This is a genomic window from Pseudomonas sp. LFM046, from assembly GCF_000949385.2.
In the GTDB taxonomy this organism is placed as follows: Bacteria; Pseudomonadota; Gammaproteobacteria; order Pseudomonadales; family Pseudomonadaceae; genus Metapseudomonas.
In genome coordinates, this window is the sequence record NZ_JYKO02000001.1 from 786,888 (window position 1) to 842,870 (window position 55,983).

Genomic DNA, 55,983 nt, shown 5'->3' on the forward strand with positions numbered 1-55,983 from the left:
CCAGTTGGGCGAGGGAGAAGGCGCTGCGCCGCCGCTCCAGCTCGGCGCGCCATTCTTCATTCAGGCGACGGCCTTCATCCAGAACGAAGAACACCTCGAAGTTGGCCTCGCGGAATTGCACGTCCGGTGGTTCCTGCCCGGTGCTGAAGTCCTCCAGCCGGTAGGGCAGGTTGAGCGCCTGTAGAAGTCGCTGGCAGACCCAGCGCTCGCGTTCCCACCTGCGCGCATTCGACAGGAAGTCGTTGGCTTGCTCGGCCTGCCGCGTCAGCAGGCGCAGGTAGTCGGACTCGTTCATGTTCCGCAGCTTAGTCCTCCCGCCGGGGCTCTGGGTACCCCCGGAGACTCTGTTGCGGCGCCGTCGCGACAAATGCGCGCAGGTTGCCGTCTACCGTCGCGGTGTAAACTTTCAGAACTTGCCGGGAGCCCGCTATGCGCATTCGCCCGATCACCGCTGCCGATCACATCCACCTGCTCGACCTCTGGCGCCGCACACCGGGAATCCGCCTGCGCGCGGAGGACGAGCTGGAACCTTTCTGTGCCTACTTGCAGCGAAATCCCGACCTTAGCCTGCTGCTCGAGGACGAGCGCGGCCATGTGGCGGGCAGTTTGCTGGTCGGGCATGACGGGCGCCGCGGCTACCTGCAGCATCTGGTGGTCGACTCGCCGTTTCGGGGCAAGGGCTGGGCCCGGGCATTGCTGCAGGAGGCGCTGCGCCGGCTGAGTGCGCTGGGCATACGCAAGTCCCACGTCTTCGTTCTGGAGGATGCGCCGGAGGCACTCTCCTTCTGGCAGATGCAGCGGGGCTGGTCGGTGCGTGAGGATATTCGGGTCTACTCGACCACAGGAGACTGAGACGATGCGGATTTATCTCGGGCTGGTGCTTTGTCTGCTGACCAGCCTCAGCCAGGCCCTTGAACTGGGGGAGCGGCTGGCGCCCTGGACCTTGCTGGACCAGTACGAACAGCCCTACAGCCTGGATGACCAACTGCAGGTACTGCTGGTCGCTCGCGATATGGACGGCGCCAAACTGCTCAAGGCGGCGCTGGACGGACAACCCAAGGGCTACCTTGAAGCCCGGCACACCGCATTCGTAGCTGATATCAGCCGGATGCCCGCGCTGGTGTCCTCGCTCTTTGCCGTTCCCGCCATGCGCGATTACAACTATCGGGTCCTGCTGGACCGCGAATCCCGGGTCGCCAGCCGCTACCCGGGTGCTGAGTCCCATGTGCTCTGGCTCCGGCTCGATCGCGGCACGCTTGTGGATCAGAAGGAATTCGGCGACGCCGCGGCGCTTCGTGCCGCCCTGGAGTCCCTGGCGCCGTGATCGCTGCAGGCCTCCTGTCAACGGAAACCCTGGGCCTTGGCTGGGCGCTCTATTTGCCGGCGCTGGCCTGGGCCGTATGGCGGGCACCTTGGGTAGAGCTGTTCAGCGATGCCCGTCGTCAGCACCTGCTGTATGGCACGGTGATGGCGCTCTTCCTGCTGTGGTTGATGCGGCGCAACTTCGAGTCGGGCGTGTCCTATCACTTCATTGGCATGACCGCCGTGACCCTGTTGCTGGACTGGCCCTTGGCGGTCCTCGGTGGTGTGGCAGCGCAGTTGGGGCTGCTGGCGCTGGGCGAGCAGGACCTTGCGGCCCTGGGCGTCAACGGAGCCTTGCTTGTACTCCTGCCGGTGCTGGTCACCGAGCTGTGCGCCAAGTGGGTGGAGCATTACCAGCCGCGCAACCTGTTCGTGTACATCTTCTGCTGCGGCTTCTTTCCCGCCGCCCTGACGGCATTGCTGTGCGTCCTGATCGGGCTGGGGCTGCTGTGGGTAGACGGCATCTTCCCCATGCCGCCCTGGCTCGAGGACTTCGTCGGCTATCTCTGGCTGGTGATGTTCCCGGAAGCCTTCATCAACGGAACTGCCGTCACCGCGCTGGTGGTGTTCTATCCGGACTGGCTGGAGACCTTCAATCGCACCCGTTACCTCCAGGCGCCCTGGAAGGACGACGACACGCCGCGCTGATTGCCAGGGATTCGCCGGTTTGATGCCCTGCTGACGCCTGATCTGCGTCAACGATTTCACTCGGTCCCGCTGCGTAGGGTGGATGGCGCTTTTCCATCCACCAACATGAGGGGCAAACGGCATGGGGATTCACGATTGGGCAAGAACTGCCCTGGAGCAGAGTCTCGACGCGGCGAAGCGGGACGGCATCGGCGAAGAGCTGGCGTTACGGGCCTTGCTGAGTGCAGTCGTTGAACGCAGCGCAAGGCTGCGTTCGATGGAGGATCTGGCGCAGGAGTTGCGCTTTCTCGCGGACAATCTGGACCCGGAGCAGGACTACGAATTCATGCGCCCGTAAGTGGGATCAATGCTCGCGAGGCGGCAGTTCGCCCGAGAACAGGTCGTCTTCCATGTTGTCGCCGGGGATCGCATGTTCCTCGGCAGCCCAGGCGCCCAGGTCGATCAGCTTGCAACGTTCGGAGCAGAAGGGGCGGGAGGGGCTTTGCGGGCCCCATTCCACCGGAGCGCCGCAGGTGGGGCACTCGACAGTGACGGGTTGGCTCATGGCTGGCCTCCTCGCAGGGTCAGGTAGAAGTTGTGCAGGCGCTCCACTTCGGCGCGCAGCCAGTCCAGGTCGCGGTCGTTGAGCAGTACATCGTGGGCCTGCTTCAGGCGCTGCTCGCGACTGGCCTGTACCTTCAATATGGCTTGGACCTGCTGCTCAGGCACTTTGTCCCGCTGCATGGTGCGCTGGACCTGCATGGCTTCCGGCGCGTCCACCAGCAGCACGCGCTGGGTCAGCCGGTACTGGCCCGACTCGATCAGCAGTGGTGACACGAGGATGGCGTAGGGGGATTCGGCGCGAGCCAGATACTGACTGATTTCCTGGCCGATCAGGGGATGCAGCAGACTTTCCAGCCAGCGGCGCTCTTCGGCGTTGTCGAAGATGCGCTGGCGCAGTGCGGCACGATCCAACTGGCCGTCTGGCTGCAACACTTCGCTGCCGAAATGCTCGGCGATCTTCGCCAGGGCAGGGCGGCCGGGCTCCACTACCCAGCGTGCAGCCTGGTCGGCATCCACCAGATGCACACCGAGGTCGCTGAAATGGGCGGCGACGGCGCTCTTGCCGCTACCGATGCCGCCCGTGAGGCCAAGAATCCAGGGTTTGTTCATTTGAAACCGGCGAACTGCAGATAGGACGCCGTTATTTGATCACCCCAGAGCAGCGCAATCCAGCCGGCAATGGCTAGATAGGGACCGAAGGGGATAGGGGTGGCGGTGTCCTGGTTGCGCAGCCGCAGCATGATCACGCCCAGCACGGCCCCCACCAGGGAGGACAGCAGAATAGTCAGCGGCAGCACCTGCCAGCCGCCCCAGGCGCCCAGCATCGCCAGCAGCTTGAAGTCACCGTGGCCCATGCCTTCCTTGCCCGTCACCAGCTTGAACAGCCAGTACACCGACCAGAGGCTCATGTAGCCGGCCACCGCGCCCCAGAGCGCATCCTCCAGGCTGGCGAAGAGACCTTGGCTGTTGAGGATCAGGCCGAGCCAGAGCAGTGGCAGCACCAGCGCATCCGGCAGCAACTGATGATCGACGTCGATCATGCTCATCGCCAGTAGGCCCCAGGTCAGCAGCAGGAAGGCACCGGTCTGCCAGCCCAAGCCAAAATGCCAGGCCACGAAGGCCGAAAGCAGGCCACAGGCCAGTTCCACCAGGGGATAGCGTTTGCTGATGGGGGCCTTGCACGCCGAGCACTTGCCGCCAAGGGCCAGGTAGCTGATTACCGGGATGTTTTCCCAGGCGCGGATCTCATGGTTGCAATGAGGGCAGCGGGAGTTCGGTAGCACCAGGTTGAACACCGGCCCCTTGGGCTCCGCCGGCAGGCTCAGCGCCTCCCGAGCTTGCTCCTGCCAGTCCCGCATCATCATCTGCGGCAGGCGGTGGATTACCACGTTGAGGAAACTACCCAGCAGCAAGCCAAGGAGGAAGACGCACAAAACAAAGGCCAGCACATGGCTGGCCAGGAAGTCGATCAATTGCATGGTTAGACGACGTTGCCGAGTTGGAAGATGGGCAGGTACATGGCAATGATCAGGCCGCCGACCAGCACGCCGAGGACCGCCATGATCATGGGCTCCATCAGGGCGGTCAGGCCGTCGACGGCGTTATCCACCTCGGCCTCGTAGAAGCTGGCGACCTTGTCGAGCATATCGTCCAGGGCGCCGGACTCCTCGCCGATGGCGGTCATCTGTACGGCCATGGACGGGAATACTCCAGTGGTGCGCATGGAGAAGTTCAATTGCATGCCGGTAGAGACGTCCTGCTTGATCTTGAGTACCGCAGTCTTGAATACGATATTGCCGCTGGCACCGGCCACCGAGTCGAGGGCATCCACCAAGGGCACGCCGGCGGCGAAGGTGGTGGCCAGGGTGCGGGCGAAACGGGCCACGGCTGATTTGTAGAGAATGTCGCCGACCACGGGGATTTTGAGGACGGTGCGGTCGACCCAGTCGCGGAATTTCTCGGATTTTCTGTGGCTTTGCTGGACCAGGAAACCGATAGCGAAGAAGCCTAGAAGGACGATGAACCACCATTCCTGCAAGATCTCGGATAGCCCAATGACCATCAGCGTGAACGCGGGAAGCTCGGCGCCGAAGTTCGCGAAGACCGACTGGAACTGAGGCACCACCTTGATCAGCAGGATGGCGGACACGATGATCGCCACCACGATCACGGCGATGGGATAGTTCATCGCCTTCTTGATCTTGCCTTTCAGCGCTTCGGTTTTCTCCTTGTAAGTGGCGATACGGTCCAGCAGGGTTTCCAGTGCGCCCGCCTGCTCGCCGGAGTCCACCAGGTTGCAGTAGAGCTCGTCGAAATAAATTGGCTGTTTGCGCAGGGAGTTGGCCAGGCTGTTGCCTGCGGCGACCTCCTGTTTGATGTCGTTTACCAGCGTGCGCATGGCCGGCTTCTCGACACCTTCGCCGATGATGTCGAAGGACTGCATCAGTGGCACGCCCGATTTCATCATGGTGGCCATCTGGCGGGTGAACAGGGCGATGTCCAGAGGCTTGATTTTCTTCCCAGCGCTCAGAAAGGAGGCGGACTTCTTGCGCACCTTGGTCGGATTGATGCCCTGTTTGCGAAGCTGTGCCTTGACCAGCGCCGGGTTCTGGCCGGAGATCTCGCCCCTGACCTTGGAGCCCTTCTTGTCGGTGCCTTCCCAGGCGAAAGTCATTGTTTTAAGCGCTTTTTCCGCCATGGTTAATCCTTGGTCACGCGGTTGACTTCCTCCAGGCTAGTGATGCCACTCATGGCTTTCACCAGTCCCGAGGTTCGCAGGTCATTGAAGCCATCACGGCGCGCCTGCTGGGCGATCTGGATGGAGTTGCCTTCCTCCATAATAAGCTGCTGCATCGCTGGCGTGATTTTAACCACTTCATAAATACCAACTCGGCCCTTGTATCCCTGATTGCAATTCTCGCAACCGGTCGGGCCGTAGAGCTTGAAGCTGCCAATTCGCTCTTCCGGAAAGCCCTCTTCGATCAGGGCCTCCCGTGGTACGTTCAGCTCTTTCTTGCAATGGGAACACAACTTGCGTGCCAGGCGCTGGGCGATGATCAGGTTCACCGAGGTGGCGATATTGAAGGCGGGCACCCCCATGTTGCGCAGGCGGGTCAGGGTTTCTGCGGCGCTGTTGGTGTGCAGGGTGGACAGCACCATGTGGCCGGTCTGGGCAGCCTTGATGGCGATCTCGGCCGTTTCCAGGTCCCGGATCTCGCCCACCATGATCACATCCGGGTCCTGGCGCAGGAACGCGCGCAGGGCCTGGGCGAAGTCCATGCCCTGTTTCGGATTGACGTTGACCTGGTTGACGCCCTCAAGGTTGATCTCCACCGGGTCCTCCGCCGTGGAAATATTGATATCCACGGTGTTGAGGATATTCAGGCCGGTATAGAGCGAGACGGTCTTGCCCGAGCCTGTGGGGCCGGTCACCAGGATCATGCCCTGGGGTTGCTTCAGGGCGGCGAGGTAAAGCTCCTTCTGCGCTTCTTCGTAACCGAGCGAGTCGATGCCCATCTGCGCGCTGGTGGGGTCGAGGATACGCATCACGATCTTCTCGCCCCAGAGGGTAGGCAGCGTGTTGACGCGGAAGTCGATAGATTTCGTCTTGGAAATCTTCATCTTGATCCTCCCGTCCTGGGGCTTGCGGCGCTCGGAGATGTCCAGGGCCGCCATCACCTTGAGTCGGGCAGAGATGCGGCTGGCTAGCTGAATCGGCGGCTTGGCCACCTCATGGAGCATGCCGTCGGTGCGGAAACGAACGCGGTAGGTGCGTTCGTACGGTTCGAAGTGCAAGTCCGAAGAACCGCCGCGGATGGCGTCAAGCAGCATCTTGTTGACGAAGCGCACCACTGGCGCGTCATCCGCTTCGTTGCCGCCTGAGCTTTCCTGCTTTTCGTCATCCACTGCCGCGATATCGAGGCCGTCCAGGTCCACATCGCCCAGTTCTTCCATGCCGCTGGTTGCGCTGTCGAAGAACTTCTCGATGGCATCGCCGAGCTTGTCGTCTTCGACCAGGATCGCTTCCGTATTCAGGCCAGTGCTGAACTGGATATCGGTGACGGCCTGGTGATTGGTGGGATCGGAAATGGCGACGAACAGCTTGTTGCCCCGGCGCCAGAGGGGTAGGGCCCGGTGTTGGCGAATCAGCTTTTCGCTGACCAGTTCCCTGGGCTGGGATTCCTTATCAATGCTGGACAGGTCAAGAAAGGCCACCCCGAACTGCTCAGCCGCCATCTCTGCCAGGTCGCGGCTTTTCAGCAGCTTGTTCTGCACGAGGTAGGTGATCAGCGGAATCTTGTTGCGCTGCGCCTGGGTATGGGCCTGCAGGGCGCTCCGCTCATCAAGCAGGTTGGTCAGCACCAGTTGTTTGGCCAGGCCGGATAGCGTCGGGGCGGTCTCGTTCATGGGGCGCGTCAGTCTGCGATTGTGGCTCTGCCTTATAACGTAGTTGATCTGTGGCGCCAAATAGGTGTTGGCTAGGTGACGAAAAATGGCAGTTAGTGGCTGTAAATGGAGGTGCGGACAATATGTTCGGCGATCCGAATTGACCTGCCGTTATGGTGGCCTCGACGAATTTCATCGTTGTCCGGCAGTAACTCGGGGGAATTTCGGAAAGTTGGCACGCCCTTCGCTTGAGGTTTATCAGGCAACTGGCCTACCCCATTTGAGGATCAAATAATGAAGGCACAAAAAGGCTTTACCCTGATTGAATTGATGATCGTGGTCGCGATCATCGGCATCCTGGCCGCAGTGGCCCTGCCGGCCTACCAGGATTACACCCGCAAGGCCAAGATGTCCGAAGTGACTCTGGCTGCCAGTGCATGCCGCACCACCGTTACCGAAAAGTATCAGACCCTGACCAGCGCACCGGGCGCGGGTAACTGGGGTTGCGAAATTTCTGGCGGTAGCACCAAGTACGTTTCCCAGGTGGCGTCTGCCCCCAATGGTTCCATTCGCGTGACCATTCGCGGCTTCGGCGACGCCGCCATCGATGGCAAGTTTGTCTACCTGGTACCGATCAGCTCTGGCGGTACCGCGATGTCTGCCGCTGCCAACGGCGATCTGGGTGACGCCGTATCCAGCTGGAACTGCGGTGGTAGCTCCGCTGCTGTACTGAAGATTCTTCCCGGCTCGTGCAGCACGAACTACACCACTGCCCCGGAAAACGGCTACCTCGCTCAGTAAGCGAGACTCCCGGACGGTGCCCCCTGCGGGGCACCGTTTTTTTTTGAGGCGAGATAATGATTCTCCCGCTTTTTCTGCTTTCTCTGTCCTTTCTGATCCCAAACCATTACCTGCCGTGGATGAGCTTCTACAGCGAATACCTCGCTTTCGGGTTTCTGGTTTCTGCGTGGCTCTGGCTGATGGGGCAGAGATTGAAAGTGGGAATTTCCGGAATCCTCATGATTCTGTTGGGGGCGGTCCCCTTCATTCAGTGGAAACTGGATATCGTTTATTTTTCCGGAGATGCACTGCTGTTCACGTGCTATCTCCTGGCGGCCGCATTGGCTGCGATGCTGGGGCGAGCGGCTTCAATCCGCCACGATGAGTCCATCCTGCATGCCCTGGCCTGGACGTTCGCACTGACCGCCAGTGCATCCTGCGCAATCGCTATCGCACAGTGGTTCGATGTGATTGACAGTCTGATGGTGTTGATTTCCGGTGCAGGTCAACGGGTTACCGCCAATCTGGCACAGAGCAATCACTTGGCGACGCTGCTGATGCTGGGCATCGCCTCGATCTTCTTCTTGCGACAGGGCAACCGAATTTCGACGTGGAGTTCCACGCCGTGGCTAATATTCCTCTTGCTGGGCGTGATCCTTACGCAGTCCCGTACCGCTTGGCTGTGCTTTCTTGCGTTTGCCGTCTGGTGGTTCGTCAAGATGGGAAGGCGCAGCGTGATTTCGCCCGCTTCCGTGGCGGGGCTGTTCTTGTTCCTGATGGCGGGATCGATCTGGGTTTCGGACCTTGCGGTTTTCCTGCGGTTGATCGAGCCAGGTCATGAGTTGGATTTCATGGAACGGGCGTCGGCAATGCAGCGGATGGCGCTCTGGGGCCAGGCCTGGCATGCGATTTCCGAATCGCCGCAGTTGGGGTATGGGGCTGGCCAGGTCGCCGTCGCTCAAGTCGAGTCATCCATTGCCTATCCCGTGCAGATGCTGAGTTTGCATACGCACAATATCGTTCTGGATATTCTGTTGTGGTTCGGGCCGGCAATAGGTTCAGTGGTTATCGCTTTCTGGTTCTGGAGGCTGATCACGCTTGCCGTGAAGGCTACATCCCTAGGCGCGGTCTATCTCATGATGTGCGTGGGGGCGATAACGCTGCATGGGATGCTGGAGTATCCCCTCGAGTATGCCTATTTCCTCTTTCCGCTGTTCTTTATCCTGGGGATCCTTGAAGAGCAGCATGGGGTGTGGGCGCTTTCCTTGCCTCGATATTCGACTGCGGCGGCATGGTGTATCGCGCTCTTCCTGATGTCGTCTGTCTGGCGGGAATACCGTCTGATGGAAGACGATCACCGGATGCTGCGATTCGAACTGGCGAGAATTGGCAGTTCCAATGCCCCAGGGGCAATCCCCGAAGTACATCTACTTACCCAGCTGGCTGAAATGAACAGCCTGGCGCGCGCTGTGCCACGGTCCGATATTCCGGAGGTTCAAATGGATGGGATGCGCAAGGTTGCCTTCCGATATCCCTACATTCCGTCCCTTTATCGATACGCACAGGCGTTGGCGTTGAACGGACGGGTCGACGATTCGGTAGACGTGCTTCGACGGCTCAGGTCGATATATGGCCCGCGCTCCTTCGAAGAGGTGAAGGTCACCTTGCAGAATGCTCAGCGGAATGAGCCGGGTTATGCCGAGCTCAATCGGAGGCTTGAAGGTCTCAACTGAAAATGGCAAGGTTGCGCACGCCGCCGGTGTAGCTCAGTCGGTAGAGCAGCTCATTCGTAATGAGAAGGTCGGGGGTTCGATTCCTCTTACCGGCACCATGATCCAAGCAAAAAGCCCCGCATGATGCGGGGCTTTTTGTTGGCCGCAATTCGGTCAGAGGCTGAGGCGCATCGACAGGTCGATGGCCTTGACGTCCTTGGTCAGGGTGCCAATGGAGACGTAGTCGACGCCCGTTTCGGCGATGGTGCGCAGGGTGGTCTCGTTGACACCGCCGGAGGCTTCCAGCTTGGCGCGGCCAGCGGTGAGGGTGACGGCGGTGCGCATGTCGTCGAGGCTGAGTTCGTCGAGCATGATGATGTCGGCGCCAGCGTCCAGGGCCTGCTGGAGTTCATCCAGGCTTTCCACCTCTACCTCCACGGGCTTGCCGGGGGCGATGCGGTGGGCCGCTTCGATGGCCTGGGCGATGCCGCCGGAGGCCGCGATGTGGTTTTCCTTGATGAGGAAGGCGTCGTACAGGCCGATGCGGTGGTTGTGGCCGCCGCCGCAGGTCACGGCATACTTCTGGGCCAGGCGCAGGCCGGGCAGGGTCTTGCGGGTGTCGAGCAGCTTCACCTGGGTGCCTTTGACCAGCTCCACATAGTGGCCGACGCGGGTGGCGACGCCCGACAGGCACTGGAGGAAGTTCAGCGCGCTGCGCTCGCCGCTCAACAGCGCCCGGGCCGGACCTTCGAGGTGGAAGAGCGCTTGGTTGGCTTCGGCGCGCTGGCCATCTTTTACCTGCCAGTCCACCTTCACGCGCGGGTCGAGCTGGCGGAAGACTTCGTCCACCCAGGCAGTGCCGGCGATGATGGCGGCTTCGCGGGTGATTACCGTGGCGCGGGCCTGGCGGTTGTCGGGAATGAGCTGGGCGGTGATGTCGCCGCTACCGATGTCTTCCTTGAGGGCGACGCGTACGTTGGCCTCGATTTCGGCAATGAGGTCGGCGAGGAGGAGGTTGGGCATGGTGGGCTCCGCAAGCAGAATGGCGGCGATTATAAAGGCTGCCGACGACCGGCGCAGTGCCGATGACCGGCGACCTGTGCTTTCTGCTAGACCGTCAGAGAGAGGGTCGTGGTCGCTGTGCGTCTGTCGGCTGTTTCCCCTGCATCTGTGAATTGATTCATGTCTGTAGGAAAAGTCCGCTTGGTTGTCACAGCAGCATCCCTATAATGACCTCGAACATTTCTATTTTGACGCCAGATGCTTGACGTTATGGATGACTCCCAACGATCGAATTGCGGCCAGGTACGCCCTCGGAAAGGGCGCGGCCTGCGGGAGGCTCGTGATGCAGACCGACGCTAAGGTGGTGCCGCTTACCAAGGCAGCCGCCCAGCAAACGCCAACCTCTGCGGTAGGAAGGCTGCCCGTGGCCCTTATCCAGGTGCGTGACAAAGCGGCATTGCAGCTGAAGCAGACGCTGCAGGGGCTGTTCGACAATGCGGACGACACCCTCTTCGAGATGGCTGACCGCGCCACCACCAATGCCGAGCAGAATGCCTTCTTCGAGGCGATGCGTGACCTGCGTCTCAAGCGCAAGAGCATCGAGCGGACCTTCCTGCAGAAGGTCCTGGAGTCATTTTCCGCCCTCAGCCAATACGAGATAGGTAGTGCTCCCAAGCTGGACGCCGTGTCCTTTGACAGCCTGTCCTTGGTGCAGAACGACGAGCTTGAAGAAACCGTGGCCCTGGATGCCATGGTCGCCAAGGTGATGAACCGCGACGGCATCGCCCTGGGTCACCTGACCGCCCGCCTCAACACCCTTGTCAGCAAGAAGATCGAAGACCGGTCCAATCCCCTGGGCCCTCGCCAGTTGTGCGAATCCTTCCTCGACGCCTGCCGCAGCCTGGGCGTGGAGATCAAGGTCAAGCTAATCATCCTCAAGCTGTTCGAGAAGTACGTCCTTTCCGAACTGGACCAGTTCTACGCCGTGGCCAACCAGTTGCTGGTCGCCGCAGGCGTGTTGCCGGAGCTGCGTTCGGCGCCGGTACGCCAACCGCAAGTACGCGCTAGCTCCACGGCACGGCCGAGTGAGGCCCAGCCCGCTGCTGAAGGCGGCCAACCCCTCGAAGGGGGCGCGCAGGAAGTGTTCGGCGCGCTCCAGGATCTGCTGTCCCAAGCGCGTGGCACTGTGCTGCCGCGCCGGGAGCATCCATCTGACGCGGTTCCTGTCAGCAGCGTCGACCTGATGCGCCTGCTGTCCCACCTGCAGCAACGCCTGCCGCAGCAGGCCGGAGACGACTACGACCTGCGCGTCAACCTCGACCAGCTGCTGAGCCGTGCCAGTGCCCGTAGCGGCCGTACGCGGGTGGTGGGGCAGGTGGACGACGACGTCATCAACCTGGTTGCCATGCTTTTCGAGTTCATCCTCGACGACCGTACCTTGCCGGATTCGCTCAAGGCCCTGATTGGCCGGATGCAGATCCCCATGCTCAAGATCGCCTTGCTGGACAGGACGTTCTTCAGTCGTGGCAGCCATCCGGCACGACGCCTGCTCAACGAGATCGCTTCGGCTGCTCTGGGGTGGGTGGAGCAGGACGATGTCCAGCGCGACAGCCTCTACCACCGTATCGATCAGGTGGTGCAGCGTCTGCTGAATGATTTCGTCGATGACCCGGCGATCTTCTCCGAACTGCTGGCCGAGTTCGTCGCCTACACCGGCGATGAGCGTCGTCGCAGCGAGCTGCTGGAACAGCGCACCCGCGATGCCGAGGAAGGCCGCGCCAAGGCGGAGCTCGCGCGCAAGCAGGTGGAAGACGCCCTCAACCAGCGCCTTCTGGGCCGCACGCTGCCGGAAGTGGTGGTGCGCCTGTTGCAGGAAGCCTGGAGCAAGGTACTGCTCCTGGTCTGCCTCAAGCATGGCGCGGAGTCGGAAGAATGGCGGGCCGCCCTGCAGACCATGGATGACCTGGTCTGGAGTGTGGAACCCCATGAGGCGCCGGAAGCCCGCGCCCGTCTGCTGGAGCTCGTTCCCGGTCTGCTCAAGTCCCTGCGCGATGGCTTGGCCAGCGCCGCCTTCGATCCTTTTGCCACCAGTGAATTCTTCAGCCAGCTGGAGGCCCTTCATGTCCAGGCCTTCCAGCGCTTCCGCAAGCCGGAGCCGGTAGAAGTCGCCGACGACGGCCTGGAGTCTCCGCCGCTGCTGCTCGACCTGCCGACGGAGTCCGCGCCCGAAGAGGAGGCAGCCCCCGTCATGGTGGCTGTGGTGGAGGAAATCGTCCTGATTGCGCCCGGCGAAGCGCAGGCGCAGGAGCCCGAAATCAGCCTGGCGGATGATGAGGAGGCCCTGGGCTTCGTCGATCACCTGCGGGTCGGCAGCTGGGTCGAGTTCCAGGAAGACGAAGAGCACAAGCTGCGTTGCAAGCTGGCGGCGCTGATCAAGCCCACCGGCAAGTACATCTTCGTCAACCGTACTGGCATGAAAGTGCTGGAGAAGACCCGCATGGGCTTGGCGGTGGAGTTCCGCCGTAGTGCGATCCGCCTGCTGGATGATGCCCTGCTGTTCGACCGCGCCCTGGAGTCGGTGATCGGCAACCTGCGGCGGCTCAAGGGAGCTTGAGCCGAATCAGCCTGCATCCGCTTGCCGGATGTAGTTGAGCGACGCGTCAGCCGCCCCTTCGTTCGGCGAGCCTGGTTGCCAGCCCCTCGCTAAAATGGCTCCACTGCGCCTAAAGTGGGCAGCAGACCAAGGAGCCGCCATGCAGTTGGACCCCGCATCCGGTTGGTGCCAGGGCATCAGCCATTGCCCATCGCCCAACTTCAATTGTCGCCCGCAGGGAGAGGTTTCCCTGCTGGTGATCCACAACATCAGCCTGCCGCCCGGCCAGTTCGGCACGGGGAAGGTGAAGGAATTCTTCCAGAACCGCCTGGACCCGGACGAGCATCCCTACTTCCAGGGCATTCGTGACCTCAAGGTGTCCGCGCATTTCCTGATCGAGCGCGATGGCGCCGTCACCCAGTTCGTCTCTTGCAATGAAAGGGCCTGGCACGCCGGCGTCTCCCTGTTCGAAGGCCGGGAGAACTGCAACGACTTTTCCCTCGGCATCGAGCTGGAAGGCACCGACGATCAGGCGTTCACGGAACTCCAGTACGCTGCATTGATCTCCCTGGTGGAGCAGTTGCGTTGCGCGTACCCGGCCATCACACCGGCGCGCATCTGCGGTCATAGCGATATCGCCCCGGGCCGCAAGACCGACCCGGGCCCCAAATTCGATTGGGCGCGCCTGCGAGGCGCCCTGGCACCTTAGGACAAGGAGGGACCCATGTATTTTCTGGTGCTGTTGATGGTGCTCTGGATCGAGAAGTTCTCCGCGTGGCGCTGGCATATCCAGCAGGACGGGTTCCTGCTCCGGGAGCTGGCCAAGGCCGAGACCAAGCCGCGATTCGCCGATCGCCCCTGGGCGGTCCTGGCCATGCTGGTGCTGTTGCCCTTGGTGCTGCTGGCGCTGGTCCTGCTGGCCCTCGAGCCGGTGGCCTATGGCTGGCTGGCGCTTCCTGTTCACCTGCTGGTGATCATCTACAGCCTGGGGCGCGGCGATGTGATGGCTGATATCGGCCCCTTCCGGGATGCCTGGCGGCGCGGCGACACCCAGGGCGCCTATCACGTCGCGGAGCGCGACCTCGGCCTCGAAGCGGAGGAGGGTGGCGACCTCCTGCGGCAGGTTCAGAGGTATCAGCTCTGGCAGGCCTACCAGGGATTCTTCGCGGTGATCTTCTGGTACGCGTTGCTTGGGCCGGTGGCGGCCCTGGCGTATCGCCTCCTGGCCCTGGTCAGCGAGCATGCTGTTGCACCGGCCTTGCGGGAGCGGGCGGAGATGATTCGCCATGCATTCGACTGGCTTCCGGTGCGGGTGCTGGCCGCGAGCTTCTCGCTGGTGGGCAACTTCGTCGGCGTCAGCCGGGTGTTGCTGCATGAATTGCTGAGCTGGGAAATCTCGGCCCGGAGCTATATCGAACTGGCCGGTCGCGCCGCCGCGGAGGTACCTGAGCCTGTCACCGGGGACGCCGGCGTCGCGACCCTGGATGCCCTCTGGCAATTGCTGGTACGTGCGGCGGTGCTCTGGTACGCCGGCTTCGCTGTCTGGACCCTGCTGTTCTGAATCCCTCTTCGCCTGCCCGGCACTGCCGCCGGGCGGGTCCCGCCTTTCTTAACCTTTAGTTACAGAAACTCTGGTCGATATCAGGTACACAGACGGACGCGCCAGAAAACTCTGACTTTGCTCACAGAAAAGCCTGATTGAGCCGGGCAGTCGCCGGGTGGTGGGAGATGCTGTAACGCCCGTATCGCATGCCTTGTCAGTGAATCAGGCGCGCCCATAACAATAAATGAGAACAGGAGGTGTCTTGTGAAGACCCTGTTGTATCCTGCTATCGCGCTGATGAACCGCCTCAGCTTCGGCATGAAGTTCAGTCTGATCAGCGTTCTGTTCTTCCTGCCGATGTTGATCACCAACTTCTATCTGGTGCGCGACTCCTACCGGCAATTCGTCAGCACCCGCTCCGAGCTGAAAAGCCTCGATCTCCTTGGCTCCAGCCTTCACGCGCGGCGCAGCCTGGAGAGCCTCAACGACCTGGTGCTGATCAACTCGATGATCGGCCAGTCGGGTCAGTCCGGCGACCTGGAAAAGCGCATCGTCGCCCTGGAGCAGGAGCTGCTCTCCACCCTGCAGAATCTCGCGCCGGTCGTCACCGAGCCGGAACAGGTCGAGGCCTTCAATGCCAAGCGGGACGAGCTGATGACCGCTCTGCAGGCAGCCAAGGGCGAAACTTCCCTGCAGAGCAAGAGCGCGATGATCGAGAAGCTTCTGGGCAACGCCCAGGTGTTCATCAAGTTCGTCGCCGCCCAGTCCGGCCTCAGCCAGGATGACCAGTCCGACGTACGCCAGATCACCGAACTGGTCACCACCGCCACCCCCGAAGTGACCCGGGCCCTGGGCAAAGGCCGCGCTGTCGGCGCTTACTCCCTTGGCCAGGGGTTCCTCAACTCCGCAGCCAGCACCAAGCTGGACGATCTACTGCTGGACCTGGACAAGCTCAATGCCGAGTACGGCCTGAGGATCGCCGATGCCCTCGAAGGCAGCCCGCGTGCCCACCAGGCCCTGGACGGTCTGACCACCGCCAGCCGCGACACCATCAAGCACAGCGCCACGCTCTTCGAGGAAAAGGTCATCATGGCCGACACCCTCAACACCCCCTGGCAGCAGTTCTACGACCAGGTGAGCGTTGCGCTGGACAAGACCTATCAGCTCAACGACGGCTCCCTCGCCTTCCTCAAGGCCGAGCTGGAAAGCCGTCTGGCCGGCAAGCGCACGCAGACCGTGCTGCTGGTAGTCGCGCTGCTGGTGGTGTTCATTTCCATCGTCTATCTCTACAGCGGCTTCTACGTTTCGACCCGTACCACCCTGGCGCGTCTGGGCAAGGTGATGGATGAAGTGGCCGCCGGCGACATGACCGTCAACTTCCGTGCTGAAAGCCGCGACGAGTTGGGCGAGCTGGGCCAGGTGTTCAACGGCACCGTGGCGAAGATCCACGACCTGATCGAGCTGGTGGGCCACACGGTGGTCGAAGTCGAGCGCCAGGCTGGCCGCGTGGAGCAGGTATCCGGTGAGAGCAACCTGGCGGTGGCAGGTCAACGCAGCCAGATCGAGCAGGTGGCTACGGCCATGAACCAGATGTCCGCCACCGCCCAGGAAGTGGCGCGCAGCGCTGCGGCAGCCGTGGGCAGCGCCCACAGCGTCAATCAGGAAACCGTGAGCGGCCGCGCCCTGGTGGAGTCGCAACTGGGCAGCATCGAGCGTCTGGCCAGCGGGATCGACCAGTCGATGGCGGTGATCAACCAACTGGCCGCCGACAGCGCCTCCATCAGTCGGGTGCTGGAAGTGATCAAGGGCATTGCCGAGCAGACCAACCTGCTGGCGCTGAACGCCGCCATCGAGGCTGCCCGTGCCGGTGAGCAGGGCCGGGGCTTTGCTGTGGTGGCGGACGAGGTGCGCACCCTGGCCAAGCGCACCCAGCAGTCCACCGAAGAGATCGAGCAGATGATCGCCAAGCTCCAGGGCGGCGTCGGCGCGGCAGTGAAGGCGATGAACGCCAGCCACCAGATGGCCGACGGCACCGTCAGCCAGTCCGGCAAGGTGCAGGCGGCGCTGGAGAACATCCTCGGCGCGGTGGGGCAGATCGTCGACCAGAACCAGCAGATCGCCGCTGCGGCCGAGCAGCAGACCGCCGTGGCCCATGACATCGACCAGAACATCGTCGAGATCAACCATGCCGGCGAGCGCACTGCCGAGGGCGCGAACCAGACTGAAAAAGCCAGCCGCGAATTGTCCGGCCAGGTGGCGCAGCTCAAGCAACTGATCGGCGCCTTCCGTGTCTGATTCCCTGCGCTAAAAAAAGCCCGCCAATCGGCGGGCTTTTTTGTGTACGGGTGAATCGCCCCTACAAGGGAATGTCCCACCCGAATACATCGCACGCATTCCGCGTACTCGCCTCAGCCAGTTCTTCGGGCGTCACGCCGCGAATCTCTGCCAATGCCGTGCAGATGTCCGGCAGGAACTCCGGGCTGTTGCGCCCGTAGGGATGCATGGCCGGCGCCATGTCCGGGGAGTCGGTCTCCAGGACGATGGATTCCAGCGGCAGCTGCGCCACCACCTTGCGCAGGCGGTTGGCCTGGGGCCAGGTGGGTGCGCCCCCGAGGCCGAGGCGGAATCCCAGTTTGCGGTACTCCTTGGCGTCTTCGACGCTGCCGGCGAAGGCGTGAACGATGCCGGCACGCTTGAGGCGAAAGCGCTTCAAGGTGGCGATCACGGCTGCATGGCTGCGCCGCACGTGCAACAGCACCGGTAATTCGAATTCCGCTGCGAGGGCCAACTGGGCCTCGAACAGGCGTTGCTGTTCGTCGCGATCCAGTTCGGGGATGAAATAGTCCAGGCCGAACTCACCCACCGCACAGAGCTTGGGGTGGTCCGCGTAGCGTTCCAGCAGGTTGCGCAGTTCCAGCAGATGCTCGGCGCGATGCTGGGCCAGATACACCGGGTGCAAGCCAAAGGCGATGAAGAATCCGTCCTCGGTGTTGGCCAGGTCCCAGATCCGCTGCCAGTTCTCCTGGAACACCCCGAGCAGCACCTGGCGTCGGACGCCCAATTGGCGGCAGCGAGCCAGGACCTCGCTGCGATCGGCATCGAAGTCGGGGAAATCCAGGTGGTTGTGCGTGTCGATCAGCATGGTCGCCAGCATATACCGCTGCGGTGCGGCTGGCATGTCCATTCCCCGGGCGACGGACGGATTTTCCGGCATACCCGCTCTGCGTCGGGGCACGCGGCAGGGGCAGGAAAGGACCTGAAAAAACGCTATTGAACACTCGTTCATGCTGGGCTATGTTGGGGCCACTCGCCGGTTTGCCGATGCAGTCAGTGATCCGGATTCCACCCTTTGCAATGGGGCTCGAACATGCGTTTCGCTTCGCTTGTGGACAGGATGGCAGGGCCAGGCACAGCGGCCTGGGATATTCACTACGCGGCCATCGCCGCCCAGAGGGCAGGCGAGGACGTGATAGTCCTCAGCATCGGCGACCCGGACTTCGCCACCCCGGCAGCCATCACCGATGCCGCCATCGAAGCCCTGCGGGCTGGCGACACCCATTACTGCGACGTCGCCGGCCGCCCCGAGCTGCGCCAGGCCATCGCCGAACTCCACGGCCGCCTGACCGGCCAGCCGGTGACGGCGGACAGCGCCATCCTGGTAGCGGGCGCACAGAACGGTCTTTACGCAGCTGCCATGTGCCTGCTGGAAGCGGGTGACGAAGTCATCGTCTTCGACCCGGTCTATGTCACCTACGAAGCCACCCTTAAGGCCACCGGCGCCACCCTGGTGCGGGTGCCCTGTCCAGCGGCGGGCGGCTTCCGCCCTGATCTTGAAGCCTTGCGTGGTGCCATCAGCGAGCGCACCCGGGCGATCTTCTTTGCCAACCCGAACAACCCCACCGGCGCCGTCCTCAGCGCTGAAGAAATGCAAGTCATCGCCGATCTGGCGAAGCAGCATGACCTTTGGGTGGTGGTGGACGAGGTCTATGAAAGCCTGGTGTTCGAGCAGTCCCACCGTTACTTCGCCACCCTACCTGGGATGCGCGAGCGCACGGTGAGTATCGGCAGCCTGTCCAAGTCCCACGCCATGACTGGCTGGCGCACGGGCTGGGTGATCGCCAGCCCCGAGCTGGTGGCCCATATCGAAAACCTGGCGCTGAACGTGCTCTACGGCTTGCCCGGCTTCGTGCAGGAGGCCGCGCTGACCGCCGTGCTCGCCTATGACCAGGTGACCGCGGAGATGCGCGAGCTCTATCGGCGCCGCCGCGACCTGGTGGTGTCTGCACTTGAAGGCTGTGCACCGCTCAAGGTGCTGAAGCCGGAAGCCGGCATGTTCGTGCTGGTGGATGTGCGCGGCAGTGGTCTCAGTTCCCTCGATTTCGCCTGGCAGCTGTTCCGCGAAACCGGCGTTTCGGTGCTGGATGCCGCGGCCTTCGGTCCCGCCGCCGAAGGCTTCGTGCGCCTGTCCTACAGCCTGGGTGAAGAGCAGTTGGCCGACGCCTGTGCGCGCATCCGCCGCTTTGCCGCCGGCCTGAAGCCGAGCCCGGTCATCGAGGTGATCCAGACCCGTCCGACCGAACGCCAGCCGGCACAGGTCGAGCGTCCGAAGATGGTGGAGGTGGATTCCATCCACAAGCGCTTCGGCCAGTTCGAAGTGCTCAAGGGGGTGTCGCTGACTGCTCAGGAAGGCGGGGTGGTCTCACTGATCGGCGCCAGCGGCTCCGGCAAGAGCACCCTGTTGCGCTGCATCAACATGCTGGAGATTCCCAATCAAGGCACGGTGACGGTCGATGGCGAGAGCATCCGTCTCACCACCAACCGCATCGGCGAGCCGGTCGTGGCGGACCAGAAGCAGCTGACCCGCATCCGCTCGCGTCTTGGCATGGTGTTCCAGAGCTTCAACCTCTGGCCCCATCGCACCGTGCTGGAAAACCTGATCGAAGCGCCCATCCAGGTTCTGCGCGAAAGTCGCGCCGAAGCCCTGGAGCGGGCCGAGGCACTGCTGGACCGGGTCGGTCTGGCGGCCAAGCGTCACGAGTACCCGTCCTTCCTCTCCGGTGGCCAGCAGCAGCGGGTGGCCATCGCCCGCGCCCTGGCGGTGGAGCCCAAGGTGATGCTGTTCGACGAGCCCACCTCGGCGCTGGACCCGGAACTGGTCGGCGAAGTGCTGCGGGTGATCCGCTCCCTGGCCGAAGAGGGGCGCACCATGATCCTGGTGACCCACGAGATGGCCTTCGCCCGCGACGTTTCCACCCACGTTGCCTTCCTCCACCAGGGCCGGATCGAAGAGGAAGGCCCGCCGCAGGAGGTCTTCCTGCGTCCGCGCAGCGAGCGCTGCCGGCAGTTCGTCACGGCTCACCAGAATCGCTGAACCCAGCCGCCATGGGCGGCCGGTGCCACAAGCTCTAACCACAACAAAACCAAGCAGGGCAGGTATCACCATGAAGAAGTCTGGACTGGCAAGTTGGATGGCAGGTGCGGTAATGCTCGTCGCCGGTGTAGCGGGCGCGCAGGCCGATCCCATTCGGTTCGCATTGGCGGCGGAACCCTATCCGCCCTTCTCGGTGAGGCAGCCGGACGGCCAATGGACCGGTTTCGAGCCGGACCTGATCCGCAAGCTGTGCGCGGATATGCAGGCGGAGTGCGTGATCGAGGAAGTGGCCTGGGACGGCATCATTCCTGCGCTGCTGGCGAAGAAGGTGGACGTGATCTTCAACTCCATGTCCATCACCGAGGAGCGCGAAAAGCAGATTTCCTTCAGCCGTCCCTACTACGACTCGCCCGCCGTCATCGTCGCGCCTGAGGCCGTGGAAGTGGGCACCAAACCCGAGGCCATGAAGGGCAAGTCGATCGGCGTGCAGATCTCCACCAACAACTCCAACTACGTGAAGAAGTACTACGAGGGCATCGCCGACGTTCGCTACTACGACACCCAGGACGCGGTGAACTCCGACCTCGTGGCCGGTCGTATCGACCTGATGCTGGCCGACGGCCTGGGCGTAGCGGACTTCGTCAAGTCGGCCGATGCCAAATCGGCAGGAATCGTGGTGAAGGGCGAGGTGCCCTATGACCCGGTGTTCGGTCGCGGCATGGGCGCCGGACTGCGCAAGGAAGACCAGGCGCTGCGGGCCCGGATCGATGATGCCATCGGCAAGCTGCTGGCCAGCGAGGACTACAAGACCATTTCCGCCCGCTACTTCGACGTGAGCGTCGCGCCGAAACAGTGATTTGTGTCGCCGCCCCGGAGCACCGGGGCGGCGTGTTTCCGCTTCGCGTCGAGGTGTCTTGATGTCGTCTTACTTCGATCTGGTGGGCTTTGGCCCCCAGGGCTGGGGATCGGCCTTGCTCAAGGGGTTGTGGGTAACCCTGGAAATCTCCGTGGGTGCATTTCTGGTCGGTATCCTGATCGGCCTCTGCGTCGCCTGCGCCAAACTCAGTGGGCCACGTCCGGTGGCCAAGATCATGCGCGGTTACACCACGCTGTGCCGCGCGGTTCCCGAACTGTTGCTGATCCTCCTGCTGTTCTATGCCGGCTCAATGGGCATCAACGAGGTGATGGGCTGGCTGGGCTACGCCCAGGTCAAGCTGAACGGCACCCTGGTTGCCATCCTGGTGCTGGGCCTGGTGCAGGGCGCCTACGCTTCGGAAATCTTCCGGGGGGCGATCCAGGCCATTCCCCATGGCCAGATCGAGGCTGCCCGGGCCTTCGGGATGAACGGGTTCAATCTGTTCCACCGGGTGACGCTGCCGGTAATGGCGCCCAACGCCCTGGCAGGGATGGCCAACCTCTGGATCAACCTGATCAAGGACAGCGCGCTGATCAGCGTGGTGGGGACCAGCGAACTGCTGTTCACCGCCAAGCAGGCCGCAGGCTCCACGCGCCAGTACCTGGTGTTCTATCTCACGGCGGCAGCCTTCTACTACGTGCTGACGCTGCTCTCCAATCTGCTGTCCGGCTGGCTCGAGCGACGTTTCCGTCGCTGGATGCCGTCTGTATGAGGAGGCCTGCCTGATGAACCCGAGCTGGATCGTCGAATACGCCAGCCTGTTGCTGAACGGGCTGGGGACCACCCTGCTGCTCCTGCTGATCTCTGCCGTACTGGGCTTCGTCCTGGCACTTGGGGTCGCGCTGGCGCGGATGTCGCGCAACCCACTCATCGCCAGCCTCAGCCTGGGCTACACCAGTGTGATTCGTGGAACGCCGCTACTGGTGCAGATCTACATCTTCTACTACGGTGTGGGCAGCCTGTTCGCCCAGTTCCCGCTGATTCGCGGCAGCTTCCTCTGGCCCTATCTGCGTGATGGTTTCTGGTACATCGTGCTGGCCCTGGTGCTCTCGGTGGGCGCCTATGTGGGCGAGGTAATCCGCGGCGGCATGAAGTCGGTGCCCCGTGGCGAACTGGAAGCGGCGGCGGCCTTCGGCATGCGCAAGCGCCTGGTGCTGACGCGGGTCTGGCTGCCACGGGCGATTCGCCTGCTGCTGCCAACCCTGGCGGGGGAAACGGTGCTGCTGCTGAAATCCACGGCGCTGGCTTCTACCGTGGCGGTGGTGGACTTGCTGGGCGCAGCCAACGTGGTGCGTGCGCAGACCTTCCAGATCTACCAGCCGTTGCTGCTGGTGGCAGGCATCTACATCTGCCTGACCTTCCTGATCGAGGCTGGGGCTGCCCGGGTGGAACAGCGAAACATGTTTCGTCGGGCGACTTAGCCAGGGCATTCAGGCTGGTTTCTGCAGGAGCGCTAGCCGGATTCAGGCGTAGGCCCCACCCCGCAAGCTGGCGACCCAGCGGCGGCTGATTTCCAGCCCATCCTCGGCGCTGATATTCGCCGGGTTCAGACACCATTCCAGCCACAGGCCATCCAGCAGCGCCGAGAGGGCGACGGCAGCCAGACGGGGCTTGGCGATGGCGAAGCCTTCCTTGCGCGAAAGATCGGAAAGCAGGACTTCCAACATGCGCAGCGTGCCACCGTAGGTGCGCTCGTGGGCCTCGTTCACCTGCGGCGAATGGCGTATCAGGCTCCAGAACACCACCCAGGGACTCAGCAGGTCGGGGTCCAGGGTGACCGGGGAAAAGTAGCTGGTGAGAAAGGCGTCCAGGCGCGCTTCCGGATCATCGCCGGCCTCATTGATGCGCGTCTGGAGTATCTGGTTCACCTCGGTGGCGAGCGTCTCGTAAGCCTGGGCGACCAACGCGTCGATGCTGCCGAAGTAGTGGTTGATCAGGCCAATGGCGACATTGGCCTCCTTGGCGATGCGACGCACCGAAATCCCCGCGTGCCCCTCGGCGACCAGGCATTTCAGCGTGGCCCGGACGAGGTGCTCGCGGCGTTCGTCGGGATTGGTCCTGGGCTGTCTTTCGCGGGGGGTGTCCAAGGGGCGAATTCCTGCGCTCGATAAGGTGCCAGCCTAGCGAAGGTTGCAGAAGGCGAAAAGCCGGCGTGGGGACACGCCGGCCGGGCCTCAGTGGTGCTCGCGGGTGGCGCGGAAGGTTACGTCCGGCCAGCGCTCTTCCATCAGGTTGAGGTTCACGCGGGTCGGAGCCAGGTAGGTGAGGTGGCCGCCGCCGTCGATGGCCAGGTTTTCGAAGGCCTTGTCCTTGAACTCCTTGAGCTTCTTCTCGTCCTTGCAGTCGATCCAGCGCGCGGACCAGACGTTGATCGCCTCGTAGGCGCACTCCACCTTGTATTCCTCCTTCAGGCGGCTGGCGACGACGTCAAACTGCAGCACGCCCACGGCGCCGAGGATGATGTCGTTGTTGCGCTCGGGGAAGAACACCTGGGTCGCGCCTTCCTCGGCCAGTTCCTGCAGGCCCTGGCGCAGCTGCTTGGACTTCAGCGGGTCCTTCAGGCGCACGCGGCGGAAGAGTTCCGGGGCGAAGTGCGGGATGCCGGTGAAGCCCAGGGCTTCGCCTTCGGTGAAGGTGTCGCCGATCTGGATGGTGCCGTGGTTGTGCAGGCCGATGATGTCGCCGGCAAAGGCTTCGTCCAGTTGCTCACGCTCGCTGGAGAAGAAGGTCAGGGCGTCGGCGATTTTCACGTCCTTGCCGATCCGCACGTGGCGCATCTTCATGCCCTTCTCGTACTTGCCCGAGCAGATGCGCATGAAGGCGATGCGGTCGCGGTGCTTCGGGTCCATGTTCGCCTGGATCTTGAACACGAAGCCGGAGAACTTCTCCTCGGTCGGCTCGACGCTACGCTCGTGGGTGGCGCGGGACAGGGGCTTGGGCGCCCAGTCGACGATGCAGTCCAGCACCTGGTCGACACCGAAGTTGCCCAGAGCGGTACCGAAGAACACCGGGGTCATGTGGCCCTTGAGGAATTCGTCCTTGTCGAACTCGTGGCAGGCGCCCTGCACCAGCTCCAGTTCCTCGACGAAACGCTCGTAGAGATCACCCAGGTGGGCGCGGGCCTCATCGGAGTCGAGCTTGTCGATGACTTTCATCTCGGTTCGCTCGTGGCCGTGGCCGGGGGTGTAGACGATGACCTTGTCCTGGGCCAGGTGATACACGCCCTTGAAGTCCTTGTAGCAGCCAATGGGCCAGGTGATCGGGGCGGCCTTGATCTTCAGGACCGCCTCGATTTCGTCCAGCAACTCGATGGGGTCGCGGATATCGCGGTCCAGCTTGTTGATGAAGCTGACGATGGGCGTATCGCGCAGGCGGCAGACGTCCATCAGCGCGATGGTGCGCGGCTCGACGCCCTTACCGCCGTCGAGGACCATCAGCGCGGAGTCCACCGCGGTCAGGGTGCGGTAGGTGTCTTCCGAGAAGTCTTCGTGGCCGGGGGTGTCGAGCAGGTTGATCATGTGCTCGCGGTAGGGGAACTGCATCACCGAGGTGGTGATGGAGATACCGCGCTGCTTTTCCATCTCCATCCAGTCGGAGGTGGCGTGCCGGTCGGACTTGCGCGACTTCACGGTACCGGCGACGGCGATGGCCTTGCCCATCAGCAGCAGCTTTTCGGTAATGGTGGTCTTACCGGCGTCGGGGTGGGAAATGATGGCGAACGTGCGGCGTTTCGCGACTTCGGCGGCCTGAATGGTCATGGAGGTGAAATCCGTCGACGAGTAGTCGGTCTGTCAAAAAAGGCGGCGATTATAGCGGTATTCGCAGCCCGCGCGGCGGCCATCGGGCGAGAGGAAAGAGCGGGGATTGTGCGGTATTCCAGTTCGTTCTGTTGGATATCCAAAACAGTCAACTGGGGATGCGACAAAGGGATGCGACAAAGCGGCAATTTTTGATTGATCTGCGGTTCTTGTGGTCCTAAAGTTCGCGCCCGAACGTCCATGCTGGCAACGATCCATCCGGCTCAAGTACTGACGACGAGAGGTTTGAAGTCGGAAACGACTGAAAATCCTCGGCGACATGCCTTGGGAAGTAGGCGAACCAAAGTGGGGAAACTGATCAGACGTTCAGGCCGTTTGTCCAACCGAAGACCCGGCCACCCCTGACAACTTTCGTTTGTATTGCCATATGGAGTCCCTCGCATGTCGATCAAGGTCGAAGACTATTTCTCGCCCGAAACTTTCCAGCGTATGAAGGCGTTTGCCGACAAGCACGAAACCCCGTTCGTGATGATCGACAAGCAGACCATCGCCGATTCCTACGATCAACTGGTCAGCTGCTTCCCCTTCGCCAAGATTTACTACGCGGTGAAGGCCAACCCGGCGACCGAAATCACCGAACTGCTGCGCGAAAAAGGCTCCAACTTCGACATCGCGTCCATCTATGAGCTGGACAAGGTGATGAAGACCGGCGTCGGCCCGGAGCGCATTAGCTACGGCAACACCATCAAGAAAGCCCGCGACATCCGCTACTTCTACGAGAAGGGCGTGCGCCTGTTCGCCACCGACTCCGAAGCCGACCTGCGCAACATCGCCAAGGCCGCTCCGGGCTCCAAGGTCTACGTGCGTATCCTCACCGAAGGCTCCACCTCGGCTGACTGGCCGTTGTCGCGCAAGTTCGGCTGCAACCCGGACATGGCGCTGGATCTGCTGATCCTCGCCAAGCAACTGGGCCTGGTGCCTTACGGCGTGTCCTTCCACGTGGGCAGCCAGCAGCGCGACATCGACGTCTGGGACGCCGCCATCGCCAAGGTGAAGGTGATCTTCGAACGCCTGAAGGAAGAAGACGGCATCACCCTGCAGATGATCAACATGGGCGGTGGCTTCCCGGCCAACTACATCCAGCGCACCAACAGCCTGGAAACCTACGCCGAGGAAATCATCCGCTTCCTCAAGGAAGACTTCGGCGACGAGCTGCCGGAAATCATCCTGGAGCCGGGCCGTTCCCTGATCGCCAATGCCGGCATCCTGGTCAGCGAAGTGGTGCTGGTGGCGCGCAAATCGCGCACCGCCGTGGAGCGCTGGATCTACACCGACGTGGGCAAGTTCTCCGGCCTGATCGAAACCATGGACGAAGCCATCAAGTTCCCGATCTGGGTCGAGAAGAAAGGCGAGATGGAAGAAGTCGTGATCGCCGGCCCGACCTGCGACAGCGCCGACATCATGTACGAGAACTACAAGTACGGCCTGCCCCTGAACCTGGCCGCCGAAGACCGCCTCTACTGGCTGTCCACCGGTGCCTACACCACCAGCTACAGCGCGGTGGAATTCAACGGCTTCCCGCCGCTGAAGGCTTACTACCTGTAAGGTTGCAAGCGCTTCGAACAAGGCCCGCCATTTGGCGGGCCTTGTTGTTTGCGCATCAGGGCGGTGTTCGCCCCCACCAGGATGGTGCCTTGGGGGCGGGGTGGATTACCGCCACGGTTCGCCTTGGTTGTAGGGATTTTCTGCTCTCGCCAAGGGCATTTCCGAACCTGCTCCGGCTATCTTTTGTTGATAATCATTCCTAAATAGAGTCGCTCCCCATTCAACTGGGGAGACCTCTCATGGAGCACCAAACCGCACCACTCAAGCTTTCGTCGCGCAACCTGCTGGCCGCCGCCATCGGCCTCGCCCTCTCCGGTCTGGGCAGCCAGGCCATGGCCGAAGCGCAAGGCAAGGCCATGCAGCTCGACAGTGTGACTGTCGATGGCAAGCGCGAGAAACCCTACAAGGTCGAGCGTTCGGCTTCTGCCAAGTACGCCGTACCCCTGCTGGACACGCCGCAGACCATCACGGTGGTGCCGCAGGAAGTGATCCAGGACCAGAAGGCGCTAAGCCTGCGCGAAGTGCTGTCCAACGTCTCTGGCATCACCTTCAACGCCGGGGAAGGGGGCGTCGGTTCGGGCGACAGCATCAACATCCGCGGCTTTTCCGCCAACTCCAACATGCAGATCGACGGCCTGCGCGACAGCGCGCAGAACAACCGCACCGACACCTTCAACATCGAGCAGGTGGAGGTGATCAAGGGCCCCAACTCGGTATTCGGCGGCATGGGTACCACCGGCGGCACGGTCAACCAGATCACCAAGCAACCGCTGGGCGAAACCTTCACCCGCATCGGCGCGGGCCTGGGCACCGACAGCTACCGCCGCCTGACCCTGGACACCAACCAGCCGCTGGAGGAGGTCGGCAATGGCAGCGCCTTCCGCCTCAACCTGATGGCCCACGAGAACGACGTGCCCGAGCGCAAGCAGATCGAACGCCAGCGCTGGGGGCTCGCGCCATCCCTGGCGCTGGGGCTGAGCGAGGACACGCGCCTGACCCTGAGCTACTTCCACCAGACCGACGACAACCAGCCCGACTACGGCGTGCCCGCCTTCAATGGCAAGCGGGTGTCCGGCGTCAGCCGCGATGCCTACTTCGGCTTCCGCAACCTGGACAAGGAAGAGATCAGCCAGAACGCCTTCACCCTCAAGCTGGAACATCAGTTCAACGACGACCTTTCGCTGCAGAGCCTCACCCGCTACAGCCAGATCCATCGCGACACGGTGATCTCCGCCGCCCATATCAATATCGACAAGCTGCCTCCGGGCAAGTACCTGCCGGCGGGGCCGCAAGCCTATGGGCGCGACGTCACCAGCAAGATGTGGATCAATCAGACCAGCCTGACCGCCAACTTCGACACCCTGGGGTTCGGCCACACCCTCGTCGGCGGCCTGGAGCTGTCCCGCGAGACCTATGACCGCGATGTCTATTCCTACGGTCTCAAGTTCCCGAGTGCCGGTTTCGAGCTGGCCAGCCCGCCGGGCTACTGGAGTGGGCCGACGGACAAGGGGACGTCCTCCACGGTGGAGACGCGCCTGATCGACCGGGCACTCTATGCCTTCGACACCATTGCCCTGGACGAGATGTGGGACCTGAGCCTGGGCCTGCGCTACGACTGGGTGGACGGCGATGCCGAGAATCGCAGCCTGACCAAGGGCGCCTGGACCACCAAGGGCTTCAGCTCCAGCGACGAGCGTCTGAGCAGCCGCGCCGGGCTGGTGTTCAAGCCCACCGATTTCGGCCGCCTCTATGTGGCCTGGGGCAACTCCTTCAACCCCTCGGCGGAAAACCTCGCCACCTCGGGTGCTGGCCTGAGCGAGGCGACCCAGAAGCTCGGCCCGGAAAAAAACGAGACCTGGGAGTTGGGCACCAAGTGGGAGCTGCTGGATCGTCGCCTGGGGCTGGATGCCGCTGTCTTCCAGGTGGAGAAGCAGAATGCGCGGGTCACCATGGTCAATGGTTCCACAGCAATGGCTGGTGATCGCCGGGTACAGGGGTTCGAACTCGCGGCGACCGGCAAGCTCACCGACGAGTGGAACCTGTTCGCCAACTTCACCTTCCTCGACAGTGAAGTCCGCAAGGACGCCAACACGCCGAAGGGCCTAGCAACCGTAGGGCAAGCCCTGGCCAACACGCCGCCACGCTCCTTCAACCTGTGGACCACCTACGACCTGCCGGGCAATGTCCGCGTCGGCTATGGCACGCGCTACGTCAGCGAGCGAAACCTCACTTCGTCCAACGACCGGATCAAGTTGGACGCGTACTGGCTGCACAACGCCATGCTGGGCTACAAGGCCAGCGAGAACCTGGACCTGCAGCTGAACCTCAACAACCTGTTCGACAAGGACTATGTGGAGCGTGTGCGCACCACGCTGGGCGATGCCGCCCGCTCCTCAGCCATCGAATACGGCGATGCCCGCTCGGCCGTGCTCTCCGCAACGCTGTCCTTCTGACCGCCTCACGACGAACGCCCCGGCCGCGCAAGCAGTCGGGGCGTTCTGCATGGCGAAGGCCATCTTTACCTGGCCTGGATCAAGCCTTGTCCGCCACGGCACTGTCATAGTATTCCGGCCCAATTTAGAATCATTCGCCACTGATAGGCGGTTCGCCAGGACCCACGGAGACGACCGACGATGATGCTGACCATCCCCGATGTGCTGACGCCCGAGCAGGTCCTGAAATGCCGCGCGGCGCTGGAGCGGGCCAGTTGGCAGGACGGCCGCAAGACGGCCGGGCACATCGCCGTCGGCGCCAAGGATAACGAGCAACTGGCGCAGGACGACCCGCTTGCCATCGAGATCGGCGACTTCATCCTCGAACGCCTGGTCGGCAATCCGCAGTTCATGGCCGCCGCGCTGCCGCTGAAAGTGCTGCCGCCGCGCTTCAACCGCTATACGGGCGGCGGCACCTACGGCAACCACATCGACAACTCCATCTTCACTGTCCCGGGCACGCCGCACCGGGTGCGCGCCGACCTGTCCGCGACCCTGTTCTTCAGCGAACCGGAGGACTATGAGGGGGGCGACCTGGTGGTGCAGGACCATTTCGGCAGCCACCTCGTGAAGCTGCCTGCCGGGCACCTGGTGCTGTATCCGAGCGGCAGCCTGCACCGGGTCGAGCCGGTCACGCGCGGTGCGCGGCTGGCGTCCTTCTTCTGGATCCAGAGCCTGGTCCGTGAGGACAGCCAGCGGGCGATGCTGCTGGAACTGGACGAAAGCATCCAGGCACTGACCCGCCAATTGCCGGACAGCCCGGAGCTGGTGCGCCTCACCGGCCTCTATCACAACCTGCTGCGGCAGTGGTCGAACACCTGAGTGGCCTGACATGACGCCCCTTCCGAAACTTCAGCAGATACCCGCCGACATCGCTGCGGTCGTCGACTACGAGCCCTTCGCCCGCGAGCGCATGGCGCCCCAGGCCTGGGCCTACCTAGTCGGAGGCGCGGCAGACGAACTCACCCTGGGGGACAACCTGGCGGCCTTCGGCCGTGTGCGGTTGCTCAACCGGGTGCTGGAAGACCTCAAGGGCGGTCACACGCGCTTGCAACTCTGCGGCCTCGACCTGGACTACCCGATCCTTCTGGCACCGGTGGCGTTCCAGAAGCTGGCCCACCCGGACGGCGAACTGGCCAGCGTACTCGGCGCCTCGGCCATGGGCGCGGCCATGGTGGTCAGCACCCAGGCCAGCATCAGCCTGGAGGCAATCGCCCAGGCGGCGCAGACGCCGCTCTGGTTCCAGCTCTATATCCAGCCTGACCGTGAGTTCACCCGCGAACTGGTTCGGCGCGCCGAAGCGGCGGGCTACCGGGCGCTGGTGGTCACGGTGGATGCGCCGGTGAATGGCATGCGCAACCGCGAGCAGCGTGCCGGTTTCACCCTTCCTGAAGGCGTCGAGGCGGTGAATCTGAGGGGCATGCGCAACTTGCCACCCAGCGTCGCCCAGCCGGGCGCCAGCCCGCTGTTCGGCAGTCCGCTGCTGGCCCATGCACCGACCTGGAAAGACCTGGAGTGGCTGCAATCCCTTACCCGGCTGCCGGTGCTGGTGAAGGGCGTGATGAGCGCCCGGGACGCCGCGAGGGCGGTAGTGCAGGGCATTGCAGGGATAGTGGTTTCCAACCATGGCGGCCGCACCCTGGACACACTGCCCGCCACCCTGGATGTGTTGCCTGCCCTGGCGCAGGCCGTCGCCGGGCGGGTGCCGCTGGTGCTGGATGGCGGCGTCCGCCGTGGCACCGATGTGCTCAAGGCCCTGGCCCTGGGTGCCAGCGCCGTGATGATCGGTCGCCCCTACGTCCATGGCCTGGCCACGGCAGGCGCCTCTGGGGTGGCCCATGTGCTGCACATGCTGCGCTCGGAGCTGGAGGTGGCCATGGCGCTGACCGGCTGCCCGACCCTGGCCGAGATCGACGCTTCAGTGATCTGGCGCTAGGCAACCGAGCACCCCCCGGCCCGGGAAGCGAATGGATTTTCCGGATTATCAGCGGGGCCTTTTTTGCAGTCCTGTGTGGCGGGCGTGAAAAATGACCATTCGGTCACGATTCGCCGTGGGCAAACCATGATTCCCCGAATGGCTGGCAATACCCTCAGTTTTCCTGTTGGCTGTAGGAGAATTCTTGTCTTTTCGCAGAAAATCTCTGGGTTTATGCATTGCCAGGAAAAATCTGGTGAACGTAAAGATTTTGTAAAGATGGCAAGCAAAACTTTACTGATAAACATTCGCAAATAGAATCGCGCCTCAAATTCACTGGGGAGTGATTCTTATGAGCAAGAAGAACAATCTGCCGCAACGTGCCCTCCTGGCATCCGCCATCGGTCTCGCCACCGTTTCGACCACCGGCCTGGCTATCGCCGCCGAGCAGGGCAAGCTCGAACTCGGGACCGTCAATGTCGATGGCAAGAGCAGCGAGAAGTCCTACAAGGTCGAGGAATCCGCCTCCGCCAAGTTCACCGCGCCGTTGCTGGACACTCCACAGACCATCACCGTGGTGCCCAAGGAAGTCATCAAGGAACAGCAGGCGTTGAGCCTGCGCCAGGTGCTGTCCAACGTCTCCGGCATCACCTTCAATGCTGGGGAAGGCGGTGGCGGTTCCGGTGACAGCATCAACATTCGCGGCTTCTCCGCGAACAACAACATCCAGATCGACGGCCTGCGCGACAGTGCCCAGACCAGCCGTACCGATACCTTCAACATCGAGCAGGTCGAGGTCATCAAGGGCCCGAACTCGGTGTTCGGCGGCGCCGGCACCACTGGCGGCAGCATTAACATCATCAGCAAGCAGCCCATGGACCGCGCCTTCACCACCCTGGGCGGCGGCCTCGGCACCGACAACTACCACCGCCTGACCCTGGACGCCAACCAGCCGCTGGATGAAGTGGGTACCGGCAGCGCCTTCCGCGTGAACCTGATGGCCCACGAGAACGATGTGCCCGGCCGCGACGAAATCGATCGCGAGCGCTGGGGTGTCGCACCGTCCCTGCGCCTGGGCCTCAACGACGCTACCCGCCTGACCCTGAGCGCCTTCCATCAGACCGACGACAACCTGCCGGACTACGGCGTGCCGGCCCGTGACGGCAAGAAGCTTGCGGGTGTCAGCCGCGAGGACTACTTCGGCTGGGATAACCTGGACAAGGACGAGATCGAGCAGAACGCCTTCACGGCGAACCTCGAGCACGATTTCAACGACAACCTGCGTCTGCAGAACCTGACCCGCTACAGCCGCATCGACCGCGACACCATCGTCTCGGCGTCGCATGTGAATATCGAGGGCGTTCCGCCGGGCCGCTACCGTCCAGCAGGTCCGCAGGCTTCCGGGCGCGACACCACCACCGAGATGTGGATCAACCAGACCAACCTGCGCGCCAGCTTCGACACCTTCGGCCTGGGCCATGAGCTGGTCACCGGCGCCGAGATTTCTCGCGAGGACTTCGACCTCAAGAGCTACAACCACGGTCTGGGCAACGCGGTGTACCCGTCGAATGGCTTCGACCTGTCGAACCCGCCCGGCCACTGGGTCGGCCCGGTAAACAAGACCACCACCGGATTCACCGAGAACCAGCTGGACGACAAGGCGCTGTATGTCTTCGACACCATCGCCCTGAACGAGCAGTGGGACTTCAACGCCGGCCTGCGTTACGACTGGTTCAAGGGGCACAGCGATACCTTCGGTGCGACCCACCAGCAGACCGGCGACTTCACTTCCAGGGACGAAGAGCTCAGCAGCCGCGTCGGCCTGGTCTACAAGCCGGTGGAAAACGGCCGCTTCTATGTGGCCTGGGGCAACTCCTTCAACCCCTCCGCGGAAAGCATCGCCTCCAACGGTGGCGGTCTGAACGCGAACACCGAAAACCTGGATCCGGAAGAGAACGAGACCTGGGAACTGGGCACCAAGTGGGAAGTGCTGGATGGTCGCCTGGAGCTGGACGGTGCGCTGTTCCGCGTGGAGAAGACCAATGCGCGTGAAACCATGGCCGATGGTTCGACCCAGCTGGCTGGCAAGCAGCGTGTCGAAGGGGTGGAACTGGGCCTGACCGGCCACATCACCGAGCAGTGGGACGTGTTCGCCAACTACACCTTCCAGTCGAGTGAGACCCTCGAGGCCGCCGACACCGCTGCGGGGATCGCTCGCGAAGGCCAGGCGCTGGCCAACACCCCACCGCGCTCCTTCAACCTGTGGACCACCTACGAACTGCCGGAAGGCTGGACCCTGGGCTACGGCGCGCGCTACGTGAGCGAACGTAACGTCAGCTCCAGCACCACCGCCAAACTGGACGCCTACTGGGTGCACAACGCCATGGTCGGCTACAAGGTCAGCAGGAATCTGGACTTGCAGCTGAACGTGAACAACCTGTTCGACAAGGACTACGTGGAGCGTGTGCGTCAGCAGAACGGTACCGACGCGCGCTCTTCCGCCATCGAATACGGCGATGCCCGTTCGGCGATCCTGACCGCCAGCTACTCGTTCTGACGAACGAGCCGCGGGCCCTGACTGGCGCAGGGCCCGCGCTGCTGTAAATAAAGGGTAAACGCTCAAATTCCTGGTTTAATGCATCCCGTTCTCAAATAAAATCGCCTCCCGGTCAGGCATGGGGCCGACCGCGAACGAGCGAGTTGATGCGTCGCCAGGCGCGTATCCGAGGGATATCACGTGTTGAAGAAGACCCTGTTCCAGCTGCACTGGCTGTTCGGAATCAGTGCCGGACTGGTACTGGCCCTGATGGGCATCACCGGGGCGGCCTACAGCTTCCAGGAGGAGATCCTCCGCCTGCTCAATGCAGAGACCCTCACCGTGCAGGTGCGCGAGGGCGGTGTGCTGCCCCCGGCTGAGCTGGTGAGCAGGATCGAGGCGGCCGAAGGCAAGAAGGTCAACGGCCTCTGGGTGGAAACCCGCGATGACCACGCCGCCCGCGTCTTCTTCTCCCCGCCGCCCGGCGAACGCCGTGGCCCGATGCGTTATTTCGATCCCTATACCGGCGAGCTGCTGGGGCAGCCGACCGGTCAGCAGTTCTTCAACCTGATGCTGCAACTGCACCGCTACCTCGCCATGGGCGACTTCGGCCAGCAGATCACCGCCGCGTCCACCCTGATCCTGATCTTCTTCTGCCTCTCCGGCCTCTACCTGCGCTGGCCTCGCAAGGCCACCCACTGGCGCGCCTGGCTGACCCTGGACTGGTCGCGCAAGGGGCGCAGCTTCAACTGGGACCTGCATGCCGTGGCAGGCACCTGGTGCCTGGTGTTCTATCTCCTGGCGGCATTGACTGGCCTGTCCTGGTCGTACGGGTGGTACCGCGAAGGCCTCAATCGCCTGCTGTCCGATGCGCCTGCCGGCCAGCAGGGCAAACCGGGCGAGCGCCGTGGCGAAGGCCGGGGCCGCCCCGATATGCAAGCACCGTCCGGCCCGCCGCTGGTGGTGGACTATGACGCGGTGTGGAACGCCATCCGCGACACCGCCGGCCCTGCAATGACGGCCTACAACCTGCGCCTACCCCCGGTGGGCGGCAAGCCGGCCACCGTGTTCTACCTGCTGGATGACGCCGAGCACTCCCGCGCCCTGAATCAGATCACCCTCGATCCGGCGACCGGCAAGGTGACGCGCAGTGAGCGTTACAACGACAAGAGCTTCAAGGCCCAACTGCTGACCAGCATCTATGCCCTGCATGTTGGCGAATACTTCGGCCTGACCGGCCGCATCCTGGTGACGCTGGCCAGCCTCACCATGCCGCTGTTCTTCGTCACCGGTTGGCTGCTCTACCTCGACCGCCGTCGCAAGAAGCGGGCGGTCAAGGCGGCCCGTGGCGGTCTGGCCGACAGTGGCGGCAAGGATTCCTGGCTGATCGGCTTCGCCAGCCAGAGCGGCTTTGCCGAGCAACTGGCCTGGCAGAGCGCCGGCCAGCTCCAGGCCGCCGGCCTGCCGGTGCGGGTCGAACCCTTGGCCGCGCTGGATGGCGGCACCCTGGCCCAGGCGCGCAATGCGCTCTTCGTGGTCAGCACCTTCGGTGACGGCGAGGCTCCAGACGGCGCCCGCGGCTTCGAGCGCAAGGTGCTCGGCCAGGCTTCCCAGCTCGCCGGCCTGCGCTTCGCCGTGCTGGCCCTCGGTGACCGCCAGTACGATCAGTTCTGCGGGTTTGGCCGGCGTCTGCAAACCTGGCTGAAAGGGCAGGGCGCGAGTCAGTTGTTCGATCCCGTGGAAGTGGACAATGGCGATGGTGCTGCCCTGCAGCACTGGCAGCAGCAACTGGCCCAGGTGTCCGGCAGCGCCATGCTGACGCCCTGGAGCGGTTCGGCCTTCGAAAGCTGGACCCTGGAAGGCCGTGAACACCTCAATCCGGGCAGTCAGGGCGAGTCCACCTGGCTGCTTCGCTTGCGTGCGCCGACGGGCAGCCAGGTGGATTGGCAGGCCGGTGACCTGGTGGAAATCCTCCCGTGCCAAGCCGAACCGGTCATCGAGGCCTGGCTCGAGCAGCACCACCTCGACGGCGACGCCCAGGTGGAACTGGACGGCCTGCGGCAGCCCCTGCGCCGCGCCCTGGCGGGGCGCCTGCTGCCGAACTCCTTCGAGCATCTGGTTGGCCTTCAGCCCCAGGCTCTGGTGCAGGCGCTGATCGGTCTGTCGGTGCGCCAGTACTCCATTGCGTCCCTGCCCAGTGACGGAGTCCTGGAGTTGATCGTGCGCCAGGAGCAGCACGCGGACGGCAGCCTGGGCATCGCCTCCGGCTGGCTGACCCATTTCCTGGCAGAAGGCGCCGTGGTGCCCCTGCGCTTGCGCCGCAACAGCCGCTTCCACCTGATCGACGAAGACCGCCCACTGATCTTCATCGGCAATGGCACGGGCCTCGCGGGCCTGCGTGGCCTGGTCAAGGCCGCTATCGCCGCAGGCCGTCACCGCAACTGGCTGCTGTTCGGCGAGCGCAACGAGGCGTATGACTTCTACTGCCGCGACGAGCTGCAAGGCTGGCTGGCTCGGAGCGAACTGCAGCGCCTGGACCTCGCCTTCTCCCGCGACCAGGCCGAGAAGGTCTACGTGCAGGACCGCCTGCGCGAAGCCGCCGATGAACTGCAGAGCTGGCTGGCACAGGGGGCGACTCTCTATGTCTGCGGCAGCCTGCAGGGCATGGCCGAAGGCGTCGACCGCGCGCTGCGCGACATTCTCGGCGATGCGGCGTTGGAACAGCTGAGCGACGAGGGCCGCTACCGTCGCGATGTGTACTGAGGCGCGCTGCGCCATACCTGGTGATCCCTGCTCCTAGGGAATGCTCGCCCCGCCATGTGCGGGGCGTTTTTTTGCTTGTCTCCTCTCTCCCTTTGGGAGAGGGGCCGGGGGAGAGGGCACAGGTTGCCGTCGCGAAGAAATTCGCCCCCGCAAGGTCCCGGGCTTTTAGCCATAATCCGCTACATGAACAGACGAATCCTCTTGAACTGCGACATGGGTGAAAGCTTCGGCGCCTGGCGCATGGGTGACGACGAGCACGCCATGCCGCTGGTGGACCAGGCGAACCTGGCCTGCGGCTTCCACGCCGCCGATCCCCTGACCATGCAGCGCACGGTGGAACTGGCGTTGCGGCACAACGTGCGGATCGGGGCCCATCCGGCCTACCCGGACCTCGCCGGCTTCGGCCGTCGCCACATGGCCTGCTCGCCTGAAGAAGTCCGCGCCCAGGTGCTCTACCAGATCGGTGCGCTGGAAGCCTTCTGCCGGGCGGCGGGCACCCAGGTGGGCTACGTGAAACCCCATGGCGCCCTGTACAACGACCTGGTCCGTGACGATGCCCTGCTGGCCGCTGTGCTGGATGCCTGCGCCAGTTACCGCAAGGGCTTGCCGTTGATGGTGCTGGCACTGGCGGACAACACGCGCGAGCTGCAACTGGCCGACGCCGCCGACGTGCCGCTGATGTTCGAGGCCTTCGCCGATCGCGCCTACCTCGCCGATGGCCAGTTGGCGCCCCGGCGACTGGCTGGCGCGGTGCACCATGACCCGGAGCGCATCCTCGACCAGGCCCTGGCCATCGCCGCCGGTGAGCCATTCCCGGATATCGACGGCAAACCCCTGCGGCTGACCGCCGACAGCCTCTGCGTGCATGGCGACAACCCCGAATCCCTGGCGGTGCTGCGCCGACTGCGAGGCAAACTGGACGCCCTATGATCCGCCTCGAACCCGCCGGCGCCGAAGCCTTGCTGCTGGTGCTGGCTGAAGAACCGGATGCGCTTTTGCCCCAACGCATCGCCGTGCTGGCAGAGACCCTGCGCCAGCACTTCGGCCACCTGCTGGTGGACGTTGTGCCCGGCTGGACCACCTTGCTGCTGCACTACGACCTGAGCCGCACCGACCACCAGGCCCTGACCCGTCATATCGAGCCCCTGCTGGAAGACTGGCTTTCAGCGCCGGTCAGCGGCGACGCTGGTCGGCTGCACGAAATCCCCATCTGGTACTGCGGCGAAGACCTTGCCTGGATCGCCGAATCCTGCGGCTTGTCCACGGACCAGGTGGTGGATATCCACAGCAGTGCCGAGTACCGCGTGGGCGCCATCGGCTTTTCCCCCGGCTTCGCTTACCTGGGCGGTCTGGATTCACGCCTCGCCCTGCCGCGCCGGAGCAGCCCGCGCATTCGTGTGCCCGCGGGCAGCCTGGCCATCGCCGAACGCCAGACGGCCATCTATCCACAGGCCTCCCCCGGCGGCTGGCACCTGCTCGGGCTCTGTCCCTGGGTTCTGTTCGATGCCCATCGCGAGCCGCCTTGCCCGCTGGCGCTGGGGGACAGGGTGCGCTTCGTCGCCATTGACGAAGCCCGCTACCGCGCTGAAGGAGGCGAAGCATGAGCGGCTTGCGGGTGGTCAAGGCCGGCCCCCTGAGCCTGCTGCAGGACGCCGGCCGACTGGGCTGGCAACACCTTGGCGTCTCTCCGGCCGGTCCCATGGACCCCTTGGCCGCGGCGTGGGCCAACCGGCTGCTGGACAATTCCCGGACGTGCGCGGTGCTGGAAATCGCCCTGGGCGGAGTGGAACTGGAGGCGGAAGAGGCGCTCTGGGTGGCGCTGGCCGGTGCCGACATGCCGCTGACGGTGGACAACGAACCGCGCCTCAACTGGTCGAGATTCCGCCTGGAAGCGGGTCAGCGCCTGCGGATCGGGTTCGCCCGCAGTGGTCAGCGGATTTACCTGGCGCTGGTGGACGGCATTCGCGCCGAACCGGTACTGGGCAGCGTCGCCTGCCAGATGCGCGAGGGCCTTGGCGGGCTGGATGGCGAAGGTAGCCGACTGGTTGAGGGTGATGTGCTCATGGGCGGTGCCGGTGAGTTCTCCTCGGGCGCCAGCGTGCCCTGGCCGTGGCAGCCGGACTACAAGGCCGCGCAACTGCTACGGGTGCTGATCGGCGGTGACGCGGCCAGCTTCGCTGAGGAACAGGCGCGGGCATTCTTCGAACAGCCCTGGCAGCTCAGCCCGCAGTCCGACCGAATGGGCGCGCGGCTCCAGGGGGACCCCATCCTCGCCCCGCATCGGCAGTGGTCTCAAGGCGTGGTCAGCGGCGCGATCCAGGTGCCGCCGGACGGACAGCCCATCGTGCTCATGGCCGACCGCCAGACCATGGGCGGCTATCCCATCCTCGGCTGGGTACACCCGCTCGACCTTGGGCGCCTGGCGCAATGCCCGGCGAACCAGGTGCTGCGTTTCATCGCCATGAGCCTGGAAGATGCCCAGGACGAGTTGCGGGAGTTCTATCGGTTCTTTGGGCGGTAGGATTTCACCCCCCTGCAGAAGAGCAGTTCTCCCCTGTCTATTTCGGCAGGTGATTTAGCGGCAAAGGCGACGGCGCCTTCACTGTCTGGATGGCGAAGTTGCTGCGGATATCGCTGACCCCGGGAAGCCTGAGCAGGGTGCCGGTGAGGAAGTGTTCGTAGGCGCGCAGGTCCGGCACCACCACCTGCAGCAGGAAGTCCGACTCCCCCGAAACCAGATGCACCGAGATCACTTCCGGCAGGTTGATCACCGCCTCGCGGAATGCATCGGCCTGTTCCTGATGGTGGCGCTCCACCTTGATCCCGACGAATACCGTCAGCCCCAGGCCGACTTCGTCGCGGTCCAGGCTGGCGTGGTAGCCACGGATCACTCCGGCCTCTTCCAGTAGACGTACCCGACGCAGGCAGGGGGAGGCGGACAGGCCGATTTCATCTGCCAGTTGCACGTTGCTGAGGCGCCCGTCGCGCTGCAGGGCGGCGAGAATCCGGTGGTCCAGAGCGTCGAGTTTGAGTTTTGGCATATATGGCCTGAGCTGATTTGATTTGTTGGCAGGAAATGCCAGAAATCATGACTGTGCTAGTCAAATACGCAAGCACCTGCCCCGGTCTTCAGCCCTAGAATTTTTCCTCCAATCACCGATTCGGAGTGAAGAAATGACCGGCTTTCTCATCGCCCTGGCGGTGGTCTACCTGCTACCCGGGCCGGACATGATCCTCCTGCTGCAAACCGGCGCCCGCGAAGGGCGAAGCATGGCCCTGGCCACCGCCCTGGGCCTTGCGCTGGCTCGCAGCTGCCATGTGGCGCTCGCCGGGCTCGGCCTGGCCGTTCTGTTCAAGACCGCCCCCTGGACCTTCGACCTGGTTCGCCTGGGCGGCGCCGGCTACCTGCTCTGGATCGGTATGCGCCTGCTCCAGTCACAGACTTCCGTCCTGGCGATCGAAGGCGGGCAACCGCCATCGCGGGCCTATTGGCAGGCCCTGCGTCGGGGCCTGTTCACCAACCTGTTGAACCCCAAGGCGCTGGTGTTCTGCTCGGTGCTGCTGCCGCAGTTCGTCAGCCCGGAGGCTGGGCCGCTGGCCATGCAGTTCGCCCTGCTGGGCGCGGTGCTGGTGGTCGTGGGGCTGCTTTTCGACGCCGTCTATGCACTGACGGGAGAGGGGCTGGGCCGCTGGTTGGGAAGCCGGCCGCTGGTGCAGCGGGTGCAGCAGTGGATGTTCGGCGGGGTGCTGGTGGGGTTCGGGGTGAGGTTGGCGGTGTTGCGGGATCTTTGAACACCGTGCTTTTCCCTTGCGGGGTCGAACTCATTCGCGATGATCCGTAGGTTGGGCCGGGTGGCGTTCCGCTGAGGTACGAAGCCCAGCGTAGCGGTGCCCCAGGAACCGTTGGGCCTCGCTACGCTCGGCGCCAACCTACGAAGACACTTCGCGAATGCATTCGGCCCTACACGTTGATCGTCTCCACGTTGTGGCACGCCACCTGGCGGGCGTCGATCAGGCGCAGTTCCGGCACTTCCACCTTGCAGCGCTCGGTCGCGTACGGGCAGCGCTTGTGGAAGGCGCAGCCGGGCGGCGGGTCCAGGGGGTTGGGCAGTTCGCCGGCGATCTTGATCTTCGGCTTGCTCGGGTCCGGGTGGATGGCGGGCGTGGCCGACAGCAGGGCCTTGGTGTAGGGGTGCAGCGGACGTTCGTAGATCAGCTCGCTGGGGCCCATTTCCGCCGGGCGGCCGAGGTACATCACCAGCACGTCGTTGGCGACGTGGCGCACCACCGCGAGGTTGTGGGAGATGAACACGTAGCCGGTGTTGTAGCGCTCCTGCAGGTCCATGAAGAGGTTGAGCACCTGGGCCTGGATCGACACGTCCAGGGCCGAGGTGGGCTCGTCCGCCACCAGCACCTTGGGGTTGAGCATCATGGCGCGGGCGAGCGCGATGCGCTGGCGCTGGCCGCCGGAGAACATATGCGGGTAGCGCTGGTAGTGCTCGGGGCGCAGGCCCACTTGCTGCATCATCGCCTGCACCTGTTCGCGGCGTTCATTGCGCGACAGGCTGGTGTTGATCAGCAGCGGCTCGGCCAACTGGTCGCCCACCTTCTGCCGCGGGTTGAGCGAGGCATAGGGGTTCTGGAAGACCATCTGTACGTCGCGGCGCAGCTGCTTGAGTTGGTCCTTGCTGGCGCCTGTCACTTCCTGGCCGGCGATCTGCAGGGAGCCGGAGCTGGGCTCTTCGATCAGCGTCAGGGCACGGGCCAAGGTGGACTTGCCACAGCCGGATTCGCCGACCACGGCCAGGGTCTTGCCGGCTTCCAGGTCGAAGGAAACCCCATTCAGGGCGCGAACCAGCGCGTTGGGCTTGAACATGCCACGGGCGATTTCGTAGTGGCGGTGCAGGTCGCGGGCGGTCAATACGGCACTCATCGCGCCACCTCGATCAGGTTAAGGGGATAGAAGCAGCGCACCGCGCCATGGGCGTGCGGTTCCAGCGTCGGGCGCTGGGCCACGCAGTTGGATTGGCCGTAGGGGCAGCGCGGCGACAGCAGGCAGCCGTGAGGCCGGTCGTAGCGGCCGGGAACGATGCCCGGCAGGGTGGACAGGCGATGGGCGCCCAGGCTGTGCTCGGGAATGGCCTTGAGCAGGGCTTCGGTATAGGGGTGGGTGGGGGCGTCGAACAGGCGCGGCACTTCGCCGATTTCCACGGCCTGCCCGGCGTACATCACGCAGACGCGGTCGGCGGTTTCGGCCACCACGGCGAGGTCGTGGGTGATCAGCACCAGGCCCATGCCCTGGTCCCGCTGCAGGTCCAGCAACAGGTCCATGATCTGCGCCTGGATGGTCACGTCCAGTGCGGTGGTGGGCTCGTCGGCGATCAGCAGCTTGGGCTCGGCAGCGATGGCCATGGCAATGGCCACGCGCTGGCTCATGCCGCCGGAGAGCTGGTGCGGGTAGGCGTCGAGTCGGCTGGCGGCGCCGGGAATCTCCACCCGTTCCAGCAGTTGCAGCGCGCGCTGGCGGGCGGCCTTGCCCTTGAGCCCCAGGTGCTGGTGCAGCACTTCCTCGATCTGGAAGCCCACGGTGTAGCTGGGGTTGAGGGCGGTCATCGGGTCCTGGAAGACCATGGCCAGGTCCTTGCCGACGATATGGCGGCGCTGCTTGCCCTTGAGGCTGAGCATGTCGTGGCCGTCAAAGCGCAGGCTGTCGGCGGTCACGCGGCCGGGGGCGTCGATCAGGCCCATCAGGGCCATCATGGTCACGGACTTGCCGGAGCCGGACTCGCCGACGATGGCCAGCACTTCGCCCTTGTTCACCGACAGGTCGAGGCCGTCGACCACAGGTACCGCATTGGCGTCGCCGAAGCGCACGCTGAGGTTCTTGATGTCCAGAAGGCTCATGGCGGGCTCCTCAGACTGCATTCTTGAGTTTCGGGTCGAGCGCGTCGCGCAGGCCGTCGCCCATCAGGTTGATCGCCAGTACGCTGAGCAGGATGGTCAGGCCGGGCAGCGAGACCACCCACCAGGCGCGTTCGATGTAGTCGCGCGCGGAGGCCAGCATGGTGCCCCACTCGGGGGTGGGCGGCTGTACGCCGAGGCCGAGGAAGCCCAGGGCGGCGGCGTCGAGGATCGCCGAGGAGAAGCTCAGGGTGGCCTGGACGATGAGCGGCGCCATGCAGTTGGGCAGCACGGTGACGAACATCAGGCGCAGCAGGCCGGCGCCGGCCAGGCGCGAGGCCGTCACGTAGTCGCGATTCAGCTCGCCCATGACCGAGGCGCGGGTCAGGCGCACGTAGGAGGGCAGGGAGACGACGGCGATGGCGATCACGGTGTTGATCAGGCCTGGGCCGAGGATGGCGACGATGGCCACCGCCAGCAGCAGCGAGGGCAGGGCCAGCATGATGTCCATCAGGCGCATGATCGACGGGCCCAGCAGGCGCGGGAAGAAGCCCGCAACCAGACCGAGGAGGATGCCGGGGATCAGCGACATGAGCACCGAGGTCAGGCCGATCAGCAGGGACAGCCGGGCGCCGTGGATCAGGCGCGAGAGTACGTCGCGGCCCAGTTCGTCGGTGCCGAGGAGGAACTGCGCGTGGCCGCCTTCCAACCAGGACGGCGGGGTCAGCAGGAAGTCGCGGAACTGCTCGCTGGGGTCATGGGGTGCGACCCAGGGGGCGAAGAGGGCGCAGATCACGATCAGGATCATGAAGGCGAGGCCGCCGACAGCGCCCTTGTTGTGGGAGAAGGCCTTCCAGAACTCCTTCAGCGGGGACGGGTAGAGGATGCTCGGGTCGACCTGGGGTTGCATTGTGGTCACGTCAGGTCTCCTTAACGCTGATGGCGGATGCGCGGGTTAACCAGGCCGTAGAGGATGTCCACGACGAAGTTCACCAGGATGACCAGGCAGGCGATCAGCAGGATGCCGTTCTGCACCACCGGGTAGTCGCGGGCGCCAATGGCCTCGATCAGCCATTTGCCGATGCCGGGCCAGGAGAAGATGGTTTCCGTCAGCACGGCACCGGCGAGCAGGGTGCCCACCTGCAGGCCGAACACGGTGATCACCGGGATCAGCGCGTTGCGCAGGCCATGGACGAAGACTACGCGGGCCGGCGACAGGCCCTTGGCGCGGGCGGTGCGCACGTAGTCCTCGCGCAGCACTTCGAGCATCGCCGAACGGGTCATCCGGGCGATCACCGCCAACGGGATGGTACCCAGCACGATGGCGGGCAGGATCAGGTGACGCAGGGCGTCGACGAAGGAGCCTTCCTCATCGCTGAGGAGGGTGTCGATGAGCATGAAGCCGGTCTTCGGCTCGATGTCGTAGAGCAGGTCGATGCGCCCGGACACCGGCGTCCAGCCCAGGCCCACGGAGAAGAACATGATCAGCAGCAGGCCCCACCAGAAGATCGGCATGGAGTAACCCGCCAGCGAGATGCCCATCACGCCGTGGTCGAATAGCGAACCGCGCTTGAGCGCAGCGATTACCCCGGCGAGCACCCCGAGGGTGCCGGCGAAGATCAGCGCGGCGATGGCCAGTTCCAGGGTGGCGGGGAAGAGGGTGAGGAATTCGTGCCAGACGCCTTCGCGGGTGCGCAGCGATTCGCCCAGGTCGCCCTGTGCCAGCTTGCCGACGTAGTCCAGATACTGTTGCGGCAGCGGTTTGTTGAGGCCGAGGCGTTCCATGGCCTGGGCGTGCATTTCCGGGTCGACCCGGCGCTCACCCATCATCACTTCCACCGGATCGCCGGGGATCAGGCGGATCAGGGCGAAGGTGAGCAGGGTGACGCCGAAGAAGGTGGGGATCAGAAGCCCCAGTCGGCGTGCAATGAAACTCAGCATTTGAGCGAATCACTCCTCATCATTTTGATGCCGGCCGGTAAATCTGGCCGTTCCCAGCAGTTTAGGCCGCGTGGGTAAAGGCGCCGCCCCGACAGTGTCGGGGGCGGCGCCTGGCGTTCGTTGTGGCAGGTGAGATAAGCCTCGTCCGGTCTGATGCCGGTCTGAGGTATGCAAGAAGAGGCCGGTTGCCCGGCCTCTTTGGCTTAGCGCTGGCTGGAGACGCCGTAGAAGGAGTTCAGACCGAACGGGCTGATCTTGTAGTCCTGTACGTCTTTGCGCATCGGCTGGTAGACGGTGGAGTGGGCGATCGGGGTGATCGGCACCGCGTCTTTCAGGAGGTGCTGGGCCTGCTTGTACATCTCGGTGCGCTTGGCCTGGTCCGGGGTGGCCTTGGCCTGCTTGATCAGCTTGTCGTAGGCGGGGTCGCACCACTTGGAGAAGTTGTTGCCGCTGACCGCGTCGCAGCCGTACAGGGTGCCCAGCCAGTTGTCCGGGTCACCGTTGTCGCCGCTCCAGCCGATCAGCATGGCGTCGTGCTCGCCGCCCTTGGAGCGCTTGATGTACTCGCCCCACTCGTAGCTGACGATCTTCGCCTTGATGCCGACCTTGGCCCAGTCGGCCTGGAGCATTTCGGCCATCAGCTTGGCGTTGGGGTTGTACGGGCGCTGCACCGGCATGGCCCAGAGGGTGATTTCGGTGCCTTCGGCCACGCCGGCGGCCTTCAGCAGCTCCTTGGCCTTTTCCGGGTTGTAGCCGGCGTCCTTGATGGTCTCGTCGTAGGACCACTGGGTCGGCGGCATGCCGTTCACCGCCAGTTGGCCGGCGCCCTGGTAGACGGCGTCGATGATGGCTTTCTTGTTCACCGCCATGTCCAGCGCCTGACGCACTTCCAGCTTGTCGAACGGCTTGTGGGTGACGTTGTAGGCGATGTAGCCGAGGTTGAAGCCCGGCTGCGACGGCATCTTCAGGTTCGGGTCCTGCTTCAGCGCGTCCAGGTCGGCCGGGCGCGGGAACAGGGTGACCTGGCACTCGCCGGCCTTGAGCTTCTGCATGCGCACCGAGGCGTCGGTGTTGATGGCGAAGATCAGGTTGTCGATCTTCACGTCACCGGGCTGCCAGTACTCCTTGTTGCCGGTGAAGCGGATCTGCGCGTCCTTCTGGTAGCGCTTGAAGACGAAGGGGCCGGTGCCCACGGGCTTCTGGTTGATGTCGGCGGCCTTGCCGGCTTTCAGCAGCTGGTCGGCGTATTCGGCGGACTGGATCGAGGCGAAGCTCATCGCCAGGTTCTGGATGAAGGCGGCGTCGACGCTGTTGAGGGTGAACTTGACGGTCTGGTCGTCGAGCTTCTCCACCTTGGCGATGTTGGCGTCCAGGCCCATGTCGGTGAAGTAGGGGAATTCGGTGGGGTACGCCTTCCGGAACGGGTGGTTCTTGTCGAGCATGCGCTGGAAGGTGAAGACCACGTCGTCGGCGTTGAAGTCGCGGGTCGGCTTGAAGTACTCGGTGGTGTGGAACTTCACGCCCGGGCGCAGGTGGAAGGTGTAGCTGAGGCCGTCGGAGGAGATGTCCCATTTCTCGGCCAGGCCCGGAATCACCGCGGTGCCGCCGCGTTCGAACTGGGTGAGGCGGTTGAAGATGGTCTCCGCGGTGGCATCGAAGTCGGTGCCGGTGGTGTATTGGCCCGGGTCGAAGCCGGCGGGGCTGCCTTCGGAGCAGAACACCAGGTTATTGGCGGCGTGGGAGAGGCCGGAGCCGAGCAGCAGGCCGGCGGCGATCATGGTCTTGAGCTTGTTTTTCTGACGCATGCGAACCTCGTTGTTGTTGTTCTGAGGGGCGGCGTACCAGGTGCCGGGACGGTCACCTGAACCTGGGCCTTTGTGGGCGCAGGCTGCCCGTCAATCGCAAGCCAAGGGGCCGGGTGCCGGCGTTCCGGGGCTGGCGATGGCGGCGGAGGGATACAGGATGCTGGAGCCTCGGCCGACCGTGGCCGAACTTAAGTGATGCTGAAATTAAGGTCAACTTAAATTCAGTAAGGCTTACTTCCTGGAACCGATCGGTCAGGGCGTGGCGTGGTCGTCGAAAAGGCCCATGGTGGTCACACTCAACACCTCGGCCACATCGTCCCCGGTGTTGGCCAGGCAATGGGGTTTGCCGGCGTCGAAATGCACCGAATCACCCGGGCCGAGCGGATAGCTGCGGCCTTCGATCGTGTAGACGATGTGCCCGGAGAGCACGTAGGCGAATTCGGAGCCTTCGTGGGAGATGAGTTCGGACTGGTAGCCCACCGGCATGCTCATCTTCACGGCGTTGATCAGGTTGCCGGGGAAGTTGCTGGACAGCCGCTCGTAGGCCAGGGGCTGGCCGCCGATGGTGTAGCGCACGCGCTGGCCCTGGTGAGAATCGGGTTGGGGCTGGGTGGGCTGATCGAACAGGGCGTTGAGGGGAATCCCCAGTGACTTGGCAATATTGGCCAGGGACGAGATGGATACGCCGGTGAGGTTGCGTTCCGCCTGGGACAGGAAGCTGGCCGTGAGACCCGATTCGGCGGCGACTTGGTTCAGGGTCTTGTTGGCGGCGCGGCGATAGCGACGCAACCGTTCGCCGATCTGTTCTACGGTCATGGTTGTGGCTCTTGTTCTGAAGGGCGCCAGTATAACGAGCGGCGCATTGTAGAAAAGGCTTGTCGCATTGTTGAAATTTAAGTCTCACTGAAAAATAGCTTTGACGTGAATTTAAGTACAACTTAAATTTTGCGAACTGCAACATTCATTCAGGAGCACAAGATGGCAGTGGGCGTAGGTGGCAAGACCCAGGAGCAGGCACTGGCCGCGCTGGCCAACATGACTGCGGGCGTCGAGCCCATCGGTCTGGGCGAGTATCAGGCACGCATCAACAGGGCCCAGGGCCTGATGCGGGAGCAGGGCGTCGCGGCCATCTACCTGAATGCCGGGAGCAACCTGCGCTACTTCACCGGGGTGAAATGGAGCCCCAGTGAGCGCATGGTGGGCGCTGTGCTGCCGGCCAATGGTCCGCTGGCCTACATCGCCCCGGCCTTCGAGGAAGGCACCATCCGTGATTTTCGCGAAGTGGAGGGAGATATCCACACCTGGCACGAGCACGAGAGCCCTTACGGCCTGCTGCTGCAGATGCTGGGCGCCATGGGCATCGCGTCCGATGCACGGGTGGGGCTGTGCCCGTCCCTGGCCTTCTTCATGTTCGACGGCATTCGTCGCCTGGGTGCGGGCTACAACTTTGTCGACGCGTCCTGCGTGATCAACCCCTGCCGCTTCCACAAGTCCGCCCATGAACTGGCGCTGATGCAGCGCGCCAAGGACATGACCCTGGACGTGCACAAGGCTGCCGCCAGCATCCTGCGCGCAGGCATCAGCACCACCGAGGTGGCCGAGTTCATCCACCAGGCGCACCGCAAGGTGGGTGCGCCGGGTTCCACGTTCTGCATTGTGCTGTTCGGCGAAGCCAGTGCTTTCCCTCACGGCGTGAAGCACGCCCAGGTGCTGAAGGACGGCGACATGGTGCTGATCGATACCGGGTGCCAGCTGTACGGCTACCAATCGGATATCACCCGCAGCTATGTGTTCGGCAAGCCCAGCGAGCGCCAGCGTGCCCTCTGGAGTCTGGAGAAGGCGGCCCAGCAAGCAGCCTTCGACGCGGCCCGCCTCGGCGCTCCCTGCGGCTCGGTGGACGCTGCCGCCCGCCGTTGCCTGGAGGCCGGCGGCCTGGGCCCGGACTACCAGTTGCCCGGCCTGCCGCATCGCACCGGTCACGGCATCGGTCTGGACATCCACGAAGGGCCCTACCTGGTGCGCGGTGACGAGACGCCGCTGGCCGAGGGCATGTGTTTCTCCAACGAGCCGATGATCTGCGTGCCGGGCGAGTTCGGCATTCGCCTGGAAGATCACTTCTACATGACGGCGGAAGGTCCGCGCTGGTTTACCCAACCGAGCCATTCCATCGACGATCCGTTCGGGTTGGAGGCGTAACGGGCAGGCCTTCGGCCCGCTTGGCGAATGAATTCGCCCCTACAGACGCCAAGCCGCCCTATTTCACCAGCCTCACCCGCGCGAAGTTGTTCGACCCCAGCGGATTCAGCTGAAACCCTTCCACACCCTTGCGCACCGCCGCGAATTGCTTGGGGTGGGCCAGGGGAATCCACGGCGCCTGCTCGTGGAAGATCGCCAGGGCCTGGCGATACAGCTCGGCACGGCGGGCGGGATCTGTCTCGGCGCGAGCCTGACGGATCAGCCCGTCGAACGCCTGGTTGCACCAGCCGGCCTGGTTCTCCCCGGAGATTGCCGCAGCGCAGGACAGGTTGGGGGTCAGGAAGTTGTCCGGGTCGCCGTTGTCGCCGGCCCAGCCCATGAACACCAGATCGTGCTCGCCGTTCTTGGCGCGCTTGATCAGTTCGCCCCATTCATACACACGAATCTCCGCCCTGATGCCGATGGCCGCCAGGTCAGCCTGGAGCATCTGCGCGCCGATGCCGGGGTTGGGGTTGGTCGGACCACCGCCGGGGCGGGTCCAGATGGTCAGCTTGAAACCGTCCTTGTAGCCCGCCTCGGCCAGTAGCTGGCGAGCCCTTTCCGGGTCGTGAGGCCAGGGCGACAGCGTGTCGTTGAAGCCCAGCAGGGTGGCCGGGTAGGGCGCCACGGCGATGCTCGCGTTGCCTTCGCCGAACTGGGCGCGCAGGTAGGCGTGGGTGTCGAAGGCGAGGTTGATGGCTTGGCGTACCCGCACGTCGTCCAGCGGCGGGTGGCGGGTGTTGATGCCGACGTAGGCGACCAGCAGGGAGTCGAGCTCAAGGATGTTCAGTGCCGGGTCCTTGCGCAGGCTCGCGATATCCGTGGGGCGGGGGTAGACCGCGATCTGGCAGGCGCCGGCCTTGAGTTGCTGCACTCGGACGTTGGGATCGGGGGTTATGGAGAACAGCAGCCGGTCAATCGCCGGCTTGCCTGCCCAGTATTCAGGGTTGGCGCGGTAGCGCACCTGGGCGTCCTTGCTATAGCGCTCGAAGACGAAGGGGCCGGTGCCCACTGGCTCCCGATTGAGTTGCTCGGGTTTGCCGGCTTTCAGCAACTGGTCGGCGTACTCGGCCGAATAGAGGGAGGTGAAGCCCATGGCCAGGTCGGCGAGGAAGGGCGCCTCAGGGTGTTTCAGGGTGAAGCGCACGCGATGATCGTCCAGCTTTTCGATGCGCTCGATCAGTTGCGCCAGGGCCATGGATTCGGCGTAGGGAAACCCGCGTGGGGAGAGCGTGTGCCAGGGGTGGGTCGGATCGAGCTGGCGCTGGAAGCTCCAGATTACGTCGTCGGCATTGAACTCGCGGCTTGGGGTGAACCAGGGCGTGCGGTGGAATTTCACGCCCTTGCGCAGCTGGAATTCGTAGATGAGGCCGTCAGGGCTGATGCTCCAGCTTTCCGCCAAGGCGGGCTGTAATCGAGTGCTGCCGGGAGCGAATTGCACCAGGCGATCGAAGATGGTCTCGGCCGAGGCATCGGCCGTGGTGGCAGCGGTGTACTGGACGATGTCGAAGCCTTCGGGGCTGGCTTCGGTGCAAACCACCAGGGATTGGCTGGCTGCGGCGTAGAGGGGAAGGCAGAGAGCGAGGGACAGCAGGCTTCGACGCATCGGGCTTCCTTATTGATTGCAAAGAAAACGGGGCCCGAAGGCCCCGTTTGCCGGCTTACTTGCTGATGCTCACGCCATAGAAGGAGTTGAGGCCGAACGGGCTGATCTTGTAGTCCTGCACGTTCTTGCGCATCGGCTGGTAGACGGTGGAGTGAGCGATCGGGGTGATCGGCACATTCTCCTTCAGGAGGTGCTGGGCCTGCTTGTACAGCTCGGTGCGCTTGGCCTGGTCGGTGGTGCGTTTGGCCTCTTTTATCAATTTGTCGTAGGCGGGGTCGCACCACTTGGAGAAGTTGTTGCCGTTTACCGCGTCGCAGCCGTACAGGGTGCCTAGCCAGTTGTCCGGGTCACCGTTGTCACCGCTCCAGCCGATCAGCATGGTGTCGTGTTCGCCGCCCTTGGCACGCTTGAGATATTCGCCCCATTCGTAGGTGACGATCTTCGCCTTGATGCCGACCTTGGCCCAGTCGGACTGGAGCATTTCGGCCATCAGCTTGGCGTTGGGGTTGTACGGGCGCTGCACCGGCATGGCCCAGAGGGTGATTTCGGTGCCTTCCTTGACGCCAGCGGCCTTCAGCAGCTCCTTGGCTTTTTCCGGGTTGTAGCCGGCGTCCTTGATGGTCTCGTCGTAGGACCACTGGGTCGGCGGCATGCCGTTCACCGCCAGTTGGCCGGCGCTCTGGTAGACCGCGTCGATGATGGCTTTCTTGTTCACCGCCATGTCCAGCGCCTGGCGCACTTCCAGCTTGTCGAGCGGCTTGTGGGTGACGTTGTAGGCGATATAGCCATCGTTGAAGCCCGGCTGCGATGGCATCTTCAGGTTCGGGTCCTGCTTCAGGGCTTCCAGGTCGGCCGGGCGTGGGAACAGGGTGATCTGGCATTCATTGGCCTTGAGCTTCTGCATGCGCACCGAGGCATCGGTGGTGATGGAGAAGATCAGGTTGTCGATCTTCACGTCCTCGGGTTTCCAGTAGTCCTTGTTGCCGGTGAAGCGGATCTGCGCGTCCTTCTGGTAGCGCTTGAAGACGAAGGGGCCGGTGCCCACGGGCTTCTGGTTGATGTCGGCGGCTTTGCCTTGTTTCAGCAACTGGTCGGCGTATTCGGCGGACTGGATCGAGGCGAAGCTCATCGCCAGGTTCTGGATGAAGGCGGCGTCGACGCTGTTGAGGGTGAACTTGACGGTCTGGTCGTCGAGCTTCTCCACCTTGGCGATGTTGGCGTCCATGCCCATGTCGGTGAAGTAGGGGAATTCGGTGGGGTACGCCTTCCGGAACGGGTGGTTCTTGTCGAGCATGCGCTGGAAGGTGAAGACCACGTCGTCGGCGTTGAAGTCGCGGGTCGGCTTGAAGTAGTCCGTGGTGTGGAACTTCACGCCCTTGCGCAGGTGAAAGGTGTAGTTGAGGCCGTCGGGAGAGACGTCCCACTTCTCGGCCAGGCCCGGAATCACCGCGGTGCCGCCGCGTTCGAACTGGGTCAGGCGGTTGAAGATGGTTTCCGCGGACGCATCGAAATCGGTGCCGGTGGTGTATTGGCCCGGATCGAAGCCGGCGGGGCTGCCCTCGGAGCAGAACACCAGGTTATTGGCGGCGCTGGCGAATGGAACGCTGGCAATCAGCCCAGCCGCGACAAGTGCCTGGATGACGGCGTTTTTACGCATGTTGACCTCATGTCTGTTTTGTTTGTCGTCGTGCGGGGCCCCTTGCGGGGGGCCTTGCGGAAAGCAATGCAGGACATATGCCCTGCGTGACAGCGGAACAGAATTAAGTGTAGTCGGCGGAATAACGCTGCAAGTGCGGGGCGCACGTGTGTATGTCGCGATTGGAGGAGGGGGAGGGCGCCGCGCCGTTGCGGAGCGGCGCCCGATGCGGGATCAGGGCATCTGCACTTCGATGGTGCCGTCGGCGCTGACCAGGACGCGGCTGGTGCCTGCCTCGATTTCCGGCACGGCAGCACCGTCGGCGTAACCTTTGGCCGCCATGGCGCGCATCATGATCGGTTGCGGCGGCTGGAAGCCGGCGCTGTTCAGGCTCAGGTTGACCAGCTTGTAGCCCTTGCCGCCGAGCGCGTCGGTTGCCAGCTGGGCGCGGGCCTTGAAGGCGTCCACGGCCTGCTTGATCAGTTCGTCCTCGTGGGTCTTGCGGGTCTTCTCGGCGATGCTGAAGTTCATCCCGGCCATCTTCAGCTGGCCCAGCAGATCGGCGCTGAGCTGGGATAGAGTGGCGAAGTCGGCGCTTTCCAGGCGCAGCTCGGCGCGCTCGCGCCAGGCGGTGATCTTCTGGCCCTTTTCGTCATAGACCGGGTAGCTGTTGCGGCTGCCCAGGCTGACGGTGACCCCCTTGGTTTTGCGTGCCTTCTCGACGGCGCTGTTGAGGGTACGGGTGATCTCATCGGCCAGCTTGGCCGGGTCGGTGTTCTGCGACTCGCTGTAGAGGGTGACGTGCATCAGGTCGTGGGCCACCTCCTGGCTGACCTCGGCGCGCACCGCCACCTGGTTGTAATGGACGTCCTCCGCTGCCTGGGCAGAGAGGCTGCCGAGGCTGGCGGCGCAGAGGGCGAGGGCGGCGGCGAGGCGGGTGAACTTGGGCATGACGACTCCTTGTGGGACAGACATCCGCGCGGATTGCGCAGTCATTCTCCGTGTTGGACGAGGGTAAACGGCCATTCGGGTTAACGACGCGGAAATTGACCAGAAATCGGGACGGATGTTCCAGCTTCGGTGTGGTGGATGATCAACGTGTAGGAGCGATTTCATTCGCGATGCAGGGCGAACTCCGGCCCCTGGGACGACCATGGGGCCACTACGCGCCCATTCGCGAATGAATTCGCTCCTACAAAAAGGGGCGATTCACATCCACTGCGGCGAGTTGCCGCACAGGGGCGGGCCGGCGCATGCCTTGGTTATACTCCGCCGATTACAGGGAGTGCCCATGCTCGAACCCGTGCAATTGCTGTCCGGTAGCCGCCAGAACCTGCTGCGGCTGACCCTGATCCGTATCCTCGTCCTGGCCGCCCAAGCCGGCTCGGTCGGTCTTGCCTACAAGGCCCAACTGCTGCCTCTGCCCTGGCTGGCCCTGAGCATTACGCTCGGCGTGTCGCTGGTGCTTTGCCTCGCCACGGCGCTGCGCCTGCGCGGGCCCTGGCCGGTGACCGAGCTGGAGTATTCGGTTCAGCTGGGGTTCGACCTGGTTATCCACAGCGTGCTGCTGTATTTCTCCGGGGGCTCGACCAACCCCTTCGTGTCCTATTACCTGGTGCCGCTGACCATCGCCGCGGCCACGCTGCCCTGGCTCTACACCCTTACCCTGGCCGGTATGGCTCTGGGGGCGTACACCCTGCTGCTGGTGCTCTTTCACCCGCTGGAAATGCCCGCCGGGCAGCGCGAATCCCTGCTGGTCTATGGCATGTGGCTGAGCTTCGCCCTGGCGGCGGCGCTGATCACCTTCTTCGTGGCGCGCATGGCCGAGGAGCTGCGCAGGCAGGATCAACTACAGGCCGTGCGCCGTGAAGAGGGCATGCGCGACCAGCAACTGCTGGCCGTGGCCACCCAGGCCGCTGGTGCCGCCCACGAGCTGGGCACCCCCCTGGCGACCATGAGCGTGCTGCTCAAGGAACTGCGCCAGGAACATGGTGACAAGGCCGATCTGCAGGACGATCTGGCCCTGCTGCAGGAGCAGGTGATGCTCTGCAAGGACACCCTGCAACATCTGGTGCGGGCCGCTGAAGCCGATCGCCGCCAGGCAGTTGTGGAGCAGTCGGTGGTCGAGTGGCTGGAAACCGCCCTCAATCGCTGGCACCTGATGCGCCCGGAAGCCACCTATCGCTACCAGTGCCTGGGCCTTGGCATGGCGCCGCGGATCAAGCCCCCGGCAGACCTGACCCAGGCGCTGCTGAACCTGCTCAACAACGCCGCCGATGCCTGCCCGGAAGATCTGGATATCCGTGTCAATTGGGACCACCAGTGGATGGTTCTGACCATCCGCGACCACGGCGCCGGCGTGCCCCTGGCCATTGCCGAACAGATTGGCCGACCTTTCTTCACCACGAAGGGCAAGGGGTTCGGCCTCGGACTGTTCCTGAGTCAGGCCAGCGTCACCCGTGCCGGCGGGACGGTTAAACTTTATAACCATGAAGAGGGCGGCACCCTCACTGAGCTGCGCTTGCCGCGCGCTTATGGCGTCGCCTGAATGCCTTGACGAAGAGGAAGTGAGATGACTGACGAACCCCTGATCGAAGGCGAAGAACAACCCCACCTGCTGCTGGTGGATGACGACGCCACCTTTACTCGCGTGATGGCCCGGGCCATGGCGCGTCGCGGTCTGCGGGTGTCGGTGGCCGGTTCCGCCGAAGAAGGCCTGCAGATGGCCAAGGAAGACCTGCCGGACTACGCCGTGCTGGACCTGAAGATGGACGGTGACTCCGGCCTGGTGCTGCTGCCCAAGTTGCTGGAGCTGGATGCGGAAATGCGCGTGGTGATCCTCACCGGCTATTCGAGCATCGCCACGGCTGTGGAGGCCATCAAGCGCGGCGCCACCAACTACCTGTGCAAACCGGCCGACGCTGACGACGTGCTGACCGCGCTGCTCTCCGAGCACGCGGACCTGGACAGCCTGGTTCCGGAAAATCCCATGTCGGTGGATCGTCTGCAGTGGGAGCACATCCAGCGTGTGCTGGCCGAGCACGATGGCAACATCTCCGCCACCGCCCGCGCCTTGGGCATGCACCGCCGGACCTTGCAGCGCAAGTTGCAGAAGCGGCCGGTGAGGCGCTGAGCCGATCTCGATCTGCCTCGCTCTTTTGTGGGGGCGAATTCATTCGCCAAGGGACACGCAGTGTCCCCCTTCAATCCAGCGAGGCAGACCTTCGACCTGCTTGGCGAATGAATTCGCCCCTACAGATAGCCCCGCGAAAGCCACTTTTCCCTCGCAGTTGGTATCCTTAGCCGCCTAACTATTCCCGCGCCAAGGTTGCCCATGCTCGCCGTCGTCCAGCAGACCCTCAGCATCACCGCGCCGGTGTTCTCCATGCTGTTCCTGGGCGTGGGCCTGAAGCGTCTTCGCTGGATCGATGCCGCCTTCATCAACACGGCCTCCTCGCTGGTGTTCAAGGGCACCATGCCGACGCTGCTGTTCCTCGGCATCGTGCAGGCCGACCTGCGCGCGGCGTTGCAACCGGCGCTGATCGCCTATTTCGTCGCTGCAACCCTGGTGTGCTTCCTGATCGGTTGGGGCTGGGCGATCCTGCGTTGCCCACTGGAAGACCGGGGCATCTACACGCAGGGCGCGTTTCGCGGCAACAACGGCATCGTCGGCCTGGCACTGGCCACCAGCATGTACGGCGACTACGGCCTGTCGGTGGGGAGTATCCTCGGCGCGGTGGTGATCCTCAGCTACAACACCCTGTCTTCCATCGTCCTGGCCATCTACAGCCCGAATGCCAAGACCGACCCCCTGAGCCTGGCCAAAAGCATCTTCAGCAACCCGCTGATCATCGGCGTGCTGGTCGCAATTCCGGTGGCGTACTGGCAATTGCCATTGCCGCACTGGTTGATCACCTCGGGTGAATACTTTGCCCAGATGACCCTGCCGCTGGCGTTGATCTGCATTGGCGGCACGCTGTCGCTGGACTCCCTGCGCTCCAGTGGCAGGATCGCCATCAGTGCCAGTCTGATGAAGATGGTCTGGCTGCCGATCCTGGCGACATTGGGGGCCTGGCTGTGCGGATTCCGTAATGCCGACCTGGCAATCCTGTTCCTCTACTTCGCCAGTCCGACCGCTGCTGCAAGTTTCGTGATGGCTCGGGCGGTGAACGGCAACCACGAGCTGGCGGCAGCCATCATCGTGGTGACCACTCTGGCGGCGGTGGTGACCACCAATATCGGGTTGCTCGTGCTGCAGTGGGCGGGCTGGGTCTGAGGCCGGCGCGAGCGGGTTACGGTAGGGTGGGCTGAAGCCCACCCTGCGGGGAATTTCAGGCCTTCTGGTAGTCGTCGATGACTTCCTGGGCGGCGCGGAAGGCGTCGATGGCGGCGGGAACACCGGCATAGACGGCGCAATGCAGCAGGGCTTCGCGGATTTCTTCGACGGTGCAGCCGTTGTTCAGCGCGCCGCGCACGTGGCCCTTGAGTTCCTGGGGGCATTTCAGGGCGGTGAGAGCAGCCAGGGTGATCAGGCTGCGGGTCTTGCGCGGCAGGCCATCGCGATTCCACACGCCACCCCAGGCGTGTTCATTGACGAAGTCCTGCAGCGGCTGGGTGAACGCGGTGGCGTTGCCCATGGCGCGGTCGACGAAGGCGTCTCCCATCACTTCGCGACGGACTTGCAGGCCGGGTTTGCGTTCTTCGCTCATTGTCATTCTCCAGTCAGTCGAGGGATTCCACTCGCACCGGCGCCACGCCGCTACGCAGCATGCCGAGGGCTTCGGCGGCCTTGCGGGAAAGGTCGATGATGCGCGAGCGGGAATAGGGGCCGCGATCGTTGATGCGGACGACGACGGACCGGTCGTTCCGCAGATTGGTGACCCGCACGCGGGTGCCGAAGGGCAGGGTGCGATGGGCGGCGGTCAGGTCATTCT

General features: G+C 63.7%; 50 protein-coding genes and 1 tRNA gene (2 of these 51 running past the window's edge). 29 read left to right on the top strand and 22 right to left on the bottom strand.

Annotated elements, in window-relative coordinates:
- On the bottom strand, positions 1-295 hold the 5' end (the start) of the coding sequence (locus tag TQ98_RS03740; RefSeq protein WP_044872156.1) for a DUF1780 domain-containing protein. It extends 332 nt beyond the left edge of the window; only the first 295 of its 627 coding nucleotides appear in the window; the start codon lies at positions 293-295; its stop codon lies beyond the left edge, outside the window.
- A 134-nt stretch (positions 296-429) separates the two neighbouring features.
- Here TQ98_RS03740 and TQ98_RS03745 point away from each other — a divergent pair, with 134 nt between their 5' ends.
- From TQ98_RS03745 to TQ98_RS03760, 4 genes are all read left to right on the top strand, one after another.
- Positions 430-852 (top strand): GNAT family N-acetyltransferase, encoded by a 423-nt coding sequence (locus TQ98_RS03745; protein WP_044872155.1) that lies wholly within the window; start codon positions 430-432, stop codon positions 850-852.
- A 4-nt stretch (positions 853-856) separates the two neighbouring features.
- Positions 857-1,324, top strand: a complete 468-nt coding sequence (locus tag TQ98_RS03750) for a hypothetical protein (RefSeq protein ID WP_044872154.1) — start codon at positions 857-859, stop codon at positions 1,322-1,324.
- Complete coding sequence (locus TQ98_RS03755) at positions 1,321-2,010, top strand: energy-coupling factor ABC transporter permease (protein ID WP_044872153.1); 690 nt, start codon at positions 1,321-1,323, stop codon at positions 2,008-2,010. The genes TQ98_RS03750 and TQ98_RS03755 overlap by 4 nt, the downstream gene beginning before the upstream one ends.
- A gap of 121 nt (positions 2,011-2,131) precedes the next feature.
- Positions 2,132-2,347: a hypothetical protein gene (locus TQ98_RS03760; protein WP_044872152.1), complete on the top strand. Its 216-nt coding sequence runs from the start codon at positions 2,132-2,134 to the stop codon at positions 2,345-2,347.
- 6 nt (positions 2,348-2,353) lie between these two features.
- On the opposite strand, the gene yacG is transcribed toward TQ98_RS03760, so the two are convergent.
- From yacG to pilB, 5 genes are read right to left on the bottom strand one after another with little or no spacing between them, the layout of a single operon-like run.
- On the bottom strand, positions 2,354-2,554 hold the full coding sequence (yacG, locus tag TQ98_RS03765; RefSeq protein WP_044872151.1) for a DNA gyrase inhibitor YacG: 201 nt from the start codon (positions 2,552-2,554) through the stop codon (positions 2,354-2,356).
- Positions 2,551-3,162: a dephospho-CoA kinase gene (coaE, locus tag TQ98_RS03770; RefSeq protein WP_044872150.1), complete on the bottom strand. Its 612-nt coding sequence runs from the start codon at positions 3,160-3,162 to the stop codon at positions 2,551-2,553. Before coaE ends, yacG begins: the two co-directional genes overlap by 4 nt.
- Entirely contained in the window at positions 3,159-4,031 is an 873-nt protein-coding gene (locus tag TQ98_RS03775) for an A24 family peptidase (protein WP_044872149.1), read from the bottom strand. The genes coaE and TQ98_RS03775 overlap by 4 nt, the downstream gene beginning before the upstream one ends.
- Before the next feature lie 2 nt (positions 4,032-4,033).
- On the bottom strand, positions 4,034-5,251 hold the full coding sequence (locus tag TQ98_RS03780; RefSeq protein WP_044872148.1) for a type II secretion system F family protein: 1,218 nt from the start codon (positions 5,249-5,251) through the stop codon (positions 4,034-4,036).
- 2 nt (positions 5,252-5,253) lie between these two features.
- Complete coding sequence (pilB, locus tag TQ98_RS03785; protein WP_044872147.1) at positions 5,254-6,960, bottom strand: type IV-A pilus assembly ATPase PilB; 1,707 nt, start codon at positions 6,958-6,960, stop codon at positions 5,254-5,256.
- Between the two features lie 273 nt (positions 6,961-7,233).
- Here pilB and TQ98_RS03790 point away from each other — a divergent pair, with 273 nt between their 5' ends.
- The 3 genes from TQ98_RS03790 to TQ98_RS03800 all read left to right on the top strand — a co-directional run bounded on the left by TQ98_RS03790 (position 7,234) and on the right by TQ98_RS03800 (position 9,550).
- Entirely contained in the window at positions 7,234-7,740 is a 507-nt protein-coding gene (locus TQ98_RS03790) for a pilin (RefSeq protein ID WP_044872146.1), read from the top strand.
- 56 nt (positions 7,741-7,796) lie between these two features.
- On the top strand, positions 7,797-9,452 hold the full coding sequence (locus TQ98_RS03795) for an O-antigen ligase family protein (protein ID WP_044872145.1): 1,656 nt from the start codon (positions 7,797-7,799) through the stop codon (positions 9,450-9,452).
- Positions 9,453-9,474: 22 nt separating this feature from the next.
- A tRNA-Thr gene (locus tag TQ98_RS03800) sits at positions 9,475-9,550 on the top strand.
- Between the two features lie 55 nt (positions 9,551-9,605).
- Here TQ98_RS03800 and nadC read toward each other — a convergent pair.
- A complete protein-coding gene (nadC, locus tag TQ98_RS03805) occupies positions 9,606-10,454 on the bottom strand; it encodes a carboxylating nicotinate-nucleotide diphosphorylase (RefSeq protein ID WP_044872144.1) in 849 nt (282 codons plus the stop codon).
- A 322-nt stretch (positions 10,455-10,776) separates the two neighbouring features.
- Here nadC and TQ98_RS03810 point away from each other — a divergent pair, with 322 nt between their 5' ends.
- The 4 genes from TQ98_RS03810 (at position 10,777) to TQ98_RS03825 (ending at position 16,864) form a co-directional block, all read left to right on the top strand.
- Positions 10,777-13,047, top strand: coding sequence for a DUF1631 domain-containing protein (locus tag TQ98_RS03810; protein WP_044872143.1), 2,271 nt, complete (start codon positions 10,777-10,779; stop codon positions 13,045-13,047).
- Positions 13,048-13,186: 139 nt separating this feature from the next.
- Positions 13,187-13,735: a 1,6-anhydro-N-acetylmuramyl-L-alanine amidase AmpD gene (gene ampD, locus TQ98_RS03815; RefSeq protein ID WP_044872142.1), complete on the top strand. Its 549-nt coding sequence runs from the start codon at positions 13,187-13,189 to the stop codon at positions 13,733-13,735.
- A gap of 15 nt (positions 13,736-13,750) precedes the next feature.
- Positions 13,751-14,587: a regulatory signaling modulator protein AmpE gene (gene ampE, locus TQ98_RS03820; RefSeq protein ID WP_044872141.1), complete on the top strand. Its 837-nt coding sequence runs from the start codon at positions 13,751-13,753 to the stop codon at positions 14,585-14,587.
- A 246-nt stretch (positions 14,588-14,833) separates the two neighbouring features.
- A complete protein-coding gene (locus tag TQ98_RS03825) occupies positions 14,834-16,864 on the top strand; it encodes a methyl-accepting chemotaxis protein (protein WP_044872140.1) in 2,031 nt (676 codons plus the stop codon).
- Between the two features lie 61 nt (positions 16,865-16,925).
- On the opposite strand, the gene TQ98_RS03830 is transcribed toward TQ98_RS03825, so the two are convergent.
- Positions 16,926-17,747, bottom strand: coding sequence for a TatD family hydrolase (locus TQ98_RS03830; RefSeq protein ID WP_242443045.1), 822 nt, complete (start codon positions 17,745-17,747; stop codon positions 16,926-16,928).
- Between the two features lie 189 nt (positions 17,748-17,936).
- Between TQ98_RS03830 and TQ98_RS28235 the strand changes: the two genes are divergently transcribed.
- The 4 genes from TQ98_RS28235 to TQ98_RS03850 all read left to right on the top strand — a co-directional run bounded on the left by TQ98_RS28235 (position 17,937) and on the right by TQ98_RS03850 (position 22,277).
- The gene (locus TQ98_RS28235; RefSeq protein WP_044872139.1) at positions 17,937-19,940 is read left to right on the top strand and encodes an aminotransferase class I/II-fold pyridoxal phosphate-dependent enzyme; all 2,004 of its coding nucleotides are present in this window, start codon (positions 17,937-17,939) and stop codon (positions 19,938-19,940) included.
- A gap of 70 nt (positions 19,941-20,010) precedes the next feature.
- On the top strand, positions 20,011-20,796 hold the full coding sequence (locus TQ98_RS03840; RefSeq protein ID WP_044872138.1) for a transporter substrate-binding domain-containing protein: 786 nt from the start codon (positions 20,011-20,013) through the stop codon (positions 20,794-20,796).
- A gap of 61 nt (positions 20,797-20,857) precedes the next feature.
- Positions 20,858-21,568 (top strand): ABC transporter permease subunit, encoded by a 711-nt coding sequence (locus TQ98_RS03845; RefSeq protein WP_044872137.1) that lies wholly within the window; start codon positions 20,858-20,860, stop codon positions 21,566-21,568.
- Positions 21,569-21,581: 13 nt separating this feature from the next.
- Entirely contained in the window at positions 21,582-22,277 is a 696-nt protein-coding gene (locus TQ98_RS03850; protein WP_044872136.1) for an ABC transporter permease subunit, read from the top strand.
- Positions 22,278-22,319: 42 nt separating this feature from the next.
- On the opposite strand, the gene TQ98_RS03855 is transcribed toward TQ98_RS03850, so the two are convergent.
- Positions 22,320-22,943 carry a TetR family transcriptional regulator C-terminal domain-containing protein gene (locus TQ98_RS03855; RefSeq protein WP_044872135.1) on the bottom strand — a complete coding sequence of 208 codons (624 nt, stop codon included), beginning with the start codon at positions 22,941-22,943 and terminating at the stop codon, positions 22,320-22,322.
- Between the two features lie 87 nt (positions 22,944-23,030).
- A complete protein-coding gene (locus TQ98_RS03860; RefSeq protein WP_044872134.1) occupies positions 23,031-24,614 on the bottom strand; it encodes a peptide chain release factor 3 in 1,584 nt (527 codons plus the stop codon).
- 441 nt (positions 24,615-25,055) lie between these two features.
- Here TQ98_RS03860 and TQ98_RS03865 point away from each other — a divergent pair, with 441 nt between their 5' ends.
- The 9 genes from TQ98_RS03865 to TQ98_RS03905 all read left to right on the top strand — a co-directional run bounded on the left by TQ98_RS03865 (position 25,056) and on the right by TQ98_RS03905 (position 38,446).
- Entirely contained in the window at positions 25,056-26,219 is a 1,164-nt protein-coding gene (locus TQ98_RS03865) for a type III PLP-dependent enzyme (protein WP_044872133.1), read from the top strand.
- A gap of 239 nt (positions 26,220-26,458) precedes the next feature.
- Positions 26,459-28,672, top strand: coding sequence for a TonB-dependent siderophore receptor (locus TQ98_RS03870; protein ID WP_044872132.1), 2,214 nt, complete (start codon positions 26,459-26,461; stop codon positions 28,670-28,672).
- A 180-nt stretch (positions 28,673-28,852) separates the two neighbouring features.
- Positions 28,853-29,533 (top strand): Fe2+-dependent dioxygenase, encoded by a 681-nt coding sequence (locus TQ98_RS03875; RefSeq protein ID WP_044872131.1) that lies wholly within the window; start codon positions 28,853-28,855, stop codon positions 29,531-29,533.
- Between the two features lie 10 nt (positions 29,534-29,543).
- Positions 29,544-30,647, top strand: coding sequence for an alpha-hydroxy acid oxidase (locus TQ98_RS03880; RefSeq protein ID WP_044872130.1), 1,104 nt, complete (start codon positions 29,544-29,546; stop codon positions 30,645-30,647).
- 331 nt (positions 30,648-30,978) lie between these two features.
- Positions 30,979-33,183: a TonB-dependent siderophore receptor gene (locus tag TQ98_RS03885; protein WP_044872129.1), complete on the top strand. Its 2,205-nt coding sequence runs from the start codon at positions 30,979-30,981 to the stop codon at positions 33,181-33,183.
- 183 nt (positions 33,184-33,366) lie between these two features.
- Positions 33,367-35,925 (top strand): sulfite reductase flavoprotein subunit alpha, encoded by a 2,559-nt coding sequence (locus tag TQ98_RS03890; protein WP_044872128.1) that lies wholly within the window; start codon positions 33,367-33,369, stop codon positions 35,923-35,925.
- 183 nt (positions 35,926-36,108) lie between these two features.
- Entirely contained in the window at positions 36,109-36,855 is a 747-nt protein-coding gene (locus TQ98_RS03895) for a 5-oxoprolinase subunit PxpA (protein WP_044872127.1), read from the top strand.
- The gene (gene pxpB, locus TQ98_RS03900) at positions 36,852-37,529 is read left to right on the top strand and encodes a 5-oxoprolinase subunit PxpB (protein ID WP_044872126.1); all 678 of its coding nucleotides are present in this window, start codon (positions 36,852-36,854) and stop codon (positions 37,527-37,529) included. The genes TQ98_RS03895 and pxpB overlap by 4 nt, the downstream gene beginning before the upstream one ends.
- Entirely contained in the window at positions 37,526-38,446 is a 921-nt protein-coding gene (locus TQ98_RS03905) for a biotin-dependent carboxyltransferase family protein (RefSeq protein ID WP_103102873.1), read from the top strand. The genes pxpB and TQ98_RS03905 overlap by 4 nt, the downstream gene beginning before the upstream one ends.
- Before the next feature lie 37 nt (positions 38,447-38,483).
- On the opposite strand, the gene TQ98_RS03910 is transcribed toward TQ98_RS03905, so the two are convergent.
- Positions 38,484-38,966, bottom strand: coding sequence for an Lrp/AsnC family transcriptional regulator (locus TQ98_RS03910; protein WP_044872125.1), 483 nt, complete (start codon positions 38,964-38,966; stop codon positions 38,484-38,486).
- 133 nt (positions 38,967-39,099) lie between these two features.
- Here TQ98_RS03910 and TQ98_RS03915 point away from each other — a divergent pair, with 133 nt between their 5' ends.
- A complete protein-coding gene (locus TQ98_RS03915) occupies positions 39,100-39,717 on the top strand; it encodes a LysE family translocator (RefSeq protein ID WP_044872124.1) in 618 nt (205 codons plus the stop codon).
- A 169-nt stretch (positions 39,718-39,886) separates the two neighbouring features.
- On the opposite strand, the gene TQ98_RS03920 is transcribed toward TQ98_RS03915, so the two are convergent.
- The 6 genes from TQ98_RS03920 to TQ98_RS03945 form a co-directional block, all read right to left on the bottom strand.
- Positions 39,887-40,858, bottom strand: coding sequence for a peptide ABC transporter ATP-binding protein (locus TQ98_RS03920; protein WP_044872123.1), 972 nt, complete (start codon positions 40,856-40,858; stop codon positions 39,887-39,889).
- On the bottom strand, positions 40,855-41,829 hold the full coding sequence (locus TQ98_RS03925) for an ABC transporter ATP-binding protein (protein WP_044872122.1): 975 nt from the start codon (positions 41,827-41,829) through the stop codon (positions 40,855-40,857). The genes TQ98_RS03920 and TQ98_RS03925 overlap by 4 nt, the downstream gene beginning before the upstream one ends.
- Before the next feature lie 10 nt (positions 41,830-41,839).
- Complete coding sequence (locus TQ98_RS03930; protein WP_044872121.1) at positions 41,840-42,736, bottom strand: ABC transporter permease subunit; 897 nt, start codon at positions 42,734-42,736, stop codon at positions 41,840-41,842.
- 20 nt (positions 42,737-42,756) lie between these two features.
- Positions 42,757-43,767: an ABC transporter permease subunit gene (locus TQ98_RS03935; RefSeq protein ID WP_044872120.1), complete on the bottom strand. Its 1,011-nt coding sequence runs from the start codon at positions 43,765-43,767 to the stop codon at positions 42,757-42,759.
- A gap of 203 nt (positions 43,768-43,970) precedes the next feature.
- Complete coding sequence (locus TQ98_RS03940) at positions 43,971-45,572, bottom strand: ABC transporter substrate-binding protein (protein WP_103102874.1); 1,602 nt, start codon at positions 45,570-45,572, stop codon at positions 43,971-43,973.
- Positions 45,573-45,824: 252 nt separating this feature from the next.
- Positions 45,825-46,388 carry a cupin domain-containing protein gene (locus TQ98_RS03945; protein WP_044872119.1) on the bottom strand — a complete coding sequence of 188 codons (564 nt, stop codon included), beginning with the start codon at positions 46,386-46,388 and terminating at the stop codon, positions 45,825-45,827.
- Between the two features lie 162 nt (positions 46,389-46,550).
- Here TQ98_RS03945 and TQ98_RS03950 point away from each other — a divergent pair, with 162 nt between their 5' ends.
- Entirely contained in the window at positions 46,551-47,768 is a 1,218-nt protein-coding gene (locus TQ98_RS03950) for a Xaa-Pro peptidase family protein (RefSeq protein WP_044872118.1), read from the top strand.
- A 58-nt stretch (positions 47,769-47,826) separates the two neighbouring features.
- Here the strand turns inward: TQ98_RS03950 and TQ98_RS03955 are convergent, their stop codons facing one another.
- The 3 genes from TQ98_RS03955 to TQ98_RS03965 all read right to left on the bottom strand — a co-directional run bounded on the left by TQ98_RS03955 (position 47,827) and on the right by TQ98_RS03965 (position 52,000).
- Positions 47,827-49,413 (bottom strand): ABC transporter substrate-binding protein, encoded by a 1,587-nt coding sequence (locus TQ98_RS03955; RefSeq protein ID WP_044872117.1) that lies wholly within the window; start codon positions 49,411-49,413, stop codon positions 47,827-47,829.
- 55 nt (positions 49,414-49,468) lie between these two features.
- Entirely contained in the window at positions 49,469-51,070 is a 1,602-nt protein-coding gene (locus tag TQ98_RS03960) for an ABC transporter substrate-binding protein (protein WP_103102875.1), read from the bottom strand.
- Between the two features lie 213 nt (positions 51,071-51,283).
- Positions 51,284-52,000 carry an SIMPL domain-containing protein gene (locus TQ98_RS03965; protein ID WP_044872116.1) on the bottom strand — a complete coding sequence of 239 codons (717 nt, stop codon included), beginning with the start codon at positions 51,998-52,000 and terminating at the stop codon, positions 51,284-51,286.
- A 340-nt stretch (positions 52,001-52,340) separates the two neighbouring features.
- On the opposite strand from TQ98_RS03965, the gene TQ98_RS03970 reads away from it, so the two are divergent.
- From TQ98_RS03970 to TQ98_RS03980, 3 genes are all read left to right on the top strand, one after another.
- Positions 52,341-53,597 (top strand): ATP-binding protein, encoded by a 1,257-nt coding sequence (locus TQ98_RS03970; protein ID WP_044872115.1) that lies wholly within the window; start codon positions 52,341-52,343, stop codon positions 53,595-53,597.
- Positions 53,598-53,621: 24 nt separating this feature from the next.
- Positions 53,622-54,182, top strand: coding sequence for a response regulator transcription factor (locus TQ98_RS03975; RefSeq protein ID WP_044872114.1), 561 nt, complete (start codon positions 53,622-53,624; stop codon positions 54,180-54,182).
- Positions 54,183-54,383: 201 nt separating this feature from the next.
- Complete coding sequence (locus tag TQ98_RS03980) at positions 54,384-55,325, top strand: AEC family transporter (RefSeq protein ID WP_044872113.1); 942 nt, start codon at positions 54,384-54,386, stop codon at positions 55,323-55,325.
- A 55-nt stretch (positions 55,326-55,380) separates the two neighbouring features.
- Here the strand turns inward: TQ98_RS03980 and TQ98_RS03985 are convergent, their stop codons facing one another.
- Both TQ98_RS03985 and TQ98_RS03990 read right to left on the bottom strand, forming a co-directional pair.
- Positions 55,381-55,758, bottom strand: a complete 378-nt coding sequence (locus TQ98_RS03985) for a carboxymuconolactone decarboxylase family protein (protein ID WP_044872112.1) — start codon at positions 55,756-55,758, stop codon at positions 55,381-55,383.
- A gap of 13 nt (positions 55,759-55,771) precedes the next feature.
- Positions 55,772-55,983: the 3' portion of a septal ring lytic transglycosylase RlpA family protein gene (locus tag TQ98_RS03990; RefSeq protein WP_044872111.1), read on the bottom strand. Its footprint extends 181 nt past the window's final position; the window shows 212 of its 393 coding nt (coding positions 182-393); its start codon lies beyond the right edge, outside the window; its stop codon occupies positions 55,772-55,774.

Bases quoted from the DNA above. Each gene is read 5' to 3' on its own strand.
- TQ98_RS03745 (WP_044872155.1), top strand. From the start codon at position 430: ATGCGCATTCGCCCGATCACCGCTGCCGATCACATCCACCTGCTCGAC.
- TQ98_RS03750 (WP_044872154.1), top strand. From the start codon at position 857: ATGCGGATTTATCTCGGGCTGGTGCTTTGTCTGCTGACCAGCCTCAGC.
- TQ98_RS03760 (WP_044872152.1), top strand. From the start codon at position 2,132: ATGGGGATTCACGATTGGGCAAGAACTGCCCTGGAGCAGAGTCTCGAC.
- yacG (WP_044872151.1), bottom strand. From the start codon at position 2,554: ATGAGCCAACCCGTCACTGTCGAGTGCCCCACCTGCGGCGCTCCGGTG.
- coaE (WP_044872150.1), bottom strand. From the start codon at position 3,162: ATGAACAAACCCTGGATTCTTGGCCTCACGGGCGGCATCGGTAGCGGC.
- TQ98_RS03775 (WP_044872149.1), bottom strand. From the start codon at position 4,031: ATGCAATTGATCGACTTCCTGGCCAGCCATGTGCTGGCCTTTGTTTTG.
- TQ98_RS03780 (WP_044872148.1), bottom strand. From the start codon at position 5,251: ATGGCGGAAAAAGCGCTTAAAACAATGACTTTCGCCTGGGAAGGCACC.
- pilB (WP_044872147.1), bottom strand. From the start codon at position 6,960: ATGAACGAGACCGCCCCGACGCTATCCGGCCTGGCCAAACAACTGGTG.
- TQ98_RS03790 (WP_044872146.1), top strand. From the start codon at position 7,234: ATGAAGGCACAAAAAGGCTTTACCCTGATTGAATTGATGATCGTGGTC.
- TQ98_RS03795 (WP_044872145.1), top strand. From the start codon at position 7,797: ATGATTCTCCCGCTTTTTCTGCTTTCTCTGTCCTTTCTGATCCCAAAC.
- nadC (WP_044872144.1), bottom strand. From the start codon at position 10,454: ATGCCCAACCTCCTCCTCGCCGACCTCATTGCCGAAATCGAGGCCAAC.
- TQ98_RS03810 (WP_044872143.1), top strand. From the start codon at position 10,777: ATGCAGACCGACGCTAAGGTGGTGCCGCTTACCAAGGCAGCCGCCCAG.
- ampD (WP_044872142.1), top strand. From the start codon at position 13,187: ATGCAGTTGGACCCCGCATCCGGTTGGTGCCAGGGCATCAGCCATTGC.
- ampE (WP_044872141.1), top strand. From the start codon at position 13,751: ATGTATTTTCTGGTGCTGTTGATGGTGCTCTGGATCGAGAAGTTCTCC.
- TQ98_RS03830 (WP_242443045.1), bottom strand. From the start codon at position 17,747: ATGCCAGCCGCACCGCAGCGGTATATGCTGGCGACCATGCTGATCGAC.
- TQ98_RS28235 (WP_044872139.1), top strand. From the start codon at position 17,937: ATGCGTTTCGCTTCGCTTGTGGACAGGATGGCAGGGCCAGGCACAGCG.
- TQ98_RS03840 (WP_044872138.1), top strand. From the start codon at position 20,011: ATGAAGAAGTCTGGACTGGCAAGTTGGATGGCAGGTGCGGTAATGCTC.
- TQ98_RS03845 (WP_044872137.1), top strand. From the start codon at position 20,858: ATGTCGTCTTACTTCGATCTGGTGGGCTTTGGCCCCCAGGGCTGGGGA.
- TQ98_RS03850 (WP_044872136.1), top strand. From the start codon at position 21,582: ATGAACCCGAGCTGGATCGTCGAATACGCCAGCCTGTTGCTGAACGGG.
- TQ98_RS03860 (WP_044872134.1), bottom strand. From the start codon at position 24,614: ATGACCATTCAGGCCGCCGAAGTCGCGAAACGCCGCACGTTCGCCATC.
- TQ98_RS03865 (WP_044872133.1), top strand. From the start codon at position 25,056: ATGTCGATCAAGGTCGAAGACTATTTCTCGCCCGAAACTTTCCAGCGT.
- TQ98_RS03870 (WP_044872132.1), top strand. From the start codon at position 26,459: ATGGAGCACCAAACCGCACCACTCAAGCTTTCGTCGCGCAACCTGCTG.
- TQ98_RS03875 (WP_044872131.1), top strand. From the start codon at position 28,853: ATGATGCTGACCATCCCCGATGTGCTGACGCCCGAGCAGGTCCTGAAA.
- TQ98_RS03880 (WP_044872130.1), top strand. From the start codon at position 29,544: ATGACGCCCCTTCCGAAACTTCAGCAGATACCCGCCGACATCGCTGCG.
- TQ98_RS03885 (WP_044872129.1), top strand. From the start codon at position 30,979: ATGAGCAAGAAGAACAATCTGCCGCAACGTGCCCTCCTGGCATCCGCC.
- TQ98_RS03895 (WP_044872127.1), top strand. From the start codon at position 36,109: ATGAACAGACGAATCCTCTTGAACTGCGACATGGGTGAAAGCTTCGGC.
- pxpB (WP_044872126.1), top strand. From the start codon at position 36,852: ATGATCCGCCTCGAACCCGCCGGCGCCGAAGCCTTGCTGCTGGTGCTG.
- TQ98_RS03905 (WP_103102873.1), top strand. From the start codon at position 37,526: ATGAGCGGCTTGCGGGTGGTCAAGGCCGGCCCCCTGAGCCTGCTGCAG.
- TQ98_RS03910 (WP_044872125.1), bottom strand. From the start codon at position 38,966: ATGCCAAAACTCAAACTCGACGCTCTGGACCACCGGATTCTCGCCGCC.
- TQ98_RS03915 (WP_044872124.1), top strand. From the start codon at position 39,100: ATGACCGGCTTTCTCATCGCCCTGGCGGTGGTCTACCTGCTACCCGGG.
- TQ98_RS03920 (WP_044872123.1), bottom strand. From the start codon at position 40,858: ATGAGTGCCGTATTGACCGCCCGCGACCTGCACCGCCACTACGAAATC.
- TQ98_RS03925 (WP_044872122.1), bottom strand. From the start codon at position 41,829: ATGAGCCTTCTGGACATCAAGAACCTCAGCGTGCGCTTCGGCGACGCC.
- TQ98_RS03930 (WP_044872121.1), bottom strand. From the start codon at position 42,736: ATGCAACCCCAGGTCGACCCGAGCATCCTCTACCCGTCCCCGCTGAAG.
- TQ98_RS03935 (WP_044872120.1), bottom strand. From the start codon at position 43,767: ATGCTGAGTTTCATTGCACGCCGACTGGGGCTTCTGATCCCCACCTTC.
- TQ98_RS03940 (WP_103102874.1), bottom strand. From the start codon at position 45,572: ATGCGTCAGAAAAACAAGCTCAAGACCATGATCGCCGCCGGCCTGCTG.
- TQ98_RS03945 (WP_044872119.1), bottom strand. From the start codon at position 46,388: ATGACCGTAGAACAGATCGGCGAACGGTTGCGTCGCTATCGCCGCGCC.
- TQ98_RS03950 (WP_044872118.1), top strand. From the start codon at position 46,551: ATGGCAGTGGGCGTAGGTGGCAAGACCCAGGAGCAGGCACTGGCCGCG.
- TQ98_RS03955 (WP_044872117.1), bottom strand. From the start codon at position 49,413: ATGCGTCGAAGCCTGCTGTCCCTCGCTCTCTGCCTTCCCCTCTACGCC.
- TQ98_RS03960 (WP_103102875.1), bottom strand. From the start codon at position 51,070: ATGCGTAAAAACGCCGTCATCCAGGCACTTGTCGCGGCTGGGCTGATT.
- TQ98_RS03965 (WP_044872116.1), bottom strand. From the start codon at position 52,000: ATGCCCAAGTTCACCCGCCTCGCCGCCGCCCTCGCCCTCTGCGCCGCC.
- TQ98_RS03970 (WP_044872115.1), top strand. From the start codon at position 52,341: ATGCTCGAACCCGTGCAATTGCTGTCCGGTAGCCGCCAGAACCTGCTG.
- TQ98_RS03975 (WP_044872114.1), top strand. From the start codon at position 53,622: ATGACTGACGAACCCCTGATCGAAGGCGAAGAACAACCCCACCTGCTG.
- TQ98_RS03980 (WP_044872113.1), top strand. From the start codon at position 54,384: ATGCTCGCCGTCGTCCAGCAGACCCTCAGCATCACCGCGCCGGTGTTC.
- TQ98_RS03985 (WP_044872112.1), bottom strand. From the start codon at position 55,758: ATGAGCGAAGAACGCAAACCCGGCCTGCAAGTCCGTCGCGAAGTGATG.